The sequence below is a fragment of the Microcoleus sp. T3_D1 genome (genome assembly GCF_036700405.1).
Classification (GTDB): domain Bacteria; phylum Cyanobacteriota; class Cyanobacteriia; order Cyanobacteriales; family Microcoleaceae; genus Microcoleus.
The window spans coordinates 8,534-52,681 of sequence record NZ_JAUBOV010000052.1 but is presented as its reverse complement, the minus strand read 5'-3'; the positions used below and the strand labels follow the sequence as shown (position 1 = coordinate 52,681).

The 44,148-nt window shown below is 45.4% G+C and carries 30 protein-coding genes and 1 riboswitch; of the genes, 20 read left to right on the top strand and 10 right to left on the bottom strand.

From position 1 onward, the window contains the following. Window positions 1-51: 51 nt before the first annotated feature. On the top strand, window positions 52-2,304 hold the full coding sequence (locus tag QT992_RS22005) for a phosphodiester glycosidase family protein (protein WP_445305802.1): 2,253 nt from the start codon (window positions 52-54) through the stop codon (window positions 2,302-2,304). A 185-nt stretch (window positions 2,305-2,489) separates the two neighbouring features. Further along, the gene (locus QT992_RS22000; protein WP_333340228.1) at window positions 2,490-2,699 is read left to right on the top strand and encodes a hypothetical protein; all 210 of its coding nucleotides are present in this window, start codon (window positions 2,490-2,492) and stop codon (window positions 2,697-2,699) included. A gap of 69 nt (window positions 2,700-2,768) precedes the next feature. Here QT992_RS22000 and QT992_RS21995 read toward each other — a convergent pair whose 3' ends face one another. Further along, window positions 2,769-3,902, bottom strand: coding sequence for a succinylglutamate desuccinylase/aspartoacylase family protein (locus QT992_RS21995; protein WP_333340219.1), 1,134 nt, complete (start codon window positions 3,900-3,902; stop codon window positions 2,769-2,771). Window positions 3,903-4,145: 243 nt separating this feature from the next. Here QT992_RS21995 and QT992_RS21990 point away from each other — a divergent pair, with 243 nt between their 5' ends. The 10 genes from QT992_RS21990 (at window position 4,146) to QT992_RS21945 (ending at window position 24,161) form a co-directional block, all read left to right on the top strand. Further along, window positions 4,146-6,884, top strand: coding sequence for a DEAD/DEAH box helicase (locus QT992_RS21990; protein ID WP_333340216.1), 2,739 nt, complete (start codon window positions 4,146-4,148; stop codon window positions 6,882-6,884). Between the two features lie 517 nt (window positions 6,885-7,401). Then, on the top strand, window positions 7,402-10,143 hold the full coding sequence (locus QT992_RS21985; RefSeq protein WP_445305373.1) for a family 10 glycosylhydrolase: 2,742 nt from the start codon (window positions 7,402-7,404) through the stop codon (window positions 10,141-10,143). A 506-nt stretch (window positions 10,144-10,649) separates the two neighbouring features. Further along, window positions 10,650-14,594, top strand: coding sequence for a PAS domain S-box protein (locus QT992_RS21980; protein WP_333340210.1), 3,945 nt, complete (start codon window positions 10,650-10,652; stop codon window positions 14,592-14,594). Between the two features lie 7 nt (window positions 14,595-14,601). Then, window positions 14,602-16,026, top strand: coding sequence for a response regulator (locus QT992_RS21975; protein WP_333340206.1), 1,425 nt, complete (start codon window positions 14,602-14,604; stop codon window positions 16,024-16,026). 307 nt (window positions 16,027-16,333) lie between these two features. Continuing rightward, complete coding sequence (locus tag QT992_RS21970) at window positions 16,334-16,726, top strand: response regulator (RefSeq protein ID WP_333318159.1); 393 nt, start codon at window positions 16,334-16,336, stop codon at window positions 16,724-16,726. After that, window positions 16,723-19,293 (top strand): response regulator, encoded by a 2,571-nt coding sequence (locus tag QT992_RS21965; RefSeq protein ID WP_333318161.1) that lies wholly within the window; start codon window positions 16,723-16,725, stop codon window positions 19,291-19,293. Before QT992_RS21970 ends, QT992_RS21965 begins: the two co-directional genes overlap by 4 nt. Continuing rightward, complete coding sequence (locus QT992_RS21960) at window positions 19,268-20,926, top strand: adenylate/guanylate cyclase domain-containing protein (RefSeq protein WP_333377717.1); 1,659 nt, start codon at window positions 19,268-19,270, stop codon at window positions 20,924-20,926. Before QT992_RS21965 ends, QT992_RS21960 begins: the two co-directional genes overlap by 26 nt. Window positions 20,927-20,994: 68 nt before the next feature. After that, entirely contained in the window at window positions 20,995-21,510 is a 516-nt protein-coding gene (locus QT992_RS21955) for a DUF1499 domain-containing protein (RefSeq protein WP_333377714.1), read from the top strand. A 665-nt stretch (window positions 21,511-22,175) separates the two neighbouring features. Beyond that, the gene (locus tag QT992_RS21950) at window positions 22,176-23,045 is read left to right on the top strand and encodes a DUF2382 domain-containing protein (protein WP_333318166.1); all 870 of its coding nucleotides are present in this window, start codon (window positions 22,176-22,178) and stop codon (window positions 23,043-23,045) included. Between the two features lie 222 nt (window positions 23,046-23,267). After that, window positions 23,268-24,161 carry a DUF2382 domain-containing protein gene (locus QT992_RS21945; protein ID WP_333377711.1) on the top strand — a complete coding sequence of 298 codons (894 nt, stop codon included), beginning with the start codon at window positions 23,268-23,270 and terminating at the stop codon, window positions 24,159-24,161. Between the two features lie 26 nt (window positions 24,162-24,187). Here the strand turns inward: QT992_RS21945 and QT992_RS21940 are convergent, their stop codons facing one another. Further along, window positions 24,188-24,433 (bottom strand): hypothetical protein, encoded by a 246-nt coding sequence (locus QT992_RS21940; RefSeq protein ID WP_333377708.1) that lies wholly within the window; start codon window positions 24,431-24,433, stop codon window positions 24,188-24,190. Window positions 24,434-24,451: 18 nt separating this feature from the next. On the opposite strand from QT992_RS21940, the gene QT992_RS21935 reads away from it, so the two are divergent. Both QT992_RS21935 and QT992_RS21930 read left to right on the top strand, forming a co-directional pair. Continuing rightward, window positions 24,452-24,937 (top strand): glutathione peroxidase, encoded by a 486-nt coding sequence (locus QT992_RS21935; RefSeq protein WP_333161383.1) that lies wholly within the window; start codon window positions 24,452-24,454, stop codon window positions 24,935-24,937. Between the two features lie 693 nt (window positions 24,938-25,630). Next, window positions 25,631-26,092 (top strand): VOC family protein, encoded by a 462-nt coding sequence (locus QT992_RS21930; RefSeq protein ID WP_333318172.1) that lies wholly within the window; start codon window positions 25,631-25,633, stop codon window positions 26,090-26,092. A gap of 231 nt (window positions 26,093-26,323) precedes the next feature. On the opposite strand, the gene QT992_RS21925 is transcribed toward QT992_RS21930, so the two are convergent. From QT992_RS21925 to QT992_RS21905, 5 genes are all read right to left on the bottom strand, one after another. Beyond that, entirely contained in the window at window positions 26,324-28,909 is a 2,586-nt protein-coding gene (locus QT992_RS21925; RefSeq protein ID WP_333377704.1) for a PAS domain S-box protein, read from the bottom strand. A gap of 129 nt (window positions 28,910-29,038) precedes the next feature. After that, entirely contained in the window at window positions 29,039-29,350 is a 312-nt protein-coding gene (locus QT992_RS21920) for a hypothetical protein (protein WP_333318174.1), read from the bottom strand. 507 nt (window positions 29,351-29,857) lie between these two features. Next, window positions 29,858-31,996, bottom strand: coding sequence for an ATP-binding protein (locus tag QT992_RS21915; protein WP_333377701.1), 2,139 nt, complete (start codon window positions 31,994-31,996; stop codon window positions 29,858-29,860). A 147-nt stretch (window positions 31,997-32,143) separates the two neighbouring features. Then, entirely contained in the window at window positions 32,144-32,488 is a 345-nt protein-coding gene (locus QT992_RS21910; RefSeq protein ID WP_333143483.1) for a slr1659 superfamily regulator, read from the bottom strand. A gap of 21 nt (window positions 32,489-32,509) precedes the next feature. Further along, entirely contained in the window at window positions 32,510-33,778 is a 1,269-nt protein-coding gene (locus QT992_RS21905; protein ID WP_333339983.1) for a transposase, read from the bottom strand. 552 nt (window positions 33,779-34,330) lie between these two features. Between QT992_RS21905 and cynS the strand changes: the two genes are divergently transcribed. From cynS to QT992_RS21890, 3 genes are all read left to right on the top strand, one after another. Further along, the gene (gene cynS, locus QT992_RS21900; RefSeq protein WP_333221371.1) at window positions 34,331-34,774 is read left to right on the top strand and encodes a cyanase; all 444 of its coding nucleotides are present in this window, start codon (window positions 34,331-34,333) and stop codon (window positions 34,772-34,774) included. Window positions 34,775-35,133: 359 nt separating this feature from the next. Next, complete coding sequence (gene clpX / locus QT992_RS21895; RefSeq protein ID WP_333318176.1) at window positions 35,134-36,516, top strand: ATP-dependent protease ATP-binding subunit ClpX; 1,383 nt, start codon at window positions 35,134-35,136, stop codon at window positions 36,514-36,516. A gap of 179 nt (window positions 36,517-36,695) precedes the next feature. After that, entirely contained in the window at window positions 36,696-37,280 is a 585-nt protein-coding gene (locus QT992_RS21890) for a type IV pilin-like G/H family protein (RefSeq protein WP_333318177.1), read from the top strand. Here QT992_RS21890 and QT992_RS21885 read toward each other — a convergent pair. Both QT992_RS21885 and QT992_RS21880 read right to left on the bottom strand, forming a co-directional pair. Further along, entirely contained in the window at window positions 37,272-38,615 is a 1,344-nt protein-coding gene (locus QT992_RS21885) for a serine/threonine-protein kinase (RefSeq protein ID WP_333318178.1), read from the bottom strand. The two genes, QT992_RS21890 and QT992_RS21885, sit on opposite strands and share 9 nt — an antisense overlap. A gap of 135 nt (window positions 38,616-38,750) precedes the next feature. Then, the gene (locus tag QT992_RS21880) at window positions 38,751-40,664 is read right to left on the bottom strand and encodes a serine/threonine-protein kinase (RefSeq protein ID WP_333318180.1); all 1,914 of its coding nucleotides are present in this window, start codon (window positions 40,662-40,664) and stop codon (window positions 38,751-38,753) included. Between the two features lie 91 nt (window positions 40,665-40,755). Further along, a riboswitch (cobalamin riboswitch) is annotated at window positions 40,756-40,902 on the top strand. Window positions 40,903-40,924: 22 nt separating this feature from the next. Here QT992_RS21880 and QT992_RS21875 point away from each other — a divergent pair. From QT992_RS21875 to QT992_RS21865, 3 genes are all read left to right on the top strand, one after another. After that, window positions 40,925-41,335: a DUF1636 domain-containing protein gene (locus tag QT992_RS21875; protein WP_333318182.1), complete on the top strand. Its 411-nt coding sequence runs from the start codon at window positions 40,925-40,927 to the stop codon at window positions 41,333-41,335. A gap of 281 nt (window positions 41,336-41,616) precedes the next feature. Further along, window positions 41,617-42,651 carry a cobalamin biosynthesis protein CobW gene (cobW, locus tag QT992_RS21870; protein WP_333318184.1) on the top strand — a complete coding sequence of 345 codons (1,035 nt, stop codon included), beginning with the start codon at window positions 41,617-41,619 and terminating at the stop codon, window positions 42,649-42,651. Between the two features lie 238 nt (window positions 42,652-42,889). Beyond that, on the top strand, window positions 42,890-43,861 hold the full coding sequence (locus tag QT992_RS21865) for a GTP-binding protein (protein WP_333318186.1): 972 nt from the start codon (window positions 42,890-42,892) through the stop codon (window positions 43,859-43,861). Between the two features lie 70 nt (window positions 43,862-43,931). Here the strand turns inward: QT992_RS21865 and QT992_RS21860 are convergent. After that, a partial coding sequence (locus QT992_RS21860; RefSeq protein WP_333339976.1) for a hypothetical protein occupies window positions 43,932-44,148 on the bottom strand: 217 nt, incomplete at its 5' end.

The following is a 44,148-nucleotide window of genomic DNA, read 5'->3' as shown; positions in this document are numbered from 1 at the left end:
GGGCAAGATGCCCGTTCCACAAAGAGTGAATTTTCTTGTGGAACAGGCATCTTGCCTGTTGCTAAACAAGTAATTGAAAATGGTGCAACATCTCAGTTAAAACTTGCATCTTGCACCATTCTCAAGAACGGGCAAGATGCCCGTTCCACAAAGAGTGAATTTTCTTGTGGAACAGGCATCTTGCCTGTTGCTAAACAAGTAATTGAGAATGGTGCAACATCTCAGTTAAAACTTGCATCTTGCACCATTCTCAAGAACGGGCAAGATGCCCGTTCCACAAAGAGTGAATTTTCTTGTGGAACAGGCATCTTGCCTGTTGCTAAACAAGTAATTGAAAATGGTGCAACATCTCAGTTGAAACCGACTGAAATATTGCCAGATAGTCCTCTTGAGAGGACTTCAGCTATGAGACAGGGAATTCATTCCCTGTCGGACTATAAGTTTTTGACTCAATCCCTACCGCCAGATTCCAGAATCAAACAAGGCCGCCAAGTGTCTCTAAACGGCCGCATTCTCCCCCTAAGTTGGACTCAGCAGCCGGCAAACAGCACTTCTGGGAATTTCCGAACTTGGATTGCTGACGTTGGATTGATGCAAAGTGCGGGAGTGGATTTGCTTAGCAGCGCCGACAGTGCCAAACAACCGGTGCAGTGGTTTTCGGTATCTTTAACCGGCGCTCAAAGTTTAGCAGCGCGGGCAACAGGCCCGTATCGTTACTTAGATGTTACCGATTTTGCTAGACTTGCGGGCTGGGAGATATCTGCTGATGGGAATATTCTAAAAATTACTTCTCAAACTGCAAGTGTTACCGGAATTCGGCAAGCAGAAATAGAATCGGGCGATCGCATTGTAGTAGATCTCGATCGCCCCGCCCCTTGGCAAGTCAACTTTGTCAATAAACCAATCCCGTCGCCGACACCCACACCCAACCCCCCCGACGACCCCACAAAGCCCGCTATCCCACTGCAAAACCTCCGCGCAGCGCCAAACCTCGAAACACCAGACGACCCGACCAAACCCGCCCTCCCGCTGCAAATAACGCCCGCAGCGCCGATCGCCGGTCAAGAATGGTCGATCGCGATCGATACCAAAGTCGCACCCGCCGTAATTCAGCAGACTTTCTCAACCAGCAAACAATTGCTATCACTAAAAGTCGAACCTGACGGCGTTCAAACCAAAGTCAAAGTGACGATTCCTTTAGGTTGGCGGCCGCAAGTTTTTAGCCTGGGAAATCCCAATCGATTAGTTATCGACATTCGGCCAGATTCGTTAGTAGAAAAAAACATTGTTTGGGCTCCCGGCGTGCAGTGGCGGCAGCAGTATCAGAATTTAGGAACAGCTCGTTTTCCGGTAGTTTGGTTAGAAGTTAATCCGCGTCAAGCTGGTGTAAAAATTCGACCAATTCTCAGCAATCCGCCGGCAGATCGAGGCACTGCACCTTTATTGCAAACAGCAGAAGTGTCGGGTGCGGCTGCGGCGATTAATGCAGGGTTTTTCAATCGAATTAATCGCTTAGCTTTAGGGGCTATTCGGCGTGACAATAAATGGCTTTCCGGGCCGATATTGAACCGGGGCGCGATCGCCTGGAACGATCGGGGAGAATTTGCGATCGATCGTTTAACTTTGCAAGAAACTTTGATTACCCCTGCAAATCAATCTTTGCCCGTTTCTCATCTCAATAGTGCCTACGTGCAACCGGGAATCGCCCGCTACAATTCTGATTGGGGAACAACTTATACTCCGTTGTCTGGCAATGAAATAGTTGTGACAGTTGCGGGCGATAGAGTTGTCAGCCAATCCCCCGGAGGTGCGCCGGGAACAACAACTTTTCCCATTCCAGCTAACGGTTATATTTTGGCTTTGCGTGCCGATTTGTTCCCGGCATCTGAACTTTCTATCGGCACTTTATTGCGTTTGGAAACTAACACTTTTCCTGCTGATTTCAACCGTTTTCCTTACATTCTCGGCGGCGGGCCGGTGTTGGTACAAAACAGTCAAGTTGTGCTGGATGCTAAGGCGGAAGGGTTTAGCGATGCGTTTGTTAGACAGACAGCAATTAGAAGTGCGATCGGGCGAAATGCTGCGGGGAATTTGCTGATTGTAGCCGTGCACAATCGCGCGGGCGGGGCGGGGCCAAATTTCGCAGAACTGGCGCAGATATTGCAGCAAATGGGTGCTGTGGATGCTTTAAATTTGGATGGGGGAAGTTCGACGAGTTTGTATTTGGGAGGTAGTTTGCTCGATCGACCTCCGTCAACGGCGGCGAGAGTTCATAATGCGATCGGTATTTTCATTCAACCATAAACCGTCACCTTAAATTGTAGGGTGCGTCAGCGCCCGTTATCTTCGGAAAAATTGAGAATCTCCGCACCGGGGCACCTTGCAAACTCTTGTGCCCCCTTATTAAGGGGGGGAGTAAGAGTTAGCCCTTTGCTAAGGGGGGAGTAAAAGTTTCTATAATCCCAAATAGAGTGGCTTGTTTGTATGTGATGATAACGGGATATTCCCCGCGCAATTGGCCGGATCAAGACCCGTTTTTGGCGGTTTTGCAAAATGATGCGGTTCCTGTGCCCGATCGCACTTCTGCGATTCCTCAACCGCTAGCCACCGCTATCGATCGCGCTTTAATTGACAATCCTGATATTTATTATAAAAGTGCAGCGGAATTTAAACAAGCCCTATTCAATAGTATATCGTAATTTATGGTTCGACTACTAATAGGTTTTCAGAAACCCGCTTTCTTGAAGAAACCGAGTTTCTTGGTATTCTCAATCTGCCATCACAGACAACACATACTCTCCTTGATTTACTGACTGATTTGTCGAGACATCAAAAATGAAAACATCCGACTCAGCACAAACATCAACCAAACTCGGAAATTCCCCATTCTTATTAAAGCTGAGAATTTGATAAAGCCGATAGCCCTTTTTGACATAACTCCCCAATTGCACTCGATTTTGAATCATCCCGCCCGCCGGCGCGTAGTATTTGAACACTGAATTCTTGGGGGTGAAAATAACTTGATGATTCGCAGTTTCCGGTAGAGGAAATCCATCTATTTTCAATAAACCCTTACTTGCTAAGTAATTTTTGATGCCCCGCAAGCCATTCGCCACCGACTGGGGATTCATTTCCATCCCCGAACCTAATTCTAAAGTCCAAGCTTCCACGTCAAATTCGATCGCACTTCCCAACTCTGCTAAAATCTTCTCCAAAGCCAGCCAAGGCTTGAGAAACGCCTCGTCAAAAGCATCGCCGTCGTACTCGTTCATCAAGATAGCCCGATCGAGCAAAAAAGCTTTCGCACTCTCCTCGCGGGAATTAAAACAGTAAAGGTAATCTAAACTTTGATTCGTAGAACTGTGCAAGTCCAGCACATAGTCAGCATCCAAACACAAAGATTGTAGCTGATATCGGTAAAGTTCGCTGTAGGGGCGACAACTAGGATCGTTAATTTTTGCCAACTCTTTGGCAAAACTCAAAGCAATCGCTTTTCTGTAATTAACTTTGACAGTATCGGCATCGAGATGGATGTGAGACTTAGCAAAACCAAGAATATCTTCCCCTTGTTTTTCAAAATCCCAGAAAATCCGGTTCCAATTTACCCCATCATAAAGATTGTAGCGACCAGGGGAAAAATGGTGCGATCGCTGACTCACACCCACAGGATTGCAAACAGGAACTAGCCAAATTTGCCCGATTAACTGACTGCTGTCCAAAGACATTAAAAACTCAATTAATTGGTAAATCACAGCATTACCGCTAATCTCAGCGCCGTGGAGGTTAGATTGGAGATAAGCTTTTTTGCCGGGAATCGCACCTTGGAACTGATAGACTTGCAGTGAAAGCCGATCGCCCGAAGCAAGCTGCACCACAGGAATAGTCGAAATAACAGGAATCATAGAAGGAAACTTGGGGAATTGGGCATGGGGCATGGGGCATGGGGCATGGGGCATGGGGCATGGGGCATTGGTAACTGGTAATTGTTACTAATGACTAATGACTAATGACTAATGACTAATGACTAATGACTAATGACTTCATAGCCGATTTGCGGGCGTTGGTCTAAAATCAATACAGTCCTCTGCTGACTTGCTTTCAGCAAGATTTAAGCATACTTACCCTGCAACCTTATAATAATCCTTGTGCCAGACACTGCCCAGAACCGCCCAGAGCTGGATCTGAAGACCATATTTCCCTTCGAGCTAGATAACTTTCAGAGAGAGGCGATCGCCGCCCTCGATGCAGGTAAATCCGTTGTCGTGTGCGCTCCCACAGGCTCCGGGAAAACGTTAATCGGGGAATACGCCATCCATCAAGCACTCGACCGGGGGCGGCGCGTCTTCTATACCACTCCCCTCAAAGCTTTGTCTAACCAAAAGCTGCGCGACTTCCGCAATCAATTTGGAGACGACAACGTAGGTTTGCTCACGGGCGACATCTCCGTCAATCGAGATGCGCCGATTTTGGTGATGACTACCGAAATATTTCGGAATATGCTCTACGGTACGCCGATCGGAGAAGTCGGTACTTCCCTCACCGGAGTCGAAACCGTGGTGCTCGACGAGTGTCACTACATGAACGATCGCCAGCGCGGTACCGTCTGGGAAGAATCGATCATCTACTGTTCGAGCGAAATTCAACTGCTCGCCCTCTCAGCAACCGTTGCCAATAGCGACCAACTCACAGACTGGATTAACAAAGTCCACGGGCCCACAGAGCTCGTCTACTCAGACTTTCGGCCAGTACCGCTGCAATTCCACTTCGCCAACCAAAAAGGGATATTTCCCCTGCTAGACGACACCGGCAAAAGAGCCAATGTCCGGTTAGTCCCCAAAAAGAAGGGGCAAAAAGTAGAAAGAGGCAGCATCCCCACTCCGAGTTTGACCGATGTTTTGGCCCGGTTGGACGATCGAGATATGCTACCAGCAATTTACTTCATCTTCAGCCGTCGGGGGTGCGACCAAGCAGTCGCAGAAGTCGGCAATTTCTCCCTAGTTAACGAAGCCGAAACAGCCGAACTCAAACGCATCATTGACGATTTTTTACAGCGAAACCCAGAAGCAGAACGCTTCGGTCAAAAAGAAGCACTTTTAAAAGGCATAGCCGCCCACCACGCAGGCATTTTGCCCGCTTGGAAAGGTTTAGTAGAAGAACTTTTTGGCAGAGGTTTGATAAAAGTCGTATTTGCCACCGAAACCCTAGCAGCCGGGATTAATATGCCCGCCCGCACCACAGTTATTTCCACCCTGTCCAAGCGCACCGACAAGGGACACCGACTGCTAAACGCTTCAGAATTCCTGCAAATGGCCGGTCGGGCGGGTCGGCGGGGCATGGACAAGCTGGGGCACGTGGTCGCAGTTCAGACGCGCTTTGAAGGCGCAAAAGAAGCCTCGTATTTGGCAACAGCCAAAGCCGACCCCCTCGCCAGTCAGTTTACGCCCAGCTACGGCATGGTGCTGAATTTGCTGCAAACACACACTCTCGACGAAGCTCAAGAGTTGGTAGAGCGGAGTTTTGGTCAATACCTTTCTACCTTGTACTTGCAGCCGCAGCAAGAAGAATTAGACCGATTGCAAGCAGAATTGGCGGTGCTTGAACAGTCCCTGGCGGCGGGAGGAAATGTCTCCACCCTGGAAAAAGAGCTCGCCCATTACGAAAAATTGCAGGCAAGACTCAAAGAAGATAAACGTTTGCTCAAAATTCTCTTGCAGCAAGCTGAAGAAGCCAGATTTAAGGAGATGTCCGTAGCTGTGGCTTTTGCAGTGCTTGGCACGGTTCTGAGTCTCAAAGGTAAGCACGTTCCGACAGCTAAACGATCGCACACAAATCCTGTACCCGCCGTATTGGTTGCCAAAATCCCAGGTTCCGGCCAAGCACCAAATTTGGTGTGCTTGGGCAAAGATAACCGCTGGTATGTCGTCGCCATTAGCGATGTCGCTACCCTGCACGCCGAATTACCCCGCTTGACCGTTGCAGATACCTTGAACCCGCCCTCGGAAATGCCCCTGAGACTCGGCCAGTGCCGCTTGGCAAATGAAGAAACTGCTTCAATTGCTGCATCGATCCCAGAATTGCCGACACCGGAACCGAGCCCAGAGGCGATCGAGCAACAGCGGAAAATCGCAGCCGTAGAAGCTAAGCTAGAAATTCACCCGGTTCTAGAATGGGGCAATCCCGGTACTTTGCTCAAACGCCAGCGCCGCCGGGAAGAATTGAAAAAAGAAATCCGCAAAAGCGAACAAGAGTTAGAAAAGCAGCGAGCTCGCTACTGGGAGCAATTTCTCAACTTAATCGACATCTTGCTGAATTTTGGCTGCTTGGAAAGAGTAGTTTCGGCAACGGGAAACCGAGATGACTCCTCCGACAGGTTGGTGCCCACAGTCTTGGGCCAAGCTTGCGCCGCCATTCGCGGCGATAACGAACTGTGGCTGGGTTTGTCCCTGATGTCTGCAGAGTTTGACGAACTCGATCCCCACCACCTCGCTGCAGCTTGTGCGGCCTTAGTTACAGAAGTTTCCAGGCCGGACAGTTGGACTCATTACTCGCTGTCGCCGGAAGTTTTGGCACCTTTGGACAATCTGCAAAAAGGCCTGCGACGGCGGTTGTTTCAAGTTCAGTACCGTCACGAAGCTGCAATCCCGATTTGGCTGGAACGGGATTTAGTGACTTTGGTTGAACAGTGGGCTCTGGGTGTTGAATGGCTGGAACTGATTAGCCATACGAGTTTGGATGAAGGGGATGTGGTGCGGATTTTGCGCCGGACTTTGGATTTCTTGTCTCAAATTCCTCATGTTCCTCATGTTTCGGATGCTTTGCGGAGGAATGCTTGTCGGGCGATGCAGTTAATCGATCGATTCCCCGTGAATGAAGCTGCAACTTAGAAAATTGTTGACAGTTGACTCTTGACACTTGACAGTTGGCTGTTGACAGTTGGCTGTTGGCATTAGGGTCAAGTTAAGCCTGAAACCATGTCTAAATCAGGGTTGTAGCCGAGTCTAGATCCCCCTAAATCCCCCTGATTGTTGGGGAGTAGGGGTTGACTTTGAGCAGACTCCTGTCCCCCCCTCCGGCGGGGGGTTAGGGGGGATCTAGACTTCGCTACAAACAAGAGAGACGGTCGGTTTAACGTGTTTGTTGACACCAACGGGCTGTCAACTGTCCCGCATCTAAATTGTATTTTTGGTTTTTCAAGCAAATGCACCCACATTTTAATCGAAAATCTAAAATCCAAAATCTAAAATGGATCGATCGCACTTTTTCCTGATTCAGGTTGCAGAACAGGATAGAAAATTGTATGGTGCGGATCGATCGCTCTTAATTGTTATTAAATTTTTCTCTGCTTCGGTGTGGTGAGTAATTCTCATATTTATGATGCAACAAATCAAAAATCCAGATCAAATGCCTGATGCCTGCTCCCAGGCTAAAAAAAATCGCTTTTTCACTTTCTTGCAAAGAGTCTTAATTGGAACTCTAGCGAGTACATTACTCAATCTCTTCATCCTATTTCCCTCTCCGAGTTTCGCAGAAGTAGTTCTGGGCGTTGTTCGCAGTTCCGAGAATTCTCCCGACTGGGTAAAGATTACCACGCGCCTCTGGGAAAGCGGCATTGCTTACAAACCAATCAATCTCGAAGAAATCAAAAGTACGGCGGATTTAACAGGCGTTAACGTGCTGTTTTTGCCCAATATTGAAACTTTGAGTCCGGCACAAATTAAAGTTTTAGAAGCTTGGGCCTCCCAGGGCGGCCGCTTGATTGCTTCGGGCCCTGTCGGCCGCAGTTCCCCGGCTTTGGTGCGCCAATCTTTGCGATCGCTCCTTGGGGCCTATTGGGCTTTTCCGTTAACCCAGCCGGCGACGCCGCAACCGCGCAGCCGCTGTCGGGATCTGGCTTGCACTACTTCTAGCAGTTGGATGCCACCCGAACAAAAAAATGCCTCAGTCCAAGGCGGTGTCTTGATTCCGGCTGATGCAAACAGTCAAACTATTGCTACTTGGAAAGATAGTTCCGGTTCCTCCGCAGCCATCGCCACGGATCGCGCTACATATCTCGGCTGGCGCTGGGGTAGCAACGGTTCGGCAAATGTAGATAAGGCTTGGCTGCAAGCCTCGATCGCCCGCTGGGGAGGCACAATCGCTTCGCAGCCTGTAGCGCCGCCCACTGGTGCCGCGCTCCCACTGCCAACTCCCCCCTCAAGAGTCACTAGAAACAGCCCTAGTTTGCCGCGTAGTACCCCGCTGAGCCGACTTTCTCCCTCTGGTTCCCTTCCCGATCCAGTTCCTGCAACTTTTACAGACCCTTCCGATCAGGCGGCGCCGGCGGGTTTGGACGTGCAGCCAAATTCCAATAAGCCGATCGTCAGCATTGAAGCGTACTTGATGCGCCAAGAACTCACCAACCTCCTCGGCCGGTTTGAAAGCGCCCTGACAGCATCTAATTCAGCCAATACCGCCATCAATCTCAATGCTGCGACCTCCCCTCAACTGGTGGCGGCAGAACAGGGCGGAGGCGGCCCTGCAGCCAGCCGCCCCCCTGTTCTGCAAGCGATCCGGGTACGGGCGATCGCCCAAGCGCGGCAGGTTTTGCAAACTTTCGACCAACTCCTGCAAGAGCAAAACTACGCGGAGGCGAGATCGCAGTGGGTGGAAGCGCGGCAGTTGCTGTGGGAAAATTACCCGAAGGAAGGACAGCGCGTTGGGGCGGAAATTCGGGCGGTTTGGCTCGATCGGGGGACGATCGTCGCAGCACGATCTGAACAGGGTTTGGCGGCAGTGTTCGATCGGCTCGCCGCCGCCGGTATCAATACTGTTTTCTTTGAAACTTTGAATGCCGGATATCCCATATATCCCAGTCAAGTTGCACTGCAACAAAATCCCCTGACTGTTGGCTGGGACCCGCTGGCATCGGCGGTTAAATTAGCTCGCGAGCGAGGCATGGAACTGCACGCTTGGGTTTGGGTTTTTGCCACAGGAAATAAGCGCCACAATACTTTAATTGGCAAGCCTAGTTCTTATCCCGGCCCGGTGCTTTCCGCTTATCCAGATTGGGCAAATATTGACAATAAAGGACGCCGGCAAAATCCTAACGATGGTAAATCTTATCTCGATCCGGCGAACCCGGAAGCGCGTAATTATTTGCTGCGAATTGTCAGCGAAATTGCCAATAACTACCAAGTGGATGGGGTGCAATTAGACTATATTCGCTATCCTTTTCAAGATGATAATGCGAATTTTACTTACGGTTACGGTATTGCGGCGCGGCAGCAATTTAAGCAGTTGACTGGTGCAGATCCGGTGAATATTTCCCCCAGGGACGGCAGTTTGTGGCGGCAGTGGGTGGAGTTTAAAACTAATCAAATTAATAGTTTTGTAGCTGAAGTTTCTCAGCTTTTGCGGCAGAATTATCCGCGCACAATTCTGTCGGTGGCGGTGTTTCCTCACCCGGAAAGTCAGCGGATTTACAAAATTCAGCAAAATTGGGAAGTTTGGGCTCGTCAGGGCATTGTAGATTTGATTGTGCCGATGACTTATGCTTTGGATACTAACCGACTTCAGCGCATCACCGAACCGCTGGTAAAGGAACAAATTCTGGGTTCGGCTTTGATTTCTCCGTCGGTTAAGTTGTTGACTCTCCCGGAAGTTGTGGCGATCGACCAAATTCAAGCTTTGCGCGATTTGCCGACTGGGGGCTATGCTATTTTTGCGGTGGAAAGTATCAGCAGCGGGATGCAGGGCTTTTTTAACCGCACTCAAGGCACCCCAGTGCGTTCCACTTCTGCTGCAGAGCCGATTCCTTACCGACAGCCGTTTGCGGCGGCGGCTTCGCGGTATACTGCTCTCAAGCAGGAATGGAGTTTTTTGTTGGCTAACAATCAGTTGCGGGTGTCGGAATCTGAACTGAAAGTTTTGCAAAGTCGAGCCGATGAATTGGCGCAAGCTTTGAGCAAGTTGGCGGCAAATCCTTCTAGAGAAAGTTTAGCAACTGCTAAAAGATTGTTGGGGAGTTTTCAATCTCAATTTCAATCTTCGATGCGCTTGCATTCTGCCGAAAATAGCTATCAAGTGCAAACTTGGCAAAATCGTTTGGAGAGTTTGGATATGCTTTTACGTTACGGCGAAAGGATGGAGTTGAATCGCAGGTAAATACAGATTTTTCGGGTGTGTGCTGCTGTGGATAGTGCGATCGTGCTAACATTTGGGCGATCGTACTCTAATTAAGTTAGTCCGCGCTCCACGGGTAATCCTCACCTTGGTTTTTTCACAGCAATACTTCGTTCGATCCCGCAGATGCAGTAGAAAACCCGGTGTTTGAGCCAAGCAGAAACCCGCTGTCTTGGGTCGGAGTGCGATCGCGAACTTTAAGTTTGTAAGTAGGTCATCGCAACACAACGATAGTATCTTATCAGGGAGGGTTGAGTTAAGATCCGCGATCGAAGCGAGTAGATGAGTCCTCTCACCCGCCCGAACCATGTCATGTTTATTTGCACCTACTTAGTAAGGGCGGAAGTCCTCAAAACTCTTAAAGGTCGAGCTCAAACAATTTGATAGTGAGTGATTAACCGGATTTGATATTACTCGCTCGTCTCTCGCTCCAAGAGTTTAACATCTACTAATTTCAACGGCCAATTTAAATTACTTTTACGATGAATATGTTTCCTAAACCCCTCAATCGTTTGGCTACAAAAATTATCGGCAAAGTTCCTTTACAAACGGTGCTCGTGATTCCTTTTTTAGTGCAAATTGTCGGCACGGTTGGAGTTGTAGGTTGGCTATCTTTCCAAAACGGTCAGCGGGCAGTCAACGATGTTGCCGCTCAGTTGCGAGAAGAAATTAGCGATCGCATCAAAGACCGCATGGAACATTATATGTCTATTCCCCACATTGTCAATCACCTGAACGTTCAAGGCATAAAACTGGGGCAGTTGAACCTAGAGGACAAGCAAAAACTCGAACATCATTTCCTCGAACAAATTCAATATTTTGATTCTATCAGCATCATTTACACAGGCAAAGAAAATGGAGAACACTCTGGAGCAATCCGCACTAAAGATGGGATTTTGATATCGGCTGCTGACCGCTCTACTGGCAATAAATTAGCTCGATATACTGCGGACTCACAGGGAAACCGCGTTCAATTAGTGCAAATTTCCCCCACTATTTACGACCCGCGAACTCGCCCTTGGTACATAGCTGCGGCTGCGGGCAAAAAACCTATTTGGACTCCAATTTATACAGATTTTTTGACTAGGGAACTGGCAATTACTGCTGCTTTGCCTATCTACGACAACGCTGGCAAATTGTTAGGAGTAGCTGGCAGCGATGTGCTGTTTTCCCGCATCAAAGAATTTCTGGTTAGCCTCAAAATTGGCAAATCAGGACAAACTTTTGTGATGGAGCGATCGGGGATGTTAATTGCTACTTCAACGTCGAGTCCAGAATTCGTGGTGGAAGGTAAAGAAACCAGACGCATTAAAGCTTCAGAAAGCGAGAATCCGGTAATTCGCCAAACTGCACAACATTTAGAGAAATCCTACGATAGCTTAGCTAAAATTAATAATTCTCAACAACTTACTTTTGATGTTGATGGCCAGCGAAATTTTATTCAGGTAGCTCCTTTTAAAGACGAGCGAGGGTTGGATTGGCTGATTGTAGTAGTTGTACCAGAGTCGGACTTTATGGAGCAAATTAACCTCAACACGCGCACGACTTTTTTACTGTCGCTTGCAGCATTGATGGGGGCGACAATCCTGGGGATTCTTACTGCTAAATGGGTAGTTCAGCCGATTTTAAGATTGAATGCGGCGGCGAAAGCTTTGGCGCGGAATGAATGGGATACAAAACTCACTCTGAATCGCGAAGATGAACTCGGAGAACTTGCCACTGCTTTTAACAGCATGGCCGAGCAATTGCAGCATTCATTTACTTCTCTCTCGGAAAGCGAAAACCGAGTAAAACAATTTTTCAATGCAGTACCGCTAGGGATTTTTATTGTAGAGTCCAACGGTCAACCTCACTACATTAATCCTACCGGAGAGCAACTTTTATCTCAAGGAATTGTACCAGCAGATTCCGAAAGTTTACGTCAATCCTACCGAGTTTATTTAGCTGGCACTCAGGAAATTTACCCGGCGGAACGCGACCCAATTTTAAATGCTTTGCAGGGTAAAAGTGTAACTGTTGATGACATTGAAATCTCCTCTACTGACAAAACTGTTCCCCTGCAAGTTTGGGGAACTCCTATTTATGACGCTCAAGGAAATATTATCTACGGGATGTGCGCTTTTCAAGATATTACAGAACGCAAACTAGCGGAGAAATTATTAAAGGAATACAACGACAATTTAGCAGTGCAAGTTGCAGAACGTACCGCCGATCTTGCCAAGGCTAAAGAAAAGTTTTCTAAAGCTTTTCGTTTAAGTCCTAATGCGATTACCCTGACTAGAATTAGCGATGGCCGCCACATAGAAGCCAATGAGAGCTTTTGTCGGATGATGGGGTACAGTCACGAAGAAATTATTGGAAAAACAGCGGTTGAGCTTAATTTTTGGGCGAGTTTGGGAGAGCGCGATCGCATGATTCAAATGTTAAAAAATAAGACGGCTATTCACAATTATGAGCTGAGGTTTCGCAATAAAAATGGTACAGAAAGAACGGCACTGCTGTCGATAGAAACCATCGATATTGACGGAGAAGCTTGTTTTTTGTCGATTTCTAGCGATATTACCGAGCGCCAAAAAGCAGAAACTGCCCTCCGGGAAGCAGAAGAAAAGTACCGCAACATTTATGAAAATGCTTTGAATGGAATTTTTCAAACTGCTATTGACGGGAAATATATCAGCGCTAACCCCGCTTTAGCTAACATCTACGGTTACGACTCGCCTGCCGATTTAATAGCAGCACAGCCGAATTTCCATAACCAGCTTTACGTGAACCCCAACCGCCGCGAAGAATTTGCAGCGCTGATGAACGAGTACGGGATACTATCAAACTTTGAATCGGAAATTTACCGCAAAGATGGCAGCATAATCTGGATTTCGGAAAATTGTCGCGCTGCCTGCGATGAAGCAGGAAATCTACTTTACTACGAAGGTTTTATTAAAGACATTACTGATAACAAACAAGCGGAAATCAAACTGCAGCAGGCGAAAGAAGCGGCCGAAGCAGCAAACAAAGCGAAGAGTACGTTTCTCGCCAATATGAGCCACGAATTGCGATCGCCCCTGAACGCGGTCATCGGCTTTGCTCAAGTGATGATCCGCAGTAAAACTCTGTCTCCTGAAAATCAAGAAGATGTTGCAATTATTTTGCGGAGTGGAGAACATTTACTGGCTTTAATTAACCAAGTTTTAGACTTGTCAAAAATCGAAGCGGGACGCACGACGATTAATGAAAAAAGCTTCAATTTGTACCAACTAATCGACGATTTAGAAGATATGTTTGCTCTAAAAGCTGAGCAAAAATGTTTGCAATTAATCTTCGACAGGGACGCAGAAGTTCCCCATTACATTTGTACTGATGAAGTTAAATTGCGGCAAGTATTAATTAATTTGCTCAATAATGCAATTAAATTTACTTCAGAAGGGGGAGTGTCGATGCAAGTCAAAGGAGGAAAACGGAATATACATAAAAACAGCACTGACCAATTGCCCGGCCGCTACTGGCTGCATTTTGAAGTTCAAGATACTGGTGCAGGCATTGCTGCTGAGGAAGTCCATCAGTTGTTTGAAGCATTCGTGCAGACTAAAACAGGTAAAGATTCTCAGGAAGGAACTGGTTTAGGTTTAGCTATTAGCCGCCAGTTCGTGCAATTAATGGGAGGTGAAATTACTGTTAGCAGCGAGCTCGGAAAGGGTGCAGTATTTCAGTTTGACATCCAAGTTCATCTGGTTGAAGCTAGTGATATTGAAAGCAAAAAAACTCAACGTCGAGTTGTTGCCCTGGAACCGAATCAGCCGAGTTATCGCTTGCTAATTGTGGACGACAAACCTTTGAACCGCCAACTGTTAGTAAAACTTCTCAGTCCCCTCGGATTTGAGTTGAGAGAAGCGAATAACGGTAAAGAAGCGGTTGATATTTTTAGGGAATGGGAACCGCATCTGATTTGGATGGACATGAGAATGCCTGTGATGGACGGCTATGAGGCAACGAAACAGATTAAAACTACAACTGGCGGGCAAGCAACGGCGATTGTGGCCCTAACTGCTAGCGTTTTGGAGGAAGAACGGGCGGTGATTCTTTCGGCGGGTTGCGATGATTTTATGCGGAAACCGTTCCGAGAGGAGGATATCTTTGTGGCAATGGGAAAACATTTAGGAGTACGCTATATTTATGAAGATCCAACCGCAGTAAGTGCAGCAGGTGTAGAGGAGTCAAGTCAGGAGGTGCTCACACCGGAGGCTTTCGCCTCTCTGTCTCCAGACTGGAGGGCCCAATTGAAGCAAAGTATTTTGAGTGTGGAGATGGAGGCGATCGCAACTTCGATCGCACAAATCGGCACTGTCCATCCCTCTCTTGCGGGCAAGCTTCAAGATTGCATTAATAATTTTGAATATGACAGAATTTTGGACATAATCGAGCTCAGCGAGAAACAGTAAATACCCGATGACTTCAACTTTACCTAAAACCAATCGAGCTAATATTTTAGTAGTGGACGATACGCCAGAAAACCTGCGGCTGCTGGCAGGAATTTTGAGCGAAAAAGGCTATCAAGTTCGCCCCGTACCCAATGGCAAGCTAGCATTGTCTGCGGCTCAAAAAATACCCCCGGATCTAGTGCTGCTGGATATTATGATGCCGGAAATGGACGGCTATCAAGTTTGTCAGCAACTCAAAGATTCTGAAATTACCCAAGACATTCCTGTAATTTTTATTAGTGCGATCAATGACGTGCTGGATAAAGTTAAAGCTTTTGCAGTTGGCGGAGTTGACTTTATTACTAAACCGTTTCAGGTTGAAGAAGTTTTAGCCCGGATAGAAACTCATTTAAAAATTTGTTCGCTGCAACAAACTTTGCAAGAAAAAAATCAAGATTTAGCAACGGCCCTGCACCAACTGCAAGCAACCCAAGAGCATTTGATTCAATCGGAAAAAATGGCAGCCCTGGGACAACTGATTGCCGGGATTGCCCACGAAATCAATACCCCCCTGGGCATTATAGGTTCCTCTATTAATAATATAGCTAATTTTTCTGACGAGTTTTTAGAAAAATTTCCTGAAATTTATCAACAACTTTCGGACGAAAGCAAAGCTTATTTTTTAGCTTTACTGTACAGAGCAACCCATCAAGAAATTTTATTCACAAGTCGAGAAAAACGCAAATTTAAGCAGCAGTTGACGGGAGATTTGATGGCAGAATCTGTTAAAAATTCGGAGGAAATTGCGGATACTTTAGTTGACATGGAAATCTACGAAAACATAGAAGACTTATTGCCGCTTTTTAAATCGCCGGATTGGGAAGTAGTTTTAAACAGTGCTTACCAGTTTGCGAGCTTTAAAAAAAGTATTAGCCTGATCCAAAGAGCGACAGCGAAGTCGGGGAAAGTAGTATTTGCCTTAAAAACCTACGCTCATTTTGATAGCCAACCCGAAAAAGTCCAGGCGAACTTGCACGAGGGCATTGAAACGGTGTTAACCCTTTATCAAAATCAACTGAAACACGGTATAGAAGTAGTGAAAAATTATGGAGATTTACCCCAAATTATGTGCTATCCCGATGACTTAAATCAAGTTTGGACGAATCTGGTTCATAATGCCCTGCAAGCAATGGATTATAAAGGTATTTTGACGATTGAAACTCAGCAGCAAGAGGCAAATATTTTCCTCAAGTTTACTGATAACGGCAAAGGTATTCCCTCAGAAGTTATTCCCAAAATTTTTCAGCCTTTTTTTACGACTAAATCGGCGGGCGAAGGTAGCGGTTTGGGATTGGATATTGTGAGAAAAATTGTGGAAAAACACCAAGGCACAATTGCTGTAGATTCTGTACCGGGCCAGACAACTTTTACAGTCTCGCTGCCAATTTATTAAACAAAACTTACCTGTAGGGGCTGATTTTCGGTGACACTCGTGACTGTCTCGCTGACAAATACAAAATTTATTACAAGAAACCGGGTTTATCTTCTGAAGTCCTATTAAAATAAGATAGGGGACAGATATCCTGCATCCTTGCCCGAAATCAATAACGTAAAAGGAAGTCATATCAATTCCGGTAACACTCATAGAGGATGGGGAGTGGGGGAATGTGGAATTGCGCCACCTTGACTTTATGATTCCCATCCAACCGGAAACGAGATTGTGTCGGTAAACATACTAACATTTAAGCAGAGAGGAAAAGATGAATAAGCCTGTAATTCTTTGCGTAGACGATGAACCAGATATCTTGAATACTCTCAAGATGCAGCTAAAAAATGAATTTAAAAATGATTACATTTATGAATTAGCTGAAAGTGGTGATGAAGCTTTAGATTTACTTGAGGATTTTCCCGAAGAAGCTCAGGTGATTGTGGTTGTTTCGGATTGGCAGATGCCGGGAATTAAAGGTGACGAATTTTTAATTAAACTTCACCAAAAATATCCTAAAATTATTAAGGTGATGTTGACGGGCCAAGCGGATGCAGCGGCAGTTCAGCGGGCAGTAGAAGAAGCAGATTTATACTGTTGTTTGTACAAACCCTGGGAAAGCAAAGAGTTAATAGACACTATAAAATCTGGGCTGGCTAAGTTATGAAAAAACCTGTGATTGTTTGTATTGATGATGAACCTGACGTTTTGAACAGTTTAAAGATTGAACTGAAAAAGGCGATCGGCGATCGGTGTATTATTGAAACCGCTGAAGGGGGGGCTGATGCTTTAGACTTGCTGGCCGATTTGCAGGCAGATGAATACGAGGTTGCTTTGGTGCTTTCCGATTATATCATGCCGGATATTAAAGGGGATGAACTGCTCAGAAGAATTCACGAAAGCTCGCCGGAAACCCTGACCATTATGCTAACGGGGCAAGCAGATTTGGAAGCTCTGAGCAATGCTATCAAGTATGCTAAATTGTACCGTTATATTCCTAAACCTTGGAAAAATGAAGACTTAAAATTAACTGTAGTTGAAGCAATTCACAGTTACTTGCAAGACCAAAAGTTAACAGATGAAATTCATAAGCGGCAAGAAGTAAATGAGGAGTTAAAGCTAGCAAATGCGGCGCTGTCTGCGAGTGAAAGCCGCCTGAGTCAATTTTTAGAAGCTTTGCCAGTGGGGGTATCTGTTTATCATCCCGATGGCTCGATCGCCTATTTCAACCAGGCAGCGCGGGATTTGCTGGGTGCAGACACTATCCCGGAAAGCACTGCGGAACAATTAGCTGCCACTTATCAACTTTATGTTGCCAATACTGATGAGCTTTACCCGCCGCATAATCTGCCAATCTTGCGTGCACTGAAAGGAGAATTTGTCAAGGTTGACGATGTAGAAATCCGTCAAGATAGCAAAAGAATTGCGATCGAGATCAATACCACGCCGATTTTTGACGCTAGCGGAAATATTGTTTATGCGATCGCAGCTTTTCAAGATATTAGCGATCGCAAACAAGCCGAAAAAATACTAGCAGATTACCACCACACCTTAGAAGCCCAAATTGACGAACGCACAGAACAACTGCAACAAGCCGCCTTAGCTGCTGAAGCAGCAAACAAAGCTAAAAGCACGTTTCTTGCCAATATGAGCCACGAGTTACGCACCCCTCTCAATTCTATACTCGGCTTTGCACAAATCATGGAACCCAGCCCGGATCTTACTGTCGAAAACCGAGAAAATATGAGAATTATTCGGCGTAGTGGCGAACACTTGCTGACGTTGATCAATGAAGTATTAGACTTGTCAAAAATCGAAGCGGGACGGATGACGATCAACCCAAAAAACTTCGACCTCTACCGCTTGCTTGACGATTTGCAAGATATGTTTCAACTGCGGGTAAACAATCAAGAATTGCAGTTGCGTTTCCAGCGCTATGCTGACGTTCCTCAGTACGTGCGAACCGATGATATTAAACTGCGGCAAGTGCTGATTAATCTTCTGAGTAATGCGATTAAGTTTACGCCAACAGGCGAAATCACCTTAAGAGTTATAAAGTTAGAAAGATCGGGATTTCTGGATTTATTGGATAGTCCCACAGCTTGCTTTGATACCACAAGAAGTATTCGGGATTTTTCGAGAACTAGCAGTGATGTTGCCAAGGTTGAATGGAGGGAGGAGGCTGAGGATTCAACTGTGCCAGATTTTTTCCTTCTATTTGAAATTGAAGATACAGGAGTTGGCATTGCTCCCGAAGAATTGGGCAATATTTTTAATGCTTTTGTGCAAACAGCTTCCGGTCAAAAAATTCAGAAAGGCACGGGTTTAGGATTGAAGATCAGCCGTCAATTTGTCCGCCTGATGGGAGGAGAAATTGTCGTAGAAAGTCAACTAGAACTCGGCACCACTTTTAAATTTGAAATTCCAGTCGGTGCGGTTTATGCTGCTGAGCTTCCAGATCCGCAACTGAACCGCGAAGTTACTGGGTTGGAACCCAATCAACCGTGCTACCGGATTTTAATTGTGGACGATCGCGAAGACAACCGCCAACTTTTAGTCAAAATGCTTTCTCCTTTAGGTTTCGGGCTGCAACAAGCCACCAACGGCCAGGAAGCAATAGAAATGTGGGAAAATTGGCATCCGCACTTAATTTTGATGGATGTGCGAATGCCAGTGATGGACGGCTACGAAGCTACTAAACAAATTAAGGCTAGAATCAAGCAGAGAGAGCAAGAGCAGCAAGGAAACGGGGAAATGAATATTTCCCATCCCGACTCCCCGATTCCGAAGATTATTGCTTTGACAGCTAGTACAATTGAAGGGAGGCAAGCGTTTGCTTTATTGGTCGGGTGCGACGATTTTATTAGCAAACCTTTCCGCAAAACAGATATATTTGATACCCTCACCAAACATTTGGGGGTGAAGTATCTCTACTCTAACTCAACCGACTCGATCTCAATAGGCGATCGAAATAATTTATCTGCCTCGCTCCCTAATGCTGCGCTTGCTTATTTACCTACACTGCCTGCAGAATGGATAGACAACATGAAGCAGGTAATCCTCAGTGCGGATTTTGACTTAATTGTCAGGACAATCGACGAAATAAGGGAGCCTCATCCTGAATTGGCGGAAATCCTCCAGGGTCACCTCCATAATTTTGATTACCAGAAAATTCTCAATTTAATTGCCGAGGCGGAGGCATCAGATAATGCAGATGAAGGCGGAACAAACTGAAAACTATCAAGCCGATATTTTAGTAGTTGACGATACGCCAGATAATCTGCGTTTGTTGATTAGAATTTTGCAAAAAAATGGCTATAAAGTTCGACCTGTTACTAATGGTTTTTCCGCGTTAGATGCGATTCAATCTAGTGCACCCGATTTAATTTTACTCGATATTATGATGCCGGATATTGACGGCTACGAACTCTGTCAACAACTGAAATCCGAACCGCACTTGAGGGAAATTCCCATCATTTTTCTCAGTGCGTTAGAAGAAGGAATAAATAAGGCAAAAGCTTTTGAAGTGGGCGGAGCAGATTATATCACAAAACCTTTTCAGGTGAAAGAAGTCTTGGCGCGAGTGAGCAATCAACTTACTGTGCGTTCATTGCAAATGCAATTGCAAGAAAAAAATCAAAAATTGACCGATCAAAATATCCAGTTGCACCAGGAAATCGCTGAACGCCACCAGGTAGAAATGGAAACAAGATTGCTGCTGCAGGCCACTCAAGCTATTAGCAAATCTGAGGATTTTGAGTCGGCTATAGATGTGATTTTAGGTTTAATTTGCAAAACTATTGAATGGAATCTGGGCGAAGCTTGGATTCCTTGCAGTGAGGGATTTTTAAAATGCGCTACAGGTAGGTACGTCAGTGACTTGAGTTTTGCCCAATTCCAACAAACAAGTTGGGAGTTGAGTTTTGCTCCCGGTGTGGGACTCCCGGGTAGGATTTGGCAGTCGCAGCAGCCTGAATGGATCGAGGATGTTTCTACTGCAGCGGAAAAAGTTTTTTTACGAGCGGAAATTGCGCTGAGTGTGGGATTGAAAGCGGCTTTTGGGGTGCCTATTGTGGCGGAAAACCAAGTGTTAGCTATTTTGATTTTTTATCGCGAAAAAGTTCTGAAATGTCAGCCGCGTTTGTTGGAATTAGTGAGCGCGGTTGCTACGCAGCTCGGTTCGCTTATTCAGCGCAAACAAGCTGAGGCCGCCCTGAAATTGCAGCAAGAGCAAACAGAGAAATTGCTGCTGAATATTTTACCGAAACCTATTGCAGAACGCTTGCAAAAAGAGCAAAAGTTGATAGCGGATCATTTTGATGAAGTGAGCGTCTTGTTTGCTGATTTGGTGGGTTTTACAGAGTTTTCGGCTCACCAAAGTCCGACGCAGTTGGTAGAAATTTTGAACGGGATTTTCTCGGAGTTCGATAGGTTGTCTGAATTGCACGGGTTGGAAAAGATTAAGACGATTGGGGATGCTTACATGGTGGTTGGGGGTTTGCCGACGCCGCGGGAGGATCACTCCTCGGCGATCGCACTTTTAGCTTTGGAGATGCAGGCAGCTTTGAGGAGGTTTAATGCCAAAATGGGAGAAAATTTTCAATTGCGACTCGGAATTCACAGCGGGTCGGTGGTGGCGGGAATTATTGGGATTAGTAAATTTAGCTATGATTTGTGGGGGGATACTGTTAATGTTGCTTCACGCATGGAGTCGAACGGATTGCCTGGTAAAATTCAAGTGACGGCGGCGACTTACGAGCGTTTGAAAGAGCAGTTTGTTTTGGAAGAACGGGGTCATATCCCGATTAAAGGTAAAGGAAGAATGCTGACTTACTGGTTAATTGAAGAAAAAAGTAAATATTTGTGATTTTTAGATGTCAATTTCAATTAATATTAAAATTAGATTTAATTTGCACTTTCAGGAGGGCTAATCCTTTGCAAACAGTTGAAACAAAATCGCCGACAGCATTGAAAAAAGTCCTGGTTATTTTAATATCACTGCTAGCAGTAGCGGTACTGTCGATCGCTACTTTTATCGCTATACCCGGAGAAAAAACCATGTTTGCTGGAAAAAGACCTGCCAATATCGGGATTGTGTCAGGAAAACTCGCAGCGTGTCCGAGTTCCCCCAACTGCGTCAGCAGCTTCAGTCAAGATGCCGAACACAAAATTGAGCCTTTGGCATACACTTCCTCCCAGAGTGAAGCGATGGCAAAGCTCAAAGGGGCGATCGACTCCTATGGAAAAACTAAAATTATCACGGCAACTGATAATTACCTCTATGCGGAGTTCACCAGTGCTTTGATGGGGTTTGTGGATGACGTTGAATTTTTGGTAGATGATGGAGCAAAAGTGATCCACGTGCGATCGGCTTCGCGTCTGGGAGAGTCAGATTTGGGAGTTAACCGCAGTCGGATAGAAGCTATCAGAACTCAATTCAATCAACTCTGAACTGAAAATTTCTAGCTTTCCCGAAGCCCCTCTCCTACACGGCTGTTTCATTATCCGTAGGGGCAAACCCCCCGTGGTTGCCCCGATATTTGAAACACCGATTCCCCACGTCCGTGGAGGGGGTAGGCACGGGGGCGCTACCCCTACAAAACCATGATTTCCCCACGTCCGTGGAGGGGGTAGGCACGGGGGCGCTACCCCTACAAAACCATGATTTCCCCACGTCCGTGGAGGGGGTAGGCACGGGGGCGCTACCCCTACAAAACCATGATTTCCGTGAGAATAAAACAGCCCTGCCCTCTCCTACAAGATGAGGGGCTTTGAGATTTGTGTACTACTATGTAATGTTGATTTGTCACTACCTAGTTAACAATTATTAACAGTAGGCACACCGCAACAGAAAAGGAGTATCCAGCAGGGGGAGTAGGACACGGCATTGCTGTGTCCCTACGGTTGGCTTTGAGTTTTAATACTTGTTATAAGATGGACGCTTGTAGAGTTTTACAATCTTTTAAATAGCTGAGCGCGCTAGCACAGAAGAAGAGATGCCGTAGTATTCCTATAGTATTAAACGCCCTAAATTCTACACTTCAGACTTTAGGGAGAGGGAAGTCAACGAATTAATTTCTACTATTAATTTAAGTAGAGCAAAGAGGAAAAAACACATGGCCCTTCAAAAATTAGCAGACTTTTATCCGAATTATCAGGAAGAAATCTTTGCGGGAGACGACATCAAGGGATTTGATGTTTATGCCGGCGACTCTGATGAAAAAGTAGGCACCGTTTATGACGCTTTGGTTGATGACACAGGTCGTTTCCGCTATCTGGTAATTGACACCGGTATTTGGATTTTTGGCAAAAAAGTATTGTTGCCAATCGGCTCGGCTCGCTTCGACTACGGAGCCCGTCGCGTCCACGCCACAGGTCTTCGCAACAAAGCTCAAGCAGAACAATTGCCGGCTTACAATGAATTAGAAGCAGTAGATTACGATCGCGAAGAACAGGTAAGAGGCGTCTACCGCAATCAAGGAACTGCCGCTGCCAGCACTGCAACTCCTGCAACTCCTGCTAGCTACGATCGCAGCAACTACAGCTACGATATCGATCGCCCCCTCTACGAAACCAACGAACAGCAGCACCAAAATCTCAAGCTTTATGAAGAACGCTTGATTGCTAACAAACACCGCGCAAAAACAGGCGAAGTAGCAGTTGGCAAGCGCGTGGAAACTGAAACAGCGCGAGCTTCAGTACCCATTGAAAAAGAACGAGTCGTAATCGATCGAGTAACCCCGGTAGAAGCGGGTAGAGTAGTTTCAGTCGGTGAGGCTGACTTCCAATCAGGGGAAGTTGCACGCATGGAAGTCTACGAAGAAACGGCCGACATTCACAAGGAAGCTTTCGTCCGCGAAGAAGTCAACGTCAGAAAAGAAGTGGTTCGCACCACCGTTGAGGGCGAAGAAACCTTGCGTCGTGAAGAATTAGAGGTTAAGACCGATGGAACTGCGGTTGTAGATAATAAAAATCCAAAGATCTAAACCAACCGCAACAGGTATGGCATAGGAATTGCGCCTTAATGACATAATTCTGTCACCGCGCAGGTTTGATTGAATTGGTGGCGATCGCACAATTCCTATGTGAGGGGCGGGGGGGGGTACAAAACTTGTCTAGTTTTGGCAAGGTTTATACACTTTCCCCGCCTTTACCAATTTCCCCTTACCAATTCATAATAAAAATCCCTAAGCAGGAAAGTTTAAAAAATGAACGGTCAAGCATCAGCAGAAAAGATAGCAACTGCCAAATCAATAACCCGTCTCAACCGGGTGCCTGAAAAAGTCAGAACTAAGCTAAAAAGTTTTACCGTCAAAGACAACCAAGGTCACTTAGTAGGCAAAGTTAAAGATGTCTATTTTGATGCTAACGGTCAGTTAAACTTTGTGGTAGCCGGGCTAGGCAGCGACAATCCCCGCATTTTTTTATTAAGTGTTAAGCTGCTCAAAAAAGTCGATTATCACCAAAAAGCGCTGTTTGTAAGTATTAATTCTGAACACCTCGATCTGCTGCCGGTAGTTTCGGCAAATGGCGGGTCTCCGTATTTAGAAAATGGCTCCGAATCGGATAGTGAATTTAGCAACAGTGAGTTAACAAATCCCTCAACAGTTATGTCAAATCTAACAGATGCCGATCGCACAGATGCAAATGGGGAGACTGATCGGGATGAGGAAAACTTCGATATTGTCGATCAAGAAGTAATTCGCCTGTTAGAAGAACGATTGGTGATCAATCGCAGCAAGCGCAAAGTCGGCGAAGTCATAGTGCGTAAAGAAATTGAAACTCGGATGGTACAAGTACCCATCCAGTGGGAAAAGCTGATTGTCGAACAAGTCGGCGACGATCCGAAGGTGTTGGCAGAAATAGATTTAGGCCAGGGAAACATCACCGGTATAGATTTGACGGAAATTAAGAGCGATCGCCAAGAACCGACAGTTAAGGCTGAATTTACCTCTGTGCAGAAAGCTAGCAAAATCTTAAATTCGATCGCCTCTCAACCCCGTCACGGTTGCGTGAAAGTCCGCCTCGAACTCGTTCTCGAAGACAAGCAACTTGAGGATACTTACCAAAAATGGATGACGGAACACAACTCAGAGAGTTAAAATATTCGTCCTTTTCCGTGTAGATTTTAGCGATTAGCGACAAACTTAAATCTAAGAGCGGACTGTGGCGAGTCCTGCTGGGGAGAAAGTTCACCGCCATCTACTAAGATCGTGTTCGGTAAATTAACCGTAATTTTGGTAGGGGCGGGTTCACCCATATCTATAATATCAGCCCGATATCCGTAAACCCGCCCCGACCGGGAGATGGAAATTTTTAGCGATCGACCTCTAGACAAAATTGTACCGACTTGCGGTAAAATTGTGGTGGTCAAATTTAAAAGTATTTGAAAATGCCCAGCACAATCTCCGACATTAAAGTAAAAACGATCGCAGGCGAAGACAAGCAGCTAGGAGAGTACGCTGGCCAGGTACTCTTGATAGTTAATGTAGCTTCCAAATGTGGCTATACACCTCAATACAAAGGACTCGAAGAATTAAGCCAGAAGTACAGCGCGGCTGGACTCCGTGTTTTAGGATTTCCCTGCAACGACTTCGGAGGTCAAGAACCCGGAAGTAATCCAGAAATCGTCAATTTCTGTACTACAAAATACGGCGTCACATTTGAATTATTTGACAAAGTACGCGCTAAAGGCACTCAGCAGCACCCGCTGTACGCTAAGCTGACGAGTGCAGTCGAGCCCAAGGGTGAGGTTTCCTGGAATTTTGAGAAATTCTTAGTTAGCAAACAAGGTGAAGTGGTTGCTAGATTCCGCAGCAGTGTTGGCCCCGATTCGCCCGAACTAATCGCTGCTATCGATCGAGAATTGGCAAAATAAGAAGTTCGGCAACTAAGCAGTTTACAGAATTTAACGGATTTAACGGATGGATGTTTAAGGAAGAGGGAAGAAATTAATAGGCTTTTTTTATAATAAGTGGAAAGCTATTTTTTTTCTGCTCTTCCCCATTGTTTGCAAGCACTCAACCCTGAACGAATACCGATGATTGTATTTAATTGGAGAACGGTTTAATTTAATGGAAAATACATCGGGATTAGATTTAGTTGTAGGTGTACTTGCCTTCGCAATTCTGGCAGGTGGTCTGGCCATGCTATTTGTAGGCATGGCATCGTTTCCTAAAGAAAAATAATACTAATCGATATGATGTGCGATCGATTGACCGCGATTCCTGCAGTAGGTTGGGTTGAACGAAGTGAAAACCCAACACCTATTGATGTTGGGTTTTCACTTTGTTTAACCCAACCTACGTATATTATAGTAATCGACCGGACATGATATTACGCACGATTGTTGAGAAACCGGGTTTTTTTACGATAAAACCCGTTGTAGACCGCAGATTCGGTAAAAAACCCGGTTTGTAGACCCCGATGCGTAAGTCCTGAATACTTGATATTATGTGCGATCGCACGACGCTAATAAAAGTTTTCACGACCAACTTAAAATGCTTATTTTACAGGGCACCATCTGAATAAATCAAACTGCTTTCAATTTGAAGATTCGCAATTGACAATCATGCAAACTACCGAAAACAACGTCAAAATTGCCCTCGCGCCAGGGAATTTGCGCCGCGTTCATCATATCGCTTTAAACGTGCGCGACATGGAAGCTTCCCGCCACTTCTACGGTACAATTCTCGGCCTGCACGAACTAACAGGTGCAGAAATTCCCGCAACTTTAACAAAAATGGTAGCCGCTGGTAAAGTCGCTAATTTCGTTACCCCAGACGGTACTGTTATTGACTTATTTTGGCAGCCAGACTTAGAACCGCCAAACCCAGACCCGGAGAAAGCTTTTACCCGCGCCAACCACTTAGCCTTCGATATCGAGCCGGATTTGTTCGATCGCGCTCTGGAAGTGCTAAAGTCAAATCAAATTGCGATCGATAGCGGCCCCGTCACTCGCCCTACAGGACGTGGCATTTACTTTTACGATCCTGATGGATTTATCATCGAAATCCGCTGTGATGCAGTTTAAACAGTCGCTATCGGGTTCTGGGTAGTCCGCGTGCACCCTACATTTACTCTTTGGATTGCGGCGATCCGTAAACCTCCTATAGCAATCCTAAATCATTTGTAAAAATATGTAGGGGTAGTGCTACCCCTACTCCCCGTGCCTACCCCAGTCAAGGCGGGGCAACCGGGCGTGGGTTTTGCCCCTACAAGAATTACACGAATCATTTAGGAGTGCTATACCTTGAGAGTTGTTTTATTTTCCGTCTTGGCTAATAGGTTGCTTCGGCCAAGTAAACCGAAAAGTTGCTCCCTCACCTTCAGCAGATTCTAGGGAAATACTGCCCCCTTGACCTTCGACAATTTTCTTCACCAGCGACAAACCAATCCCAGTATTTTCAACTTTATCGCGAGCTTCCAAGGTCTGAAAAATTACAAAAACTTTATCGTGATATTGAGGAGCAATCCCCGGCCCGTCATCCTCTACAGAAAACTCGTAAAAATCATCTAACTCTTTAACCGAGATTTTTACCTGACCAGATTCAGCTCGGTTGTGCTTAATTGCGTTGCTAATTAAATTAGAAAAAACCTGCTGCAACAGCAATCTTTCTGTCACAAAAGTTGGCATTCCCGGTTCAACTTTCACCTCAAATCCCGACGGCGGCGCCAAAGAATCAATAATTTCGGCTAATAAATTCTCAACTTTTACCCTTTCTAAAGCTACTTTAATGCGTCCGACACGGGAATATTGCAGCAGTCCTTCAATCAAAGCTTCCATTCTGTGAACTCTGCCGCGCAGCAGGTTCATTTGGTGCAGAGTATCCTCTGTCATTGACTCGCTGAGGTCTTCTTCTATCCAACTGCTGAGATTGGCGATCGCCCTCAGCGGCGCTTTCAAATCGTGAGAAACTACATAAGCAAACTGGTCTAATTCTTGATTCCGCTTTCTTAAAACATTGGTCGTTTGAGCCAGATTTTGGGCTGTTAACCTCAATTCTTGAGCGCGCAACCGCAGCGATTCCTCAGCTTGTTTGCGATCCCTAATATCTTCTACCACACTCATCAGAAATTGAGTGCCATTTTGTTCTCGCAGGAGCGAAACCGTCAAGTTGGCCCACACCAACTCTCCGTCTTTGCGGATGTAGCGCTTTTCCAGAGAGAAATTTTCAATTTCTGCTGCTAACAATTGGCGCAACAGTTCGAGTTCGCTTGCCAAATCTCCAGGCCAAGTAATATCCTGAAATCTTTTCTCCACCAATTCTTGCCGGCTGTAGCCCAAAATTTCGCAAAGTTTTTGATTGACTAACAGAAATTTGCCTTCCACACTCGCTTGAACCATGCCGACTGCCGCCTGCTCAAAAGTAGCGCGAAACCGCTGCGCGCTTTGGGCTAAAGCAATTTCTGAGCGTTTGCGATCGCTAATATCGTTGCTAATTTCCAAAATAGCCACCGGTTGATCTTGATCGTCGTACTGCAAAGTCCACCGGCTTGCGACTGTTATTTTTGTGCCGTCTTTCTTGGTTCGCACCAGTTCTCCTTGCCAAGAGCCCTTCTCGAAAAATACTTTTTGAATTACCTCAAACGGTTGGGCCCATTCTGTTTGTAAAAGCTTGTGAATATTTTTTCCCATTGCTTGCGACTTCCGCCACCCGTAGAGCCACTTCGCCCCCAAATTCCAATAAGAAATTGCCCCATTCAAGTCTAGTACCGCGATCGTATCATTTGCCAAATCCAGCATTTGCGCTTGCTTTCGCAGAGTTTCCTCGGCTTGTTTTCGTCCTCTGGAATCGCGGCAAATCGCAATAAACAAGTGTTGATTGGCCAGACGCATTTCGCTGACAGACAACTCCATCGGAAACTTCGTTCCGTCGTGTCGAATTCCAACTGTTTCTTGCTGGTAAGTCTTCAGCGTAGTATCTGGATGCAACACAAAATATTCGATCGAATAATCCCCCACGCTGTTGTGCGGTAGCGGTTGAGCTATCAGCCGCCGCAGGTTAGAGCCAATTATTCGATCGGCTTTCTCGCCAAAAATCTTTTCTGCAGCCCTATTAAAAGACTCAATATTTCCCTGTGCGTCCAAAGTAATAATACCGTCAGCCGCATTGTCTACCACAGCTTGAATGCGACTTTTACTTTCTTCCAAGCCAGCTTCCCGCTTCATCAATTCCTTCTCTAAACTATCAAATAAATACCAGGAAGCCCCTGCACCCAAACAGCCGGAAAGTAAACCCGCAACTTGCACAAAATTAATGAAATCTACCAACTCCCCTAGTTGCCGATCTACACTTTTCTGGTAGGCTTCGCCGGCCTCAGAAAAAGCATTAATTTGTGTACGCAGCTTATCCATGTTCAATTTGCCTTGAGCAAACACCTGAATTCTTTCCGCTGACTGCATCCTTCTTGCCGAACTGTCGAGCTTATTCAAAATGTTTTGCAAGAAATTTATTTGCTGTTCGGTACTTTTTTTAATTTCTTCAAATCGCTGAGGTTGCAGTTTTCTTTCTTGAACCAATACCTTGAGTTTAGCCAGCAGCGGAGGCAAACTCTTCTTTGCTTCTAAGTAGGGTAATAGAAATTCGCGGCGCTGCGTCAACCCATAACCCCTAATGCTCGTTTCCGCATCCACCACCAGGCCGATCAACCGGTTAGTTTCCTGAAGTATTGCCTTATTAGTATCTGCTCGCTTTCTTATCTTTATGGCACTATCCCGGAGGCCGGCAATTGCTAGCAGCGAAGCAAACAGAAAAATCATGGGAATAGCAATGATGACTGTTCCCCGCTGGCGAATTGGTCGGTCTGTCCATACAAAGTGGAGGCAGCGATCGAGCAAATACTTCACGAATATTGAATGAGAAACTTTGCTGCCAGTATATCGCTTTTTGGCAGTTTAGGCTATGGATAAGTTTGTTTTTTTATTGGGCCATCGTGGGGGACTAACCGTGGAAACTAGATTAGACCCCTGCGATAGCTACCTGCTGACACTAACAGCAGATTTTTTGGCACGGTGTTTAAACTGAGGCAAGGAGAAAGAAAGGACTTTTTTCGACACCGAGACAGCAGGCGAAGCAGAAAGGATCGTTTCTGCTTTACCTTCGTTTTCGGCTTCGGCTTCTGCTTTTAAACTAGAGTCTGTTTCGCAAGGGTTCTGAACAGTTGTAACTACAGTAGTCCACCTGCCTGTAGCCGGATCGCGATAACAAGTAAAAGGATTTATTTTTAGCGGTTGACTGCAAGGTTTAATCATGTAGATGCACTCCTTTGATTCTGATAAATTGTGCATTGCTTTCAGCAGCAGTGCTATCTCGCCAGTAGAAGCAGTATGAAGGCAAAAAGCAGAATTGTGTTTCTGCGTCCAGAGACTTTTGAAACTTCCTGATTTCCTGTTAAATTTGGCCTTCTACTGCTTCGCGACCATAGCATTACTTTTACCAAATTGCCTTTCTGGAAGCAACCCCCCACCCCCTTAATTAGGTTGAGGTGGGATTTGTAAATGCAGCGAGACGCCCGATCGTGCCTGCAGGACAATTTTGGGATAATATAGGTATTCTAGGCTGAAAACAAATGCTAGTGTGTGATCGACAACAGAGGTCGATCGCGATCGGTGTCACAATTAAAAAGGGAATGGGTAATTGGTAATGGGTAATTGGTAATGGATAATTGGTAATGGGGAAATTATTCCATCTTTTGCGAGCCGTTAAATCCGTTAAATCCGGTACACAATTCCTGGAAACACCCCCACCCGTTAAATCCCTTAAATCCCCTACATTGCTAGTTGCCCAACTTGCTTCTAACTAATATCAACTTCTGCCTTTAAATGAACAGTAAAAGTAGAGCCACCACCCAACTCACTCTCAACAGTGATATCGCCGCCCATCATCTGGCAAAACAAGCGGCTAATGGCCAATCCTAAACCGGTGCCGCCGTACTTGCGAGTAGTCGAAGCGTCCCCTTGAATAAAAGGTTGAAACAAACCCTGCTGCTGTTCGGCCGACATTCCAATCCCCGTATCAGATACCTGCAAATAAACCCAATCGCTGTCACCTGCTGGTTCGCGAGTCGCGCTCAACAGCACCGTTCCACCTTCGGTAAACTTCAGGGCATTCGAGAGCAAATTGAACAGAATTTGCCGGACTTTAGTCAAATCTGCATACATCACTCCCAAAGTCTCAGAGCAAGAAACTTGCAATTGATTGTGGTTTTTTTCCACCAAAGGGTGCAAAGTTGCAACGACTTCTTCTATTAAATTACAGAGGTCAAATTTTTCTAAATAAAGCTCCATCCGACCGGCTTCTATCTTAGAAAGGTCGAGAATATCGTTAATTAAAGTCAGCAAGTGTTTGCCGGCGCTATAAATTTTTTGGGTATCGGGAATGATCTCTTCGAGTCCCGATTCCCGTGCTTCTTCTTGTAGCATTTCGCTGTAACCGATAATCGCGTTGAGCGGTGTCCGCAGCTCGTGGCTCATATTGGCTAAAAAAGTGCTTTTAGCTCTCGAAGCTGCTTCAGCTTTGTGTAAGGCTTCTTGCAAGGCTATTTCGGCTCTTTTGCGCTCGGCAATTTCGATGCGGAGCAGTTTATTGGCGGTGGTGAGTTGAGTGGTACGCTGATCGACGGTCATTTCTAGCTGCGCTTTGGCTTTGGAGAGTGCTTCCTGAGCCCGCTGGCGCTCAAATCCTTCGATCGCCAGCGCTACCAAATTTGCCAAAGAATCGGCGAAGGTGCGCTCCTCTAGAGCCCACTGGCGGGGCGCGCCGATATGTTCGAGAGAGAGGATGCCCACGATCTGCCCGCCGAGCCTAATTGCTACATTTAATATGGATGAATTGGGCTTGCTGGCATTTGGCAGCACAGCGGAATGTTCGGCTAGCGAAGATGCGTGGGACAAATTTGTTTGTAGAGATTTTTGAGTCTTTGTCGTAGGTTCTAAACCATTCTCCGATCGCAAATTTTCGCCCGGTGCGTCGCCCTCAACATCTAAAAGGGATAAATTTAAATCGCTGGGCGATATGGACTCCCGGCTCAAATGATTCTCCTGGGTGCGATCGTACAAGTCGAGACAAACTAATTTGAGGTTGGGCATTTTAAACTTAGAATGATTCACCCCCTCCTGTTGCTCTGAGGCCGCGGCCTCTGTATCGAGTGGCTCTGTTTTGTTGTGGGCGAGCACTCTCTCCGTAAAATTTAGCTGGGGTTCGTTCGGGTAGCGAGTTCCAAATCTTCCGTGGTTGTAAAGCCAGACGCTGACTTTTTCCACATCCAAAGTGCGGGCTGCAGCCTCGGTAATTTCGCGAATTCCCACATTCAGCGCACCGCTGTTGAGAGTCCTCTGTCTACCTAGCTGCAACAAAGCCAAACTCTGGCGGCGGAGCCGCTTTTCGCTCTCTTGGAGGGTTTGTTCTGCTTCCTTGCGCTGGGTGAGGTCGTACAAGGCGCACAATGCTGTCGGCTCGCCGTTAAACACCAGCGACTGAACCGAGATCATCGCCCAGAAAGCGGTGCCGTCTGATTTTTTGCAGTGGATTTCGTAGTTTTGGAGGTATCCGTCCTTAGCAAGTGCCTCAAGTACCTTTGGGCGATCGGCGGGGTTGAAGTAAAAGTCGGGAGTGCTGCAGCCGATCAATTTTTCTAGGGGTATGTTCAGCAGAGAAGCCAATTGAGCGTTCGCATACAGAATTAAGCCGTCACAGAGGCGAGAAACTAATATGGGCACGGGAGTTGCCGAGGCGATCGCCCGAAACTGCTCTTCGCTTGAACGCAGCGCCAACTGAGCTTTGCTCAGCAAGTGAGCTTCCATCGTATCTGAATGTTCGGTGGTAGTCTCCAGCAAAAGTTCTAGGTCAACCTTTTCGCGCTTCAAGTTTTCAAGTTCCGCACTCAGCCGCTGAACGTCGAAAAGTAGCTGTTCTGTCGATGGTTCTTCCTGCATAGCAATTGAAAATTGGTAATTTTTAGTCGGTTCTGAAGTTTTTTATGGTTTTGTGCTAGTTTAACTATGACTTATTCCGATTAACTTCAGCCACCCTGATCCTGGTTCGCGGACTTAGCCGGGGATTCATCTTTACCTTTTTCGATACTATTCCAATTCTAAGTGCAAGGAAGGCATCAGCCGCTGCAAGTTTTTCAGGGATTTTATCTGCCAGGGGATCTGTTTAGAACCTTTGATGGCCATTTGAATATTTTTTTGCTGGCGCACTTTGATCACAAATTTTGAGACAATATTAATTCCAGAACTATTTAAAAATTCTAGCTTTCGCAGGTCTAGAGTCACCGTGTTTGGGCAGGAGTCAGCCACTTCGTTGAGCAGATCGACGATCGGTGCGTACTCTTCCACCTGGCTGAGTCGGAACGAGCCGCTACAGGTGACTGTTTGCGTAGCGCGATCGTACTGGATCGTGTAATCTTTGGTCTGAATCTCCATAGCTGGTAAAAGTATAGTCATTTATTGCCTGACATGGGAGGCGTTAAGTCCCTCCCCCTTCCCTTTCACTTTGAGCGGATCGACCCGCCTCGGCTGAACTACGCAGCTCCCTATCCCATCGCACAAGGCATTTGGGATTGCTTTTCTGAGGATATTGTACGAAGCATTCACATCGGAATTAATTAGCTGACCCGTCGATGTTTTGTACAAACCCCGCTTAATCCGCTTACCAGTAAACACAGGCTCTTTTTCTGTTGTTCCATAAACAGGAATTGGGTCTAAACCTAAAAAACTGGATCGGGATGTGTAGGATTCTTCCTGCACAATTACTGTGATTCCCGCCAACCGAGCTTTGTACTCCAACATTTCAATTAATCGAGAGTGAGGAATACTAACAAAGTTTTGATTGGTTTGCTTCCCTAACTCGATTTCTGTTTTCCACTGCGCGTTCTTACCAATTACTAGCGTCCCAATCTGCTTGGTGAGCAAAAGGTTAATAATTAGACGGCTAGCATGATGTAAGTAATTATCAACTTTTTGATGGCGACAGCGAGTTAAGCGCTGAATGCGGGGCGAAGTTTTGCGATTCCCTTTTAACTGGGATTGCAATCGTGCTTTCCGCTTATTGTAGAACTGGTTAATCGATTTCAATGGTCGCCCGTTAATCAACAAAGGGATAAATTCCGGTTGATTTGAAGTTAACGCCACTAAATTATCCAGTCCTAAATCAATACTAGCTACAGAATTAGCGTTGCCAAGAGTGGGCTCCGGTTCATCATAAATTACCTCAATTACATAGGAATCACATTTCGGAACCAGCCTAACTTGACAAATCTGGTTGGGATTGAGTTTGGTTTTGATTAAAAGTTCAGTACCAGAAAGTTTAATAATTCCTTTCTTCAACTGTTTACTACTAATCGCTTGAATCGTGTAGACGAGAAGGTTTCGCCCTTTGGTTTTGTCTTTGTACTTTGGCAATTTTGGGCGACCCGTGAATTTTGAAGAATCAGCCTTGTAAGCTTTAACTGCTTTAAAAAACGATTTCCAATTCTTGTCTAACACCATCAAGATTTGCTGACTAACTTTTGCAGGCAAAGCCTTGTAGGCTTCATGAGACTTCATCAATCGATTCATTTCGTTATAACTGACATAACCCCATCCATAAATAAAGCTCTGACGAATGACGTAATTGGCGGCATTGTAGAGGTTTTTCGACTTGAAAGCTAGTTCGTCTATTTGGGCGAAACGGTGTGACGTTGATTTAATGATGTGCCTCTCTGTTAGCTGCATTTGAGACTTCCGTTCTTTGGGCTGTGCGTATTTCTTGTTCAACACTCATAGCGATATGATACCATTATTGTTGATAATTGCTTATAAACTCTACGAAGTTTTACAATACTTTTGTCAGTTGCCGGTTTTGAGTGGTAAAGGGGCTTTGGCTGCGTGAGCGAGGATTGATCTTCAGGCTAGCACGATCAAAATTCACCCGTTTGCCGAATGCCGAAGGCCTTGGCGCGTGTAACTTTTATTACATATACTGCCAACTGTAGCATTGCCCCTGGGCAGTTAGGAGTTATTTTAGGATTTAGCGGTTGTGATACGAGTTGGCAAAAATAATGCAACTGTTGACTAGCTCCCAACCCTGGTAGTCATAAGTCATTGCCAATCTAACATCTCAAATCTCAAATCTCAAATTGTATGAGTTGTGGGGGTTGACGAGACCAACTTGGGCTGAAGTTCCGACCTATCAATTCGATTTTTTTCTCAATTTAGTATTGACAAAATTCCAAAAATGTGAGACATATTTCACATCGGACACTGAAGTGAAGGGGAGAATATTTAATGGCAATTTCAGGAATTACAGAAAAGCTTTTGGCGGCTAAAAAAGCTAAGGGAATTAGTTTTGCAGATTTGGAAAAAGTTTTGGGGCGCGACGAAGTTTGGATTGCTGCGGTTATTTACCGTCAAGCTACCGCATCAGAAGATGAAGCCGAGAAAATTGTCTCGGCTTTGGGACTAGATAGCGAGACGGGTGCGGTTCTGTGTGAACCTCCGTTAAAAGGTTCTTTGGAGGCCTCGGTTCCGGTTGACCCCCTGATTTATCGTTTCTATGAAATTATGCAGGTTTACGGGATGCCACTCAAAGCAGTGATTCACGAAAAATTTGGTGACGGGATTATGAGCGCGATCGACTTTACTTTGGATGTCGAGAAAGAAGCAGACCCAAAAGGCGATCGAGTGAAAATAATTATGTCGGGAAAATTTTTGGAATACAAAAAATGGTAAGCCCGTGCGGCTTTATTTTCAAGTGAAAATGAAAAATTCAAATTTGCTCGCAGGACTCATGACTAATGACTAAAGCCTCAAAAGTGTTAACTTAGAAACAGAGATCGCGAAGCTTGACTCCGCCAAAAAACGGAGACAAGCCCCCGACTTAAGTCGTGCAGAGCCCCAAATTTTAGACCCTAGTTCAGCTCCAAAATTCCTCTGTGGAGTAAATCTAAAATCTAAAATCTAAAATCTAAAATCGACTGACTGGCTTGGGTGTCCGATCGGGAAACCCTTCTAGGGCAAAGCTAAGGTCGCTCCCGCGGCAACTTCCCCAGTCGAAACAAGCAACCGCAACCGTAAATTAAGAGGCAAATATGTCAAAATATGACTCCCATCTCAGATGCTCCTTTTGCGGCAAGTCGCAAGAGTACGTCCGCAAGTTAATAGCTGGGCCCGGCGTATACATTTGCGATGAATGCGTGGAACTGTGCAATGAAATTTTAGAGGAGGAGTTCTTTGACTCCAGTAAAACAATTGGTCAACAGATTCCCCAATCAGAGGTGCGTGAGTCTCAGGGACAAGGAACCCGGCGCCCAGGGCGATCGAACAAATCGAAAATTGTTTTAGCTCAAATTCCGAAACCCACAGAGATTAAGCAGCATTTAGACAACCACGTCATCGGCCAGCATTCAGCAAAAAAAGTCCTTTCTGTAGCAGTTTACAACCACTACAAGCGCTTGAGCGTTGACCCAGCTAAAGATAGCGACAAGTCTTCCCCTGACAGCGATGTAGAACTGCAAAAATCCAACATCCTGCTAGTCGGGCCCACAGGTTGTGGCAAAACTTTGTTAGCGCAAAGTTTGGCGCAAATGCTCGAAGTTCCGTTTGCGGTAGCGGATGCGACGACACTGACAGAAGCTGGATATGTCGGCGACGATGTAGAAAATATCTTGCTGCGGCTGCTGCAAATGTCCGATTTTGATGTTGAAGCGGCGCAGCGGGGCATTATTTATATTGATGAAATTGACAAGATTGCTCGCAAAAGCGAAAACACTTCGATCACTAGGGATGTATCGGGAGAAGGAGTGCAGCAAGCGCTGCTAAAAATGTTGGAAGGAACAGTGGTTAACGTGCCCCCCCAAGGCGGCCGCAAACATCCTTACCAAGATTTTATTCAAGTTGACACTAGCAAAATTCTATTTATTTGTGGCGGTGCTTTTGTCGGTTTGGAAAAAATAGTTGAACAGCGTTTGGGTAAAAAATCCTTGGGCTTTATTCAGCCAACAGAAAGCGACAGCAACTCAACTTTGCCGGCGAAAGACAAGCGGGCCGCTGATATTTTGCAGCAGGTACAGCCGGACGATTTAGTCAAGTTTGGTTTGATTCCTGAGTTTGTGGGGCGGATACCGGTGGTGACGGTGATTTCGCCGCTGGATGAGGCAGCTTTGATGCAGATATTGACCGAGCCCCGGAATGCGCTGGTGAAGCAGTATCAAAAGCTGTTGAAGATGGACAGCGTGGAGTTGGAATTCCAGCCGGAAGCGCTACGGGCGATCGCCCAGGAGGCCTATCGTCGCAAAACCGGCGCCAGAGCTCTCCGCAGCATTTTAGAAGAGTTAATGCTGGATGTGATGTACGAGTTGCCTTCTCGCAAGGATGTGGCTAACTGTATGATTACTCCTGAAATGGTCGAGAAGCGATCGACTGCTGAATTGCTGTGGCATCCCGCATGGCACAAACAGCACGAAACTGCATAATTTGTACTCTGTAGGGTGCTTGTGGCGCACCCTACAAATTTGCTACCTTTAATTCCCTTGGCGAACCCGCCTCTACAAGCCGAACACTACAAACTTTTTCAAGGTCGATCGAGCGAATGCAATCTTAAGGTAAGACCTTAAGGAGTAAACTTATAACTGTAAAAATAACTGTCGAAAAAATGCCAAGAAATGCAGCTAAAGCAAGTAAACAACCCAGAGTTAAAATACCAAGTTTCTTAGACGGAATTCCCGGAGTGTCAATGGCAATTCAGTGCGGTTTGCTAGCCAGCCTAATGTTGTGTTGGTACGATTTCAAATACAACACGATAGTATACTTCATTCCGCGATCGGCCATAGCAGAAAAAGAAATTTTACTCATCAATCAAAGGCAGCAAGCTTACTATGCAGAAAATAATCAATTTAGTTCTTCCCTAAAAGGATTAGGTCTAGGAAGTGAAAAAGAAACCTACGATCATTATTATAAATACAGAACTCGGTTATCAATGGGTCCGGTTCAAACTTTACACAATCAAAGCGAAGCAGCACCATTTGAAATGACACTCGCATTCGCCCAACCTCGCTCTCGTAGCAACAAGAGGTGGTATACGGGTGCAGTAGTTGCTTTCAAAAAAAATGGTAGCAATCTACTAACAACTATGGCAGCAGTTTGTGAGAGCGATGCCCCTCCTAAAACAATCAGGAGTGGGCCAACTTTTGACGGCAAAGAAATTCACTGCCCCTCCGGGACAACTATGTTAAGGTAAGACTTTGAAACTATTTTGCGCCACTCTTCGATTGTTTAAGTAAAATTCAAAGTACCAATTGCCAGGTTGGTCATCTTTTTGAAAATTGTACCAGCACCAAGTATTTAATCTACCTCCTGTCGTTTTTAAATTCGATGCACCCCGCTGTACTAATTTTCCTTGAGGATTAAACACCTCACAATCTCCTCTATATTCTCCCTCTGGCAAGCTCGCAGCACTTACGGTCAAATAGACTTTCTTTTGTTGTTTCAAAGACCAGACATCTGTAGTTTTTGTAGCTTCTAGCTCGTCAGTCAACCTCGCTTGAGTTAAAGCTTTTAAATTTAGTTTGTTAGTTATTAGTGGGGAGTCAACTACTGCTTGAGGTTGGGGATAATTTAGTAACAACGGTCTAAAAATAGCAGCGACGACGGGACTAAGCATAGCAGCAATTGGAGCAATTACTGTTAACAATACCGTTACTGTTGATAATCCGACTAATATCAGCGCAAGTTTTGAGTTGTGGCGCTGCTGGACTACTTCGAGGGGAATCAAAGCATTGAGGGCCGCATCTGCCGAAGGATAGCGGTGTTTGAAATTAGGTTCCACCATTTTTTGCAGCCAGTCAATAAATTCTGGAGTTAACTGCTGCAAGCGATTTTTAAAATTAATCTGCCTTTTAAAATTAATCCGTCCCGTCTCGTCCATCAAGCTGCCAATTTCGAGAGAACTTATCCTGATTAGCAAGCAAATTAGCGTCGCGCCGAGACTGTATAAATCCGATGCCACAGTTAGCTGGCGGTTAAACATTTGTTCTGGTGGCATAAAGCCCAAGGTGCCTTTGACAACGCTGCTAGCAGCCACTTCTCCCCCCCCGATTCTAGCAAATCCGAAATCGACAAGGCTGACATTCAGGCGATCGTCCACTAAGATATTCTCCGGTTTTAAATCTCGGTGAATTAATGGCGGAACGCGGTTTTGCAAGTATTTAAGAATTTCTAAAACCGAGATAGCAATTTGCTTGATTTGCTGTGGCGTTAGCTTGCGAAGAGTTGCGAGGGAATTGGCATTTTTGTATTCCTGTACCATGCAGAAACCCGATGCTGTTTGGAAGGAATCTAAATACCGAGGAATGCTGGGGTGATCCAGTTCTCGCAAAATCTGAATTTCTTTTTCGTAAGCTTGATACTCCGACCAATTAGCGCCTGTTTTGGCAAATTGAAATTGTTTGATAGCTACGGCACGTTGGGTATTAATTTCGGTAGCGAGATAGGTAACTCTACCGCCGGCGCGATTGTGTCCGAGTTCGCGAGTTATTTGATAGCCGTAGTTAGAAAAGTCAGGAAAAGCATTCATAGTTAAATAGTTGACAGTTGACAGTTGACAGTTGTAATTGGGAATTGGGAATTATCTCAATCGTACAATCTCCCAATCTGCGGATCGTACAATCTCAAATCTAATGACTGCTGACTAATGACTAAGGAATGATGACTACGGTCTAATTAAATTTTGTTCTGATTTGCGATAGTTGGAAATAATTCTTTTTGGGTTAAAAACGAGCGTGTCAACTAACGCAATTGCAATCACGACTAGAGGGAGCAGTGTCACTCCTACTGTGGCTATTATTTCGATTGGTTCAACCCATTCCAACTGATTACCCAATTTAAAAAACAATCGAAAAGTTGCTCCCAAGAGCGTACAAAATGCGACAGTAAGAAAGGATATTTTAGTAGCATCTGCTTTAAAAATTTTTCTACTTGCTTGCTCGGCAACTAGATTGTTAACGCTGGTATCTATCATCATTAAAAAAATTAAATATCTCGCTAACACCACCATTACTACGATTCCCCCACATGAAGAAATTGTAGCGGAAATTATATTAATTATTAGATCAATTATTATAGGTAGTTCTTTAATCCCCGCGCTTAAAAAAAACATCAGGGTAAAAATAATGATAACTACACTTGAACCGAGAATCACTTTCAATATTTGCTTAAAAAGTTGCCTAAAATCTAACCATTTAACATTAATATCTTTGAGTTTGTTTGGATTTACTGTCATGACTGTAATGGTATTTTCAGCGGAATTAAATCCAAACAATACGACCAATGGTACCCACCACGAAAAAGTATGGAGCAAAACGTTGTTGGAGTTGATGAGGTTAGTTAATAGCTCCGAAATCATAAAACCTGCTAAGGTAAAACAACACATAAAAGCCAGCCTGCGCGCCGACAAAGAAGTATTTTTTTTCGGTACGTGCAAGGCAGATGTGGTGACTTGCAATTCTATTGTATGAGTTTCCGGCTCGGAATTGGCGTGTAAGATGATTTGGCGGTTGTAAGTTTGACTTGCCAGCAATTTTTGAGTATCAACTCGAATTTGGCATTCAATATTATTGCTTTCAAATGACTGCGGTTCAAAGGAAATCCAAGAATGGTCGTAAGGCGTGTGTGGCGGGTCATTCGGATGTGGCGCGACTTCCCATCTGCCGCCAAGCATTGTATCGGGAATTGGGTTGCTAATGGCGATATTTTGCGCTAAAATTTCTCCGTATCCTGTAGCGGTAAGTTCCAGCCGATTGAGAGCGAGCCTAACTTTTGGCAATTGTTTAACATCCAAAGATTCTAGGGCAGCTAAAGCATCAGCCGCTGACTGATATCTATCTTGAATTCTCGGCGCTACCATTTTCTCCAACCAATTCATCCAACCTTGTTGCAACGGCGGTACTAAATGCCGAAAATGAATGCCATAATTAGCATCAATCAAATTGCCAACCTCGGCAGATTTTGTACCAGTTAACAAGCAAATTAGGGTGATTCCCAAACCGTAAAGATCCGAGGCTTTAGTTAATTCTCGGTTGAACATTTGCTCCGGCGGCATGAATCCCATCGTACCTTTGACAACGCTGCTGGCTGCAATATAGCCGCCTCCAATTCGTGCAAAGCCGAAGTCTACTAAGTAAACATTTAATTGGTTGTCAATTAATAAGTTTTCTGGTTTGATATCGCGGTGAATTACAGGCAGTTTCTGAGATTGCAGGTAAGCTAAAATTTCTAAAGTGGCGATCGCAATTTTTTTGATATCTGGCAGCGAAAAAGTGCGATCGCACGCCGATTGGGCATTGATATATTCCTGAACAATGCAAAAACCGCTATCTGTTTGAAAATCGTCAAGATAGCGTGGAATTCCGGGGTGATCGAGCTTTTTCAGCACTTGGGTTTCCTGTTGGCTAGCGGAGTATTTCGCCCAGCTAGACCCTTGCGCGAATTGAAATTGCTTAATAACAACTGATTTATTGGTGTTAGTTTCTGTAGCTAGATACGTGACGCGGCCGCCCAGACTGTTGTATCCGAGTTCGCGAGTGACTTGATAGCCATGTGTGGAGAAGTCGGGAAAAGTTGTCATAGGTAGTTCTTCTGGTTTAATTTATCTGGGAATATATTAAAAATTGCTATTACCAAGATAACTTTTTTCAAAAAAGGCGTCAACTGTGATAAGATTTGATTTCGCGATCGGTTCTAGCGGGGAGCAGCCGTTAGAGGAAACGGGGAAAGTTCGGTGCAAGTCCGGCGCTGTCCCGCAACTGTAATGAAACCCTTGTGGTTTCTCAAGTCAGAATGCCCGCCGATATCTAACTCACTTTTGAACGCATCTGCGAGGTACGGATGATGGATGGAATTAATGCGGCTGTACGCACAAAGCACAGTCTATTTGTTTGCACTGCTTGCGCTAGTGTTTGGAAAAACGGCAAGCGAGAAGGTAAAAGCGGCGGTCAACAATTCATGGAAAATTTGTCGCAACTCGCTAAAGATTGGGAGTTTTATGATAAGTTTGAGATTCAAGAGGTTGAGTGCATGAGTGCTTGCAGTCACTCTTGTGCGGTGTCTTTTGCTGCTGTAGGAAAGTACACTTATCTGTTTGGCGATTTACCTGCAAATGAGTCGGAAAGCGTCGAGGCTGTACTCGAATGCGCGGGTCAATACTATGCTAAACCAGACGGTTTGTTGCCTTGGTCTGAGCGTCCTCAAGCTCTGAAAAAAGGCGTTTTAGCAAAGATTCCACCGCTGGGAAATTAGAGCCTTTCTCGTTACCATGCTCTGCCCATTGGTGACAACTTAACGTCAAACCGGCCCTCCGACCCTCCGGCAGCAGTCCGGCAGGGGTTGAAACCCCTGCCTCAAAGCTAAAGTCCTCGCTATGAGGACTGAAGAACTCATTAGTCCTCTTCAGAGGACTTTAGCTATAAGCCAGGGAATTCATTCCCTGGCGGACGGTCGGCTTAAGTTTTCATCAATGGGCAGAGCTTGGGAACGAGAGAACGAGAGATTCCCCTTCACCAACAACAACAAAATTATCAATGCACAAAATTCCTGTTACTGTCATCACTGGTTTTCTCGGTAGCGGCAAAACTACCTTAATTCGCCACTTATTGCAAAATAATCAAGGTCGCCGCATTGCTGTTCTGGTTAACGAATTTGGCGAAATCGGAATTGATGGAGAACTGCTGCGCGATTGCCAAGTTTGCGACGAAGAAGAAACTGTCAGCAGCAATATTGTTGAACTGACAAATGGTTGTCTTTGCTGCACTGTTCAAGAGGAATTCTTGCCGACTATGCAGGAATTGTTGAAGCGCCGAGAACAAATTGATTGTATCTTAATTGAGACTTCGGGCCTCGCACTTCCTAAACCTTTGATTCAAGCTTTTCGCTGGCCGGAAATTCGCACGGGTGCTACTGTAGACGGTGTTGTTGCTGTTGTCGATTGCGAAGCTATTGCTAGCGGTTCTTTTGTCGGTGATATCGATGCTTTGATGGCACAGCGACAAGCTGATTCTAGTTTAGATCACGAAACTCCGATCGAGGAATTGTTTGAAGACCAGTTAGCCTGTGCCGATATGGTACTTTTAACGAAGGTCGATCGCGTAGATGCTGAAACTCACAAGAAAGTCCAAAGCTGGTTGCAGCAAGAGTTACGTCCGAGTGTGAAAATTGTGCCGTGCAAAGGTGGCGAAATTAACCCCGATGTGCTAATGGGATTTAATGCGGCGGTTGAGGATGATTTGGAGTCTCGTCCGAGTCACCACGACACTGAGGAGGAACACGAGCACGATGATGATATTAACTCGACTTACTTTATTGCCGATCGCGAGTTTGAACCTGAAGCTTTGGTGAAAAAACTGCAATCCTTGATGCAGCAGGAGGAAATCTATCGGATTAAAGGGTTTGTGGCGGTTCCCAAGAAACCGATGAGGATGGTGTTGCAAGGTGTCGGCGAGCGCATAGAATATTTTTACGATCGTCCTTGGCAACCTTCGGAACTCCGCCAAACCAAATTAGTGCTGATTGGTCGAGAGTTAGAGCGCGATCGAATTGCAGCTATGATTAACAATTAATTGTCATCAGTCATTAGCCACACACGCTGACCTCAGAAACCGGGTTTCTTCCTATATTTCTCGTTCTCCCAAAACTCGTAGAAACCCGGTTTCTAGCCCTATGGGTAAGCTCTGAACCAAAGACTGCGTATTCCTGTAGTTAAAAACTCTTAACATTTTTTAATAAACTTGCTACTACCAGCAAGTCTGGTGTAAAATAGCGATAATGGTTATCATTGTACAATAATCGAGGTAAAGTATGGTGACTGCTGGGGCGATCGAATCAGTTCCTGTTACCGTTCTCACGGGCTATTTAGGTGCAGGCAAAACTACGCTGCTCAACCGAATTTTAACACAGGAACACGGCAAAAAAGTTGCAGTCATCGTCAACGAGTTCGGCGAAGTAGGCATCGACAACCAACTGATAATTGATGCCGATGAAGAAATTTTCGAGATGAACAACGGCTGCATTTGCTGTACAGTCCGAGGTGATTTAATTCGGATTATCGGTAACTTAATGAAGCGGCGAGACAAATTCGACCACATAGTCATCGAAACCACAGGTTTAGCCGACCCTGCACCCGTAATTCAAACATTTTTTGTAGACGAAGATATGCGGGACAAATTACTGTTAGACGCAGTTGTCACGGTAGTCGATGCCAAGCACATCGGGCAGCACTGGGACGCAGACGAAGCTCAAGAACAAATTGCATTTGCTGATGTAGTTTTGCTCAACAAAACTGATTTAGTGACTGACGAAGAATTGGCTGAATTAGAAAAGCGAATTCGCGCCATGAATGCAATGGCAAAAATTCACCGTACTCACAATGCTGAATTACAAATGGATGCTTTGTTGGGCGTTAAAGCATTTGATTTGAACCGGGCATTAGAAATCGAACCAGACTTTTTGGGCGAACACACTCACGAACACGATGAAACAGTAACTTCCGTAGCAATAGTCGAATCCGGTGCTATTGATGGCAACAAATTTAGCGATTGGATTGAGGAGTTGTTGCGAACTCAAGGCCCGAATATCTTTCGGACAAAGGGCATTTTGAATGTCGCCGGAGACAACAAGCGATTTGTTTTCCAAGGAGTACACATGGTGTTCGATGGCCGGGCGGATAGACCTTGGAAAGCTACCGAAACTCCGAAAAATGAACTCGTATTCATCGGTCGCAACTTAAACGAAAATCAATTGCGAGAGGATTTTCGTAGATGTCTGGTTTAACTGACATATTGAAGCATTTTTAATAAGCCTTTTAGCAACAGGCAAGATGCCTGTTCCACAAGAAGACAATTCATCTCTTGTGGAAGGGAACAGGCAAGATGCCTGTTCCACAAGATGAAAATTCATCTTTTGTGGCACGGGCATCTTGCCCGTGGAAGGGAACAGGCAAGATGCCTGTTCCACAAGATGAAAATTCATCTCTTGTGGAATGGAACAGGCAAGATGCCTGTTCCACAAGATGAAAATTCATCTCTTGTGGAATGGAACAGGCAAGATGCCTGTTCCAC

What these genes read in the sequence shown, in the direction of transcription:
- QT992_RS22000 (WP_333340228.1), top strand. Translation starts at nt 2,490, where the DNA reads ATGATAACGGGATATTCCCCGCGCAATTGGCCGGATCAAGACCCGTTT.
- QT992_RS21995 (WP_333340219.1), bottom strand. Translation starts at nt 3,902, where the DNA reads ATGATTCCTGTTATTTCGACTATTCCTGTGGTGCAGCTTGCTTCGGGC.
- QT992_RS21985 (WP_445305373.1), top strand. Translation starts at nt 7,402, where the DNA reads ATGCCTGATGCCTGCTCCCAGGCTAAAAAAAATCGCTTTTTCACTTTC.
- QT992_RS21980 (WP_333340210.1), top strand. Translation starts at nt 10,650, where the DNA reads ATGTTTCCTAAACCCCTCAATCGTTTGGCTACAAAAATTATCGGCAAA.
- QT992_RS21975 (WP_333340206.1), top strand. Translation starts at nt 14,602, where the DNA reads ATGACTTCAACTTTACCTAAAACCAATCGAGCTAATATTTTAGTAGTG.
- QT992_RS21970 (WP_333318159.1), top strand. Translation starts at nt 16,334, where the DNA reads ATGAATAAGCCTGTAATTCTTTGCGTAGACGATGAACCAGATATCTTG.
- QT992_RS21965 (WP_333318161.1), top strand. Translation starts at nt 16,723, where the DNA reads ATGAAAAAACCTGTGATTGTTTGTATTGATGATGAACCTGACGTTTTG.
- QT992_RS21960 (WP_333377717.1), top strand. Translation starts at nt 19,268, where the DNA reads ATGCAGATGAAGGCGGAACAAACTGAAAACTATCAAGCCGATATTTTA.
- QT992_RS21950 (WP_333318166.1), top strand. Translation starts at nt 22,176, where the DNA reads ATGGCCCTTCAAAAATTAGCAGACTTTTATCCGAATTATCAGGAAGAA.
- QT992_RS21945 (WP_333377711.1), top strand. Translation starts at nt 23,268, where the DNA reads ATGAACGGTCAAGCATCAGCAGAAAAGATAGCAACTGCCAAATCAATA.
- QT992_RS21935 (WP_333161383.1), top strand. Translation starts at nt 24,452, where the DNA reads ATGCCCAGCACAATCTCCGACATTAAAGTAAAAACGATCGCAGGCGAA.
- QT992_RS21930 (WP_333318172.1), top strand. Translation starts at nt 25,631, where the DNA reads ATGCAAACTACCGAAAACAACGTCAAAATTGCCCTCGCGCCAGGGAAT.
- QT992_RS21920 (WP_333318174.1), bottom strand. Translation starts at nt 29,350, where the DNA reads ATGCACAATTTATCAGAATCAAAGGAGTGCATCTACATGATTAAACCT.
- QT992_RS21915 (WP_333377701.1), bottom strand. Translation starts at nt 31,996, where the DNA reads ATGCAGGAAGAACCATCGACAGAACAGCTACTTTTCGACGTTCAGCGG.
- QT992_RS21910 (WP_333143483.1), bottom strand. Translation starts at nt 32,488, where the DNA reads ATGGAGATTCAGACCAAAGATTACACGATCCAGTACGATCGCGCTACG.
- QT992_RS21905 (WP_333339983.1), bottom strand. Translation starts at nt 33,778, where the DNA reads ATGCAGCTAACAGAGAGGCACATCATTAAATCAACGTCACACCGTTTC.
- cynS (WP_333221371.1), top strand. Translation starts at nt 34,331, where the DNA reads ATGGCAATTTCAGGAATTACAGAAAAGCTTTTGGCGGCTAAAAAAGCT.
- clpX (WP_333318176.1), top strand. Translation starts at nt 35,134, where the DNA reads ATGTCAAAATATGACTCCCATCTCAGATGCTCCTTTTGCGGCAAGTCG.
- QT992_RS21890 (WP_333318177.1), top strand. Translation starts at nt 36,696, where the DNA reads ATGCCAAGAAATGCAGCTAAAGCAAGTAAACAACCCAGAGTTAAAATA.
- QT992_RS21885 (WP_333318178.1), bottom strand. Translation starts at nt 38,615, where the DNA reads ATGAATGCTTTTCCTGACTTTTCTAACTACGGCTATCAAATAACTCGC.
- QT992_RS21880 (WP_333318180.1), bottom strand. Translation starts at nt 40,664, where the DNA reads ATGACAACTTTTCCCGACTTCTCCACACATGGCTATCAAGTCACTCGC.
- QT992_RS21875 (WP_333318182.1), top strand. Translation starts at nt 40,925, where the DNA reads ATGATGGATGGAATTAATGCGGCTGTACGCACAAAGCACAGTCTATTT.
- cobW (WP_333318184.1), top strand. Translation starts at nt 41,617, where the DNA reads ATGCACAAAATTCCTGTTACTGTCATCACTGGTTTTCTCGGTAGCGGC.
- QT992_RS21865 (WP_333318186.1), top strand. Translation starts at nt 42,890, where the DNA reads ATGGTGACTGCTGGGGCGATCGAATCAGTTCCTGTTACCGTTCTCACG.